Raw genomic sequence first — 57,671 nt, 5'->3', positions numbered from 1 at the left:
GATTGATCCCCCGGGCCTCGGCCTCGGGGTTCTTGTAGACCAGCAGGTTCATGCCGGTCTCGGCCGCCATGCGGTCCCGCAGGGCGTACATGTCGCGGAACTTCCAGGTGGTGTCGACGTGCATCAGCGGGAACGGCGGCTTGCCGGGATAGAAGGCCTTGCGGGCCAGGTGGAGCATGACCGCGGAGTCCTTGCCCACCGAGTACAGCATCACCGGCCGTTCGCATTCGGCCACCACCTCGCGGAAGATCTGGATGCTCTCGGCTTCCAGGAGCTGAAGATGCGTAAGGCGCTGTCGGCCCATGCCTGCTCCGACGCCTGCCCTGGCTGAACTCAACTTCCCCAACTCCCATCATCCCGACCGAGCGTCGCACCGGTGCGGGTGGACCCCCGTCGAACGCCGGACGTCCGACGACGCCGGCCAGCGAATTCTAGCGAGACCCCTGGTGGCCAGAGGCAAGGCCGGCAGCCAGACGCTCCCCGGTTTCCCGCAGAAGCTTGTCAATGCCCGGTTTGAGCTTTCCCGTCATCCCAAATGCGGGGAAATACCCGCCCGCCTCATAGCCGCCCTCCGCGATCATCCGGTCGACGGGGAGATAGCCGAACACATCGCCCTCGTAGCCGGCGACGAGGTCAGCCCCGGCGCCGATCAGAGGCGCGACCTCGGAGACCGGCTCACAACTCAGTGTGACGATCCGGCCGAGGCCGGGCAGAGAGACGCCCTTGCAGATCATGTCTTCGGTCGGGCATCGCCCCTCGACGAGACGGGCGATGGGGATCGCGACCTCCGTCGAGCCGATCCGGGCGCTCCCGATCGGCTCGTCGGCCTTGTCGGCTATCGCGGCGAGAACCTCGCGAGCGAGCGACCCTGACCAGGCCTCCCATTCAGGACGGCTGAAAGGACGGGGGCGCGGACCGTAGAGCGCGAGATCAAGGGCCTGCCGGACACCGGTTCCGCGGGCCCCCGTCCGCGGCCTCACATCCCCCATGCAGGTCGGCGCATAGAGGACCGCCAAGTCGGCGCCGAACGCCTCCCGAAGAGCCTGCCGAACCACCCCCGGGAACTCCGCCGAAACCGTGTTGCGGCCGGGAAAGCCCGTCGGGTGACAGGCGAACGCCCAGAGAACGGCCAACGGCCTTCCGGCGCTGGTCCAGGCCCAGACCCGGATGGAGCGGTCCGCAGGGCCGTCCGGATTGTCCGCCATGTAGACATCGCCGCGCTTCCGGCCGAGCACACGCGCCGCCGTCGGCCATGGCCAGCGGAGCCGTCTGTTGGTCGCGGCGAAACTTTCCCCCGTTCCCCGCCGAACCGCATTGCAACCGGTCGGCCGGGACATTCCGGCGAAGGCGGACGTCAGCGCCGAACACCAGTGCCCGAGCGCGGTTTCGTCGAGGTCGCCAAGCCTCGGCTTGAGGCGATCCAGCATGGGGGCGTAGTGCGTATGGGAGGCCAGGGTGATGACCTGATCCGGCTCGACGCCGAACGCCTCCTTCGCCGCCGATTCGATCGCGATCCTGAGCTCGCGCCCCACGAAGAGGAGGTCGAGCGACGCCAGGACGACGATCCGCTCGCCGTCCGAGAAAGCGACAATGTTGGCTTCCAGACGGCTGTGAACCTCGGTCGACTTCCGCGGCCCGATGGCGAAACCGCCCAGATCCGCGGCATGGTCGGGGGTCAGATCGACGACAGCGGAAGAGACGCTGAGCCCTACCATCGCCACCCCTGGGTGGAGCGCGCGCGCGTCCGGGCGTGAGCGCTCCCTTCGGAGCCCGCACGAGCCCCGGCGGCGCAGCTCCGCCGGTCCGGAACCCGGCCGGCGGGTCCGTGCCCGTGCAGGGTCATGACGGCGTCGGGCGGATTGCGGCTGACGGCGCCCCCGGCCGGAAGATGACCGCCCGGCGGAACGTCAGGTGCAGCAACATCACGAGCAGGAAGAAGAACAGGCGGTTGCCGACGATGTCGCCGCTGGTCAGGATCGCGCCCAGCAAGCCGATCGTGGTCGCGAACATGATGGACAGGATCTGGTCCTTGCCCGCCACGAGCGCCCCGATCGACCTGACCATGGGCCAGCCGAATATGAAGGCGAAGACCGCTGCGCCCACCAGACCAAGCTCCGACAGGACCTCGATGAAAACATTGTGCGGATGGCGGTAGTAGATCAGCGTGGATTCAGCGGCGAAGCGGCCCCACCCCGCGCCGATCACCGGGTTCTCGAACCAGATTCTCAGACCTTCCAGATAGAGCGGCAGGCGGCTGTTTTCGTACCCGCCGGTCACGGTCAGCCAGATACGCTGGACCCCGCGCGGCAGGCTCCAGATCGGAACGATGTCCGAAGCGATGAGAAAGTACGCCGCCCCTATGGCCACAGACAGGACGACGGCGCCGGCGAATATCCGCGCCCGGACCCGCCCGCGTGCAGCGGTCAGGGCGATCATCACCAGTCCGATCGCCAGCGCCAGCACGCCTTGCCGCCCGCCGCTCAGAAGCAGGGTGTACAGCCCGAGGATGGCGATGAGGAAATAGACGACCCGCCGTCTGGTGCGGTGGTCGTACACGAACATCCCCGCCGCGATGGTGGCGGACATGAAGGCGGCGCGGGACACCCATTGATATCCCTCCGCGCCGAGCAGCGCCCGTTCAGTGACGCGGTTTGATGCGAAGTCGAACAACGAGAACAGGATCGCGACGAAGGCGACCAGCATGCACGCCTTGCCGAAACGCCAAACCTTTTCCCGGCTGTCGACCAGGAAAATTCCTATGACGATCGAGTAGAGATTGAAGGCGAAATACAGGTAGAATTTTTCTTCGGCGCCGCCGAGGAAGATCGACGAGGCGCCGATGATGCCCGCCGCAAACAAGTGCACGAGCAGGTATTTGGCCTGGTAGACGAGCGGAGCCCCTGCCCGGGTGGCCAGCCTGCCGGCGGCCATGACCGTAACCAGAACCCAGGACACGACGGTCGGATCCGTGAGGGAGAAGACGAACCCCTCGGTGCCCTCCGTCTTGAACGCGCCCACGAAGAAGAAGAAGGCCAGGGCGCCTTCGAGACTGACGATGTCCCGAATGCCCAGCCGGAAGGCCTTTTCGTCGAATTCGCCGGGAGGGGCGAGCCGCCTTTGCGGTTGCACGATCGACATCATCCGCCTCCGCCCGCCCCACCGAACCGCTCAACGAAGCGGCGGAACTGCGCCTGGTCTGACTCCGACCAGGCCGTCATGGGGCCCGGGTCAGGACCGCGCAGTTGTTCGTTGGCCTTGTGACTCTGCAGCCGGGCGATCGCCTCCGGCGACGGGGCCTGCAGCCCGCAGAACCGGACGAGGTCGGCGGTCGCGGCCGGGTCTGAATAGAGCTCGGAAGACCGCACGGCGGTGAACCGCTCGGGGCGGGCAAGGCTCCGTCGAAACGCGTCGATGTACAGGTTGGTCTCGGACCACAGCCAGGCGCAGCGACCGATGGCCGAAAGCGTGGGCCAATCCGCCGCATCGCGGCCCGCCGTCGGGACGATCCGGCCCAGGTCGGTCGGAACGCCGGAGTAGTATTCGCGCCTCACGCCGCTGCGGACGAACGCCTCCGCATCCCGTACGAGATGGATGAATCTCGCGTTCGGCATCAGCGCGGCGATGGCGGGGGCGAAGAAGGTGATGCGGTTGTTCGTCTCGATATAGCGGCGCCGGCGGATGTGGCTCTCGAGCAGTATCTCGAATCGGCCGGCGAGAATCATTTTCTGAATGACATCGTCGGCGTCGCCCTGCCGCGCGAGGCCGTATGCGACCTTCGAAGCATAGGCCAGTTCTGGCTCCGGCCGGTGAACCGGCAGGGTTCCAGGCACAAGCTCGAACAGGTGCGTCAGGAGCTCGGTCCCGCACCGCCCGGTCGAGAGAACGAACACCGCCTCCTGCTCAAGCACCGCTTCCGGGGTCGGGGTGTGATCCATCCCGGCGCGCCGCTCCGCGTGCCGGCGGACGGCGTCCCGGTTCAGCAGCAGGAGTTTTTTCGCAAGTCGCAGCATTGGGATCTGACCGTCCTGATCTCAGCGCCAGAGAAGGCCGGCCACATAGTTGCGATAAACGCGGAGATGGCGACGCGCGGCGGATGGGCGGAACTCGCGAAGCGCCCCACAGGCGTGCTTGAGCCGCGCGCCTGGCGACCGGGCGAGGCGAAGCTTCATGATCTCGATTTGCGCCCGACGCACGTGAAGCTGGGCTTCCGTCCGCAGCGCGCGGTTCTTCTCCAGTTCCCGCTCGCAGCCGACCAGCCAGCGCGCGGACCCGCTGATCCGGGGCTGGCCATGCTGCGTAAACTGCACCACCAGGTTCTCGGCCAGATAGCAGGCAGGGCCCCACCGCGCGATCATGTTGGCCGTCAGGTCGATGCCGGTCGCTCCCGGAAGGTCCGGATCAAAACCGCCGATGGCCTGCAGTTGCTCACGGAAGCAGATGAATTTGGACGGACTGAAGCCGCGGTTGTCCCAATAGATGTCTTCCAGGGTCTGGGGCACGACGACCGGCGGTCCGGTGAACACCGCCTCGTCCGCAAGGGCGTTCCGCCCCGCGAGACACCCGACGAGAGAATAGGCGCCCAGCGACGGCAGTTGCCGTTCCAGCTTCTGGGGCGCCCAGTAGTCGTCGTCATCAAGGAAGGCGAGCACCTCGCCCCTGGCCGCCTCCATCCCGATGTTGCGCGCGGCGTTCTGCAGGGCCTCGGGATTGCGCAAGGAGCGGATTCTTGGGTCTTCGGCGGCCATCGCCGCGACCACGTCGGGCGTGTCGTCGGTCGACGCATCGTCAACGATGATGATCTCCAGCTCGCGGTGAGTCTGGGCGCGCACGCTGCCCACCGCGCGCGGGAGCATCCCGGCGCGGTTCCGCGTCGGGATGATTACCGATACCAGACGTCGCGCGGGCATCACGCTCGCCGCTGGGGCGCGAAGAGGTAGTGCGACTGACGGTGGACGTCTTCCGCCTCGCCGGCGGCAGGCTTGCGGAGCAGCACACCCTCGTAGCCCGCCTTTCGCATCAACGCCTTGAGGCCGTCGAACGAGTCGCCGTATCGCTGCATGAAGTGTTCGTGGACCTCGATCACGATCCGGGGCTGATGGCGCGCCAGCATGTCGCCGAGACCGCTGAGAATCTTGAACTCGTATCCCTCGGCGTCGATCTTGATCAGATCGGGAGGCGCGATTTCGCCCCGGCTGATCAGACTGTCGAGTCGCGCGACAGGCGTGGTGATCGCCTTGCCTTCCCCGGCCACGGCGACGTGGTGTCCGGATACGCCGGCGAGGGAGAGCTGGACCTCGCCGTCGGCGTCGCCAAGGCAGATCCGCTTGACCTCGATATTGGCGAAGCCGTTCGCCCGCGCGCTGCGCTCGACGAGCTGGGTGAGGTGGGGTTCCGGCTCGAAGGCGATGATCTCCGCCCTGGGGTTCACCTTCGCCGCCATCAACGAATAGATGCCCACGTTGGCGCCGATGTCGTAGACGACCGTCGCCTTTCGCGCCTCCTCGAGGAAGGTGTCGGTGAACTCACGTTCGTAGCGCCAAAGACGCCGCACGCCGCGGAAATGATCGAGATCATCGAAGCAGATGATCACCGACTGGTGGTCCGGCGCCCCGCAATCGAGCATCACGCGCCCACCCGTCCGGGCCCGCAGCCCGAGCGTCCAGATCTGGCGGGCAAGACGCCGCACGCCTGGAGGAGCGCCCCGGAAGGCCGCCCTGAGTTGCCGCCCTAACGGGCTTCTCTGCGATGAGGCCTGTGTTGACATATCCCCGTCCGGTTAGAAGGTGCGTCTTGCCCTAATGACATAGAAGCAAATCAACGCATAGATGAAATAATTGCCAAACGATACAACAGAGTAGGTCGCAATCGCCAGCTCAGGATTGCGCAGGGGCAATACAATCAGAAGCGCCAACAATGTCGATGCGGCAGTCCACAGGGTCCAGGCGAACAACAGCCCCTGCCGATTGTATGATTGAAGAACGTTGGCGGTCGGCCCAACCATAAATTCGGCGATTATCAATGGAAGGAGAAGCTTCGCATAGTGGCCCGCCTCTCTCCACTCTTCACCAAAAGCGAAGGCAAACAACGGCGGCCCGAACAGTATTATAATGACCGAAACCGGCACCGAGAGTGCAAACAACCCGGCGAGGCTCTTGACATAAAGCCTTCCTGCCCGATCGTTCTCGAACCGCAGTTGTGTAAATCTGCTGAAGAATACGTGACCCACAGCTTCGGACACGAAGCTCAGAGGGCCCCGAAGCACCCGGACGCAGAGGGCGTAGTGGCCGAGAACGCTCGCGCCGAGGACGGGAAAGGCCAGGGCTGGCAATTGCTTGCTGGTCTGGTTCACGAAGCCTGACGGGACCGAGTAGGCGGGCAGGCGCCAGTAGCGTCTCGCCACGGCGAGCATTTGCCGCCGGCTCGATTTCAGGCCGGCGCGCAAGCCCTGGAAGTCCGTCAGCAGAAAAATCGGCGTCGCCAGGAGGCGTCCGAGCGCCTGGCCCATGACAAGCCCGAACAGTCCCCAGGCAGGGATGGCTAGGCCAATGCCGATCTGCAACAGGACGATGAGCGCGGACCCGGCGAAACTGGCCCAGCCGAGAATGTCGAACCGGGCCCGGCGCACCGACCATTTCGCGCCGATGTCGGTCAGGCCCAGCGCGATGGCTCCGAGCACAGTCCAGACCAGGACGTCCGGCGTCAGATACTCGCCGCCCGCCCAGGCGGCGGCATGGCCAAACGCCATCCAGACTCCCGCCGCGATCAGTAGACACGCCAGGAAACCCAGCGTCACCCACAAGGACAGGGCGGTGGCCGCGGCCGATTCCTCGTCGGAGTCGGCTGTGACGATGGCGAAGCTGTAGCGCCCGGACGCCGCCACCGCGGCCCAGATGCTGACCGCGGACGAGACCGCATAGATCGCGAACGCGGCCGGTCCATACAGCCGGGTCAAGACAGGCACCGCCGCCAGAAGGGTCAGCTGACCCAGGGCGGACGCGCTCATCAGCTTCGCGACCGAACGGAGAAAGCTGCTGCGCTGCAATCTCCCCGCCGCAACCACTCCGTTACGCCAGGCAGCGGCCAGCCGACCGGGCGCGCCCATTTACTCCGCCCGCCTCTTGAACGGAGCAGGCGTCACGCGAGGACGACCCGGTCCATGTTCCGCGTGACCCCCCGCGTGGCGTTGCGCGAGTCCACCACCAGGGGGATCTGATCCACCAGCTGCTGATAGTCGACGTTGTCGTGGTCAGTGCAGATCAGCGCCGCATCGAAACCGGCCAGCGTTTCCGCGCTCCAATCGATGCCCCGCCGGTCCGCCAGGGCGGCGTGCTCGCGGGTCCGGGGGATGACGGGGATGTGGGGGTCGAAATATTCGACCTGCGCGCCCATCGCCTCCAATTCCTCGAGGATCTTCAGCGACGGGCTTTCGCGCATGTCGTCGACGTTCTTCTTGTAGGCGAGACCGAGGAGCAGGATGCGCGACCCGGCGAGGCTCTTTCTCAAACGGCTGCCCATGGCGAGCAGCAGGGCGTTCAGCACCTCGCGCGGGGCGTCCGCGTTGACCTCGCCGGCCAGTTCGATGAACCGGGTGGGAACCTCGAACTCCCGCGCCTTCCAGGTGAGGTAGAAGGGATCGATCGGGATACAGTGTCCGCCGAGGCCCGGCCCCGGATAGAACGCCTGGAAGCCGAAGGGCTTGGACTTGGCGGCGTCGATCACCTCCCAGATGTTGATGCCCATCTTGCCGTAGATGAGCTTCAGTTCGTTCACCAGGGCGATGTTGACGGCGCGATAGATGTTCTCGGTGAGCTTCACGGCCTCGGCCGTGCGTGTCGAGGAGACCGGAACGATGCGTTCGACGATCGCTCCGTAGATCAGTTCGGCGCCGCGCCGCGAATGGTCGTCGTCGGCGCCGACGACCCGTGGGATCGTGGACGTCTCGAAGTTCGGATTGCCCGGGTCTTCCCGTTCGGGGGAGTAGGCGAGCAGAAACTCCACGCCCGCGGCGAGGCCGGTGGTCTCCAGGATCGGTTTGACGACCTCGTCCGTCGTTCCAGGCCAGGTCGTGGACTCGAGGACGACGATCTGACCTGGCCGCAGGACGGTCGCGATCATCTCCGCGGTGGCCACCACATAGGAAAGGTCCGGGTTCCGGTGGCGGTCGATCGGCGTGGGAACGCAGATGATCAAGGCGTCCGCCTCGCGAAGCCTCTGAACGTCGGAGGTCGCGCTGAAACGGCCATCCGCGCGCATGCCTTCCACCACCGGGTCCGGAACGGTGCCGACGGGACTCCGGCCCGCCATCAGCTGCGAAATCTTGCTCTCGTCGACATCGAAGCCAATCACCCGGAAACCGGCGCGGTGGGCGGCGGCGGACAGCGGCAGGCCGACATAGCCCAGGCCGATGATCCCGAGCAGGGCGTCGCGGCCTTCCAGCCGGGACAGCAGGTCATCGACGGCCTGATGGACCGTTCCGGTTTTAGCGCGGTCGAGAGTATCGGTCATAAATCAGAATTCCGCTCAGGCCTGGACGAGCGCGTAGGCGCCGGCCACCGCTTCGCACACAGGGTCGTTTTCCGCTGGGGTCGCATGGAGATGCGCAGGCAAGCTCTGGACGCCGCGCGAGTGCGTGTCGAGAGGCGCCCGAAGGGGTGCATGCCGGGTTTCCAACTCGTCGAAGTGCATCAAGGCCCCTGTTAGCGGATACGGCGAAGGTGCGACAGGAAGCGATCGTGGGGAACCGCGAAATTGCCGGTGACCACGGCGCCCGCCGGCACGTCGCGGGTCACCACTGCACCGAGGCTGACCTTGGCCTTTTCCCCGATCCGGGCTCCATTCACGATAACCGCCGACGGACCGATATAGGCGCCGTCGCCGATCTCGACGCGGCCCAGGATGTTGGCGTGGGCGCAGATCTGCACCCGACGGCCGATCTGAACATCATGGGCGATATAGACCAGATTGTCGGCGAGGGTTTCTTCGCCCAGCGTGGTCTCGCCGCCGAACAGGGCCCGCGCCACGCAGACATTGGACAGCAGTTCCACCCAAGGCCTCAACCGCACGCCTCCCAGCTGGGGAATGATGCGCTGACGACCGCCGATCAGGCCCGAATTGAAGCCCGGCACCCCCAGGCTTACGCCGGGGTGAAGGACGCAGTTTTCCTCCACCGAAACCCCCGGCGCCAGGGTCACATGGGCGCCGATGCGGACGTTTGCGCCGATCTCGACGCCGTGGTCAGCGATGCGGGCCGACGAATCGATGACCGCACTCGAGTCGATTTTGTTCGGCCGCGCCCGCATGGCCGCTTCGTGCAGTTTCGCCAGACAGGCGTGCAGTTCGGCATGGGCGACATCGGGCTGTTCGGCGAGAGCGACAGCGAAACGCGCATCCAGGGCCTCGGCGATCCCGGCGGTGGTGATGACGGCGGCGACCCGCGGGTTGGAATTCACCTCGTCGGCGTATTTTGCGGCGCGCAACGGCACGCATAGCCCGGTCAGCGGCGTGGACAGCTTGCCTGTGAGCTCGAACGCGCCGTCGCGAAGGACCGTGAAGCCCGCCGCCTCTGCAAACTGGGAAAGGCGATGAGTCATGCGTCCCTTTCAGCCGCGGCCTCGGCCCGCCGAAGGAGCCGCAGAACCGGAATGGCCTCGGCCGGCCCGGTCCGCGTCTCCGCCTTGCCGACCGCCGCGTTGAGGAAGACGCCCAGTTCGGCCTCCAGCGGCTCGTCACCGGGGAAATCAACCGGCTCGCCGTCGCCCTTTACGAACCGGGGAGCCCCACCCGACGCATCGACATAATTCCGGTAGAGGACGAGCTTGCGGGACCGATCCGTGGCGGTGTCCTCGAACACGAGAGCCCCCCTGGTCCCGAGCACGGTGAGCTTATGCTCCTTGTAGGGGGAAAGCCACGAGACGTTGACCTGGGCCGTTGGCCCGTTTTCAAAGCGCATCTGGACGAAATACTGGTCCGGGATAGCCGGATTGACGACCTTGACGGGCAAGGTCGAAACGGCGGTCGGCTCTTCTCCGGTCAGGGCCAGAACCATGGAGAAGTCGTGGGGCGCCATGCTCCACAAGGCATTTTCCTCGGTCCGGATGGCGCCCGGATTCAACCGGTGCGAAGTGATGTGCCGCAACTCGCCGATCGCTCCCTCGGCGACCAGTCGCTTGAGGGTGACGAAGGCCGGATGATACTGAAGCAAATGGCCGACCATCAAGGTCAGGCCCTTTTCGGCAGCCACCGTGGCCGCGTGTTCGGCGTCGCCGAGTTCGAGCGCCAGAGGCTTTTCGACAAAGACCGGCTTGCCGGCCTCGAGGGCCATCAGGATCAGCCGGGCGTGGTCGACCGCGGGGGCGGCGATGGCGATGGCGTCGATGCCTTCGGCGAAGGCTTCGTCGAGATCTGAGGTCACCCGCACCCCCAGTTCTGCAGCGTAGGCCGCAAGAGCGTCAGCGGCCGGATCGACGATCACCTCCAGGGCGCCCAGGCGCGACAGCACGCGGGCGATATTGCGGCCCCACCGGCCGCAACCGATGAGAGCCGTGCGTGGCGGAGCGTCCGAGGCCCGGGGAGCGGGCTCGCCATGAGAAGGATTCATCGGACTAGTCTCTGTTCGTGAAGGACCGGCGCCGTTCGACGGCGTCGAAACGGCTCAAAAATGCGCGGCTCATGGCGCCACCCGCCGCTGATCATCGTCGACGGGCGTCAGCAGCCGACCGCGAATATCCTGAACAATCGCGGACAACTGGGCCGCGACGTCCCGGTCCCGGCCGCCGCGGGCCGTCGCGATGAGCTCATCCAAGAGGGCGGTGTCGACGCCGCGGAAATCGCTCAGCACCTCGAGGATGCCCTCGATGCCGGGCCTGGTGTCTTCACCGGCGTCGGCCAACTCCTCGGCGATCTTTTCACCCTTCTTCAGGCCGGTGTATTCGATCGCGATATCGATGTCCGGCCTTTTGCCCGACAGCTCGATCATCTGACGGGCCAGATCGGCGATCTTCACGGGTTCGCCCATTTCGAGCAGGAATTTGGAAGGCCCGGCCCCGGCGCGGGCGGCCTTGACCGCTGTGCTGTGCAACACCAGCTGCACCGCCTCCGGGATCGTCATGAAGTAGCGGTTCACATCCGGGTGGGTCACTGTCACCGGACCGCCGCGGGCGATCTGATCCCGGAAGATGGGAACGACGGAGCCGGCGGAACCCAGGACATTGCCGAAACGCACCGCCGCCAAGCGCGTCCGGCCCTCCGGCGCGGTCTCCAGGAGAGCTTCGGCGATGCGCTTGGTGGCCCCCATGACATTGGTCGGGTCGACCGCCTTGTCGGTGGAGATCAGTACGAACTGGTCGGCATCGGCGGCCACGGCGGCCCGCATCACGTTCCAGGTGCCCAGCACATTGGTCAACACGCCTTCCGCCGGGTTGTTCTCGACGAGGGTGACATGTTTCAGGGCGGCCGCGTGGAACACGATGTCCGGGCGTTCCGCGGCGAACACTTCCCGGATGCGCGTTTCATCGCGCACATTCGCCAGAATGGCGCGGCGGGAAGCGGCGGGGTTCACACCCGCCAGTTCCCGGTCGATCTCGAACAGCAGAAATTCCGAATGGTCCACCATGCTGAGGTGTGAACATCCGAACGACAGCAACTGGCGGCATATTTCCGAGCCGATGCTTCCCCCGGCCCCGGTGACCAGCACCCGGCGTCCCGCGATCAGATTGCGCACCGGCGTCGCATCAAGCGAAATCGGCTTCCTGGGCAGGAAATCCTCAAGAGGAATTTCCTCCAGCTTCTGTGCGGCCCCGTCGGATCCATCGATCTCCGCCAGGCTCTGGGGCTTGAGGAGCCGGTGCCCGGCGCGCCGCAGTTCGCCAATGCGCTCCGTCGAGAAACCGTAAGCCTGGACCGGGTCGTCGAGGAAGACGATTGCGTGCGGCCTGACCCCTCGTACGGTCAAGCCGCTCTGGGCCGGAACCCAGGTTTTCAGGTCGCTGATAAACGGGACGCCGTGCAGCCGAAGACCGACTTCCTCGCGATGCGGCGTGACGACCCCGATGATCTGGTAGGGCGTCTTCTCGTCGCCCTGGATGAGCCGTATCTGCCGGTCGGCCCCTGACATCGGCCCCACGATCAGCATCGGGGTCCGGTCCGACTGGGGACGCGGCCACCAGCTCGGCAGGAAATGGGCGGCGAGGCCTGGATCGTGCGGCAGTCGCCACGCCATCCGGAACCCCACGAGCAGGGCGATGCTGACGAGCCAGGTCAGAGGAAGAACGGACCGGGGCAGTTGAAGACCGCGATCCAGGAAGAAAATCACCCCGAGGAATAGGCCGGACGTGACCGTGACGTTGCGAACGAGGCCGATCACTTCCCGCATGGAGGCGAAGCGCCAAGCCGATCGTTCCGACTGGAACACCAGTTCGACGCCGGCGCCGATGAGGGCGTAAAGCCCCGCCCATCTCAGGACGCGGACTGCATCGGGGCTGGTGACCCACCATTCCAGCGGCAACGCCCGCCGCAACTCATAGGCGAGCACCAGGCCCACAAACAGCAGGCTGATGTGAAGGCAGAATTTCGCCGTCCACGCCAGGGTCAGCCTGGCTCGCGCCGTTTTGGTGTTCCCCATCATGAATGTCCGCCGGTCCGGCCCATAATCTCGTGCGTAAGGCTCAAACCCAACCCCGGCTTGTGCAAACAGGCTGCGCCCTCTGGCAGACGCCACTACCTTTGGCAACTACATGACACGGCTGGTCAAGTGACCGCATGATGAGCAGCGCCGCCCGCCACACTAATTCAGCGCAATTGTTCAAGAGACCGTTCCATATCGGATTGCAACCGCAAACCCCTCGGAGGCATGTTGGTGTCGCCCTCGCGGCTTGTGGCGCGCCCCGGGCCGGCGATCGCTCTCAAGCTCCGGCGTCACATCTTTATTCTTTGAGGCCCGGCCACTTGACCGAGGTTGACCGCTCGCGCCTTGTGCTGGACAACGCCTCGACGCGAACGCTCCCGCCGTCCTGAGACGGGGTCGATAGTCTGAGGTATTGTCGCCTGATGCGCATTTCTTGTCTGCTTCCGCTCCTCGCCAGCCTTGCACTTTGTGCGTGTGGCGGGCCCAGAATGGACGTCGCAAGCATGACCGCCGCCCAAGCGGTGGACATGCATTCGGACCCGGTCGCGGTAGCGGTGGACTCTGAATACCGCATCGGCGTCGGCGACAAGGTCAATGTTCGGGTTTTCCAGGTGCCCGACCTGTCCTTCGAGGACCTGGTGGTCGATACCTCCGGCAACGTCCAGATGCCCCTCATCGGCGCGGTCCGCGGAAGCGGACGGACCCCCGGCGAAATGTCGGCCGACATCGCCGAACGGCTCGCCGCCCAGTACCTTCGCGACCCGCAGGTGACGGTGACCGTCACCGAAGCAGCCAGCCAGAAGATCACGGTGGACGGCGCGGTGACCAAGCCCGGCGTCTACGAAATGCGGGGCTCGACCTCCCTGCTGCAGGCCGTGGCGATGGCGGAGGGACCGACCCAGATCGCCGACCTGACGAAGGTCGCCGTTTTCCGCACGATCGATGGACGGCGCTCGGTCGCCCTGTTTGACCTTGCGGCGATCCGACAAGGACGTGCGTCGGATCCACAGGTTCTGGGCGACGACGTCATCGTCGTCGACGCCTCCCGCCTGAGTTCTGCACTCAGGGAAATCGTCAACGCGGTGCCCGCATTGGCGGTCTTCCGCTTCTTCTAGAAGGCGGCCCAGGCGGGGCGAGTTCTCGAATTTCGTGTGCGCGATTGCGGGCAGTGCGATATCAGCCCGCTGGATATCATGCGGTTGCAGCCGCAACATTTTGACGGATACCAGAAATGCTGGGCGACAATCACTTCGCTGACGAGCGCGGCCAGCGTCCTCAGAACGCGGGATTTATCCCGGACACCGCGACGGGCGCCGCCCTGGGCCGAGGCGACCGGACCGAGGACCAGGCGCCGGTTGATCTGGCGGCCTACTGGCGGCTTGCGCTGAAGTACCGCTTCCTGATCCTCGGCTGCTTCCTCGCCGCCCTCGTCGTCGGCGCCGCCATCACTCTGTTGATGACGCCCGTCTACACCGCGCAGGCCACGCTGCAGATCGATCGCGAGGCGGCGCGCGTCTTCGACGCCGAGGGGGTCGCGCCTCGCGAGAACATGATGCAGGGCGAGGAGTTCTTCCAGACCCAGTACGGGCTGCTTCGCAGCCGGTCGTTGGCCGAGCGGGTCATCGAGAGCCTCGGCCTGGCCAGCTCCAATGATGCGCTTGAAGAGATCGGCGTGGAGGCGCCGGCGCCCGGTGGAACGGCTGCGGTGCAGGCGGCGCGGCGGCGCGCGGCCGCTCTCAAGGCGCTCCAGGAGAATCTCAGCGTTTCGCCCGTCCGCGGTTCGCGTCTGGTCACCATCGGCTATGACAACCCCAATCCGGTCGTGGCGGCCCGGATCGCCAACGGCTTCGCCGAGAATTTCATCCAGGCCAACCTCGATCGGAAATTCGAAAGCTCCGCCTACGCCCGGGAATTCCTGGAAGAGCGGATCGCCCAGACCAAGGGGCGTCTCGAATCCGCGGAACGCCAGTTGGTGGCTTATGCCGCCAATCAGCAGATCATCAATGTCGGAGAGCCCAGCGAAGGCGGCGAGTCCGGCTCCAGCCAGTCGCTGACCTCGAACAACCTGGTCGCGCTGAACAGCGCGCTCGCCCAGGCCCGCGCCGCTCGCGTCGCCGCGGAAGAGCGTTGGCGCTCGGCGCGCGGCGCCAGCCTGATGACCCTGCCCGAAGTGCTGCAGAACCCGACCGTCCAGCGGCTCACGGAACAGCGGGCGATCCTGGACGCCGAGTACCAGCAGAAGCTGAGCATCTTCCAGCCGGACTATCCGGAAATGGTGCGCATGCGCGCCCAGATCGAAGAGGCGGACGGCCAGATCCAGACCATCGCCAACAACATCCGCACGTCGATCCGGAGCCAGTACGAGATCGCGGCCAACCAGGAGCGTTCGCTCCAGGCGCAGGTCAATGGCCTGACCGGTGATGTGCTGGACCTGCGTGACCGGTCGATCCAGTACAACATCCTTCAGCGCGAGCTGGACACGACTCGCACGCTCTATGAAGGCCTGTTGCAGCGCTACAAGGAGGTGGGCGTCACCGGCGTCGACACCGCCAACAACATCTCCATCGTCGATCGCGCGCGCGCGCCGTCGTCGCCCTCGAAGCCCGATCTGCTGCTCAACATCGCCCTCGCCGCCCTTCTCGGGCTCGGACTGGGCCTGCTCGCGGCCTTCATTCTGGAAGCGCTGGACGAGACGGTCGCAACACCCGACGACGTCGAGGCCAAGCTGGGCGTGTCGGTTCTGGGCGTAGTGCCTCTCCTTGAGAAAGGGCAGACAACCACCGACAGCCTGGCGGACATCCGGTCCGGGTTCTCCGAAGCGTACTACTCGCTCCGAACAGCGCTGCAGTTCTCGACGCCTGACGGGGCTCCCAGCAGCCTGCTGGTGACCAGCGCCCGCCCGGCCGAAGGCAAGTCCACGACGGCCTATGCCGTGGCGCTCAATCTGGCCCGTGTCGGCCGGCGTGTGTTGCTGGTCGACGGAGATCTGCGCAATCCGTCGATGCACCGCATGGTGGGGGTCGAGAACGAGCGCGGCATGAGCAATCTGCTGTCCGGCTCCGCCGAGCTGACCTCCGTGGTCCAGCGCACGGACCAGGAGAACCTGTTCTTCATCCCGTGCGGCCCGCTGCCGCCGAACCCGGCGGAACTCTGGGGCGGCGACCGGCTGCGGCTGTTCCTCACGGAGGCCCGAAACAGCTTTGACCATGTCGTCTTCGACGGCCCGCCTGTTCTTGGCTTCGCCGACGCGCCGCTTCTCGCCGCGGCCGTCAACGGCGTGCTGTTCGTGCTGGAATCCCGTGGGACGCGTCGCGGACAGGCCCGGGGCGCCCTGCGCCGCATCCGGGTGGGCCGGGCCCACCTGCTTGGCGCCGTGCTGACGAAGTTCAACGCCAAGACGACCTCGTACGGAGGCTACGACTACGCCTACGACTACAATTACGGGGACAAGGAAGAAGGCGAAAGGTCCCGCAAGAAGGGGCGCCAGGCTTGAGGGACAAGGCGGACGCGTCCCGTGCTCCGGCGCGGCGCTTCCGCGGCGCCGAGTGGGCCTCTTACGGCCTGATCATCGGCGCCGTCCTTCTCGGATGGCAGATCGCCATCCAGCCGTTCATCAAGCGGGCGCCGGTCGAGGTCGCCGTCCGGCTATCACCTGACTCGCCGCTGGTCCTCCGGCGCGCCGCCGAAGCCGAGTTGGCGGCGGGGCGTGACGCCAACGCTGCGTCCCTGGGCCGGAGCGCCCTCAGCCGCTCGCCCTTCGACGTCCGGGCGCTGCGCGTAGTCGGACTGACGGAAGCCCACGCCGGCCGCGACGCGCAGGCCGACGACATCCTGACGCTGGCGGGCAACTGGAGCCTGCGAGACGACCCGACCCATGCCTGGCTCATCGAGCACCGGCTGAGGCAGGGTGATTATACGTCCGGCTTCGCCCACGCCGACACGCTGGTCCGGCGCCGCGAAGACATCCAGCCCCAAGTGTTTCGCCTGTTCACGGTGGCGGGAACGGAAGACCGGCAGCGGTCCCTGCCGGTTCTGGCTCGCCTGCTGGCCGCGAGCCCGCCCTGGCGTTCGGACTATTTCGATAGCCTCAACGCCTCTCCGCAGGGCGTTCAGATAGCGGCCAGCCTGGCGGTCATGCTGCAGCCGGGGCGGACGCCGCTCACCAACGAGGAGTTGCGGCCGCTCTACATGAAACTGCTCCAGATGGGGCAGTTCGAGGCGCTGCGGACCGTCCGGGACCGCCTCAAGCGGCCGCCCGTGTCGGACCTCGTCACCAACGGCGAGTTTGGCGCCCCCTCAGCGCCTGAACCCTTCCAGTGGCGACTCGCCCAGCGCGCCGGGGCGGTGGCGGAGATCGCACCCAGCGAGAACCGGGATCCGGCCCTCCGGATCGAGTACGACGGTTATAACCGCGCCCGGATCGCCTCGCAGCTGCTTCTCCTTTCGCCGGGGCGATACCGCCTCACCTACGCCGTCAGGGAGGAGTCGGGCGACGCCCGCGCCCACTTCGTCTGGAAGGTGGCCTGCCTCCCGGGCGAGCGCCTGATCGCCTCGTCTCCGGCGGAGCCGGGGACCGGGACGGGCTGGACGTCAGTCTCCCTCCCCCTCACCGTGCCCGCGAACTGCCCCGCCCAGTGGCTCAGGCTCGAAGGGACTCCCGGAGACAAGCGCTCGCTCACGGCGGCCTGGTTCGACCGGGTCTCCATCGTTTCCGCCGGAGAGGCGGGGCGGTAGACGCCTCGGTCCACCCTCCAAAAGGACCGCAGACGTTGAATCCGTATTGATTTTGAAACCTTCGCCGCTTATACCCATTCTCGATACGTCGCGGGTCAGCCCGTACCAACGATCTGATAAGGGGATTTCGAATGCGTAAGACCATCGCCGCTGTCACGGCGGGCTTGCTGCTTGTGGCCGGACAGGCCGCCGCCGCGAACAATTCTGCCGTCACTCGCGTGGGTGACCGCGTGGGCGCCCAGGCCGGCGACAGCGCCGAACTGGCCGGTGTTCCGCTGCCCGTTCTCCTGATCGGCACCGCCGTGATCATCGCCACCATCGCTGTCGTGAGCGACGACGGTTCGGAAAGCGATTAAGCTGACCCTGGTTCACGCTACGTACGCTTTCTGCTGACCTAGCGCGTGCCGAACAAGTTCTGGAAGGGCCAGTGGGATGTCGTCGCGATAGCGTCGATGGTCCTGCTGGCCTTTTCTTTTGCCTTCGGCGGCGCCAGTCGTGACCACGCCCTTCGGCTCGCCCTGGTCGAACTCGCCGCGCTGCCGCTTCTGGTCGTTGCCGCCGGGCGGTTGATCCGCACCGGAGACTGGCGGGAACACCGTTTCGCCCTCGGCATTCTGGCCGCCACGGCCGCCATACCCCTCATCCAGCTCCTTCCCGTTCCGCCCGCCCTGTGGACGGGGCTGCCGGGGCGCGACCAGATGGTTCTGGCCCTGGAGCTCGCGGGCCTCGCCCCCGGCTGGGTTCCGCTGAGCCTTGCGCCGGACCGCACCTGGGACTCGGCCCTGGCCCTTCTCCCCCCGGTGGCGATCTTTCTGGCCACACTGACCCTGGCGCGGGAAGGAAGGGTCCGGCTCGTCGGGCTCTGCCTAGCGGCCGCCCTCATCGGCATCCTTCTCGGCGCGGCCCAGCTGGCCAGCGGTGGGGAGCAACTCTACCCCTGGGAGACGACGAGCGCCGGCTCCGTCACCGGCTTTTTCGCCAACCGGAACCATCTGGCCGGCTTCCTGGTCGCCACCCTCCCCTTCGCGGCGGTCTGGGGCGGCGCCTGCCTGAGGCGCCGCAATGACCGCGGCGTCGCTCTCTGGGCCGCGGCGTTGTTTGTCGGAGTGGTGGTCATCGCGCTCGCGGCCATTCGGTCCCGCGCCGGCGTGACCCTGTTCGTTCCCGTGCTTCTGTTCAGTTTGCTGGCGGCCTGGGTCGCTTCAGGCCGAGGTCGGCCGGCCCCGGCCTTGCTGCTTCTGGTCGGCGCGGCGGCGGCGGCCCTGACCGTCGTCTCGGTGATGGCCCTGCCCCCCGTCCTCGCGCGGTTCGAAACCAACGCCCAGCCCGAGGTCCGTTTTGAACGCTGGCCGCTCGTCGCCGAGACGGCCCAGACCTACCTTCCGATCGGCTCGGGAATCGGCAGCTTCGACGCCGTCTACCGGTCGGTAGAGCCGCTGGATCAGCTGGACGGGACCTTTTTCAACCAGGCCCACAACGAATACCTCGAAACCTGGCTGGAGGCCGGCTGGCCGGGGCTCGCACTGATCTTGGCCTTCCTGGTCTGGTACGGACGGCGTCTGTCGAGCGCATGGAAGGCCGAGCCGTCCCGGGAACGGGACCTCCAGCGCGCGGCCAGCATCGCCATCGGCGTGTTCCTGTTGCACTCGGCGGGCGACTACCCGCTGCGGACAGAGACCCTGGCCGTCGTCTTCGCCCTGTGCTGCGGCCTGCTCGAACTGGCCCGCCGCTCCGATCAGCCCGCCCGGGACGCGGCGGTGGAACCAACAGCCCGTCGTTGACGCCTGACGGCTGATCCCGCGCCGGCGCGTCCGGTCATGTCGACCTTGCCGCAGATCGCCCGAAACCGCGCCGCCCTGCAATGAGGGCGGCGCGGCGACAGGCTATCGGCGGCGCGGATCTGATCAGAGTCCGAGCCGAGCCTCGACGGTCATTCGAAGAAATGACCGAACTTGGCCGACCAGAAGGCCAGGTCGGCGCCCGGCAGCATGCCGGCATCTGCGTCCCGCATCCAATGGTCGGCGCCGGCCCCGTGATCCAGAGACAGGGCCTCCGCCCACGACAGGTCGGTCCCGGACGCCTGGCGCGGCCCGCTGACATCCCATCTGTCGACGAAGTTGCCGCCGAAGTCCGCCTCGAGCGGACCGAGAACCCAGGGACCGTCCGGCTCGACGGCCGTGGGGAGAAACTCGTCCGCCTCGAGCCCGGGCAGGGTCCAGACGTCCTCGCCCTTGGCCCCGGAAACCTGGCTGTCTCCGCCGAAGGAAACCGGCTCCGCCGGCATGACCCAGGCCCCGTCCGACTTGTCGGCCGAATCTTCGCTCGCCCGCGGCGCGGCCGGAGGGAGAAGGTTCCCGCTGATATCGTAGAAGCCGTCCGAGAACATCAGCTGTTCGATGGAGGTCAGGGTGTCGACGCCGTCGGCTCCCACGACGGTGGTGACGCCGGCGACCGTGCTGATGATGTATGAGGCCCGGTCGCCCGTGAAGCGGGCCGTATCGGTCCCTGATCCGCCGTTCAGGGCGTCGTTGCCGTCACGCCCCCAGAGCACGTCATCGCCCGCGGCGCCGTTCAGCGTATTGACCCCGGCGTTGCCGGTGATGGCGTTGGCGAACTTGTTGCCGGTCAGGTCGATGGCGGTGGTGGCGGCGGCGTCAACGGCCCTCAGCACCTCCACCTCGGTGCTCGTTCCCAAGGTGTAGCTGACCGAGGCCCAGACCTGGTCCGTTCCGCCGCCCTTGTACTCCGAAACCACGTCGCCCGCGTTGTCGACGTAGTAGCGGTCGGCGCCCGTGCCGCCGACCAGGCGGTCCGCGCCCGCGCCCCCGTCGAGGATGTCCGCGCCCCCGAGGCCGAACAGCTCGTCATCTCCGGCCGCGCCGTCCAGCACGTTGACGCCGGCGTTGCCGGTAATGGTGTTGGCGAACTTGTTGCCGGTCAGGTCGATGGCGGTGGTGGCGGCGGCGTCGACGGTCTTGAGCTGTTCAACCTCCGTGGTCGCGGAGAGGGTGTAGCTGACCGAGGCCCAGACCTGGTCGGTCCCCTCCCCCTTGTATTCCGAGATCGTGTCGCCCGCGTCGTCGACGTAATAGCGGTCGGCGCCCGTGCCGCCGACCATGCGATCGGCCCCGACGCCGCCGTCCAGCATGTCCGCCCCGGCGAGGCCAAACAGCACGTCGTCACCGCCCCCCCCATTGAGGGCGTTCACGCCCGCGTTGCCGGTGACCGTATTGTCGAACTTGTTGCCGGTGAGGTCGATCGCCCCCGTGCCTGCAGCGTCGGCGGTCTTCAGCTGTTCGACCTCGGTGGTCGACGACAGCGTGTAGCTGATCGAGGCCCACACCTGGTCCGTGCCGCCGCCCTTGTACTCGGAGATCATGTCGCCGGCATTATCGACATAGTAGCGGTCAGCCCCGGTCCCCCCGACCATCCTGTCGGCGCCCACGCCGCCATCCAGCATGTCGGCGCCGCCGAGCCCGAACAGCTCGTCGTCGCCACCGCCCCCGTTCAGGATATTGACCCCGGCATTGCCCGTGATCGTGTTGGCGATCTCGTTGCCGGTCAGGTCGATCCCGCCCGTTCCGGCGGCGTTGGTGGTCTTCAGCTGCTCGACCTCGACGCCCGCGGCCAGCACATAGTCGGCCGAGGCCCAGACCTGGTCCGTGCCGCCGCCCGCCGCTTCCACGACGACGTCGCCCTGGCGGTCGACGATGAACCGGTCGTTGCCCGTCCCGCCGGTCATGAGGTCGGCGCCCGCGCCGCCATCCAGGATGTCGTTGCCGGCCAGCCCCTCCAGCTGGTCATTGAAGGTGGTTCCGTTGAGGGTGTTGTTCCCAGCCGTGCCGGCGAAATACTGGCCGCCACCCGCGCCCACGATCAGCGTACCGTTGGAGAACTGGAGCCGCTCAACATTGGTCAGGGTGTCGGCGCCGCTCGGCCCGCTCACCGTGGTCACGCCGCTGACCGTCGAAACCGTGGAGCCGGCCATCGTACCGGAGAACACGGCCGTGTCCGTGCCCGCGCCGCCGTCGATGGTGTCGTCGCCGAGCCCGCCGGTGATCACGTCATCGCCGCCCAGCCCATTGATCGTGTCGGCGCCGGTCGTGCCGCCGAGGGTGTCGGCATTCGCCGTTCCGTCGATCGGACCGCCGCCCAGCGGGGCCCCGCTCGGGTCGAACAACCCGTCCGCGAACTGCAGCCGCTCGACGTTGGTGATCGTGTCCGTGCCCTCCGGCCCGGTCACCGTGGTTACGCCGGAGCTGAGGCTGACCGTATATGCCGAGCGGTTGCCGCTGAAGACCGCCGTGTCGGTTCCGGTCCCCCCGTCGATGGTGTCGTTCTCGCCGCCGCCCGTCAGCAGGTCGTCGTCGGCGCCGCCGTTCAGGGTGTCTCGGCCGACGTCGCCGTTGAGGGTGTCGGCCCCGGCGTCGCCGTTCATGGTGGAGCCGAGGAAGATCAGGGGGGCCACCGGCGCGCTCGGCACCGAGACGTGCAGGGTGTAGGTCCCGCCCGCCGGCGGGGCCGAGGTGATCAGGCTGGCGTCCGCGCCGGACTGCCACTGCGACACCTCGATGTAATAGGTGCCGGCGGCGAAGAAGGTCTGGCTCAGGCCGGAGTCGGTCGCGGGACCGCCGTCGCTGGCGGAGTCGTCGTTCTGGGCCAGCTGGTTGCCGCTGGCGTCATAGATGCGCAGCACGCTGTCGAACGAGGCGTTGTCGATGTCGAACACGATCGTGTCGCCCGCCCCCACCGTGACGGCGTAGAATTCCTTGCCGCCGTGGCTGGTCGCCACGACCGTGGCGTGAGGAATGGTGGTCGAGTCGGCGACGTCGCTGCGCGTCCCGAGGTCGAACCCGCCGGCCAGGGACACCGCGTTGGCTCTCGAGTTGTTGGCGGTGCTGAACGCCTTGACGATGTCGGGGGCGCCGCCGCCTTCGCCCGGGGCGCCGGAGAACAGCTGGTCCGCCCCGCCGCCGCCGTTCAGGGTGTCGATGCCGCCGCCGCCGCGCAGGATGTTGGCGTTGCCGTCGCCGGTCAGGGTGTCGGCATGGGCCGTGCCGCGCACTTCCTCGATGCTGCTGAGCGTGTCCGAGCCGGCGCCGCCGATGGCCGTGCCGTTCGACAGGTTGACGATGACCCCCGTCCCCGCGCCGGAATAGTCGGCGATGTCGGCCCCCGCGCCGCCGTTGAGCGCGTCGTTGCCGAGCCCGCCGACCAGGAAGTCGGCGTCGTCCCCGCCGTTCAGGACGTCATTGCCCGAACCGCCGTTCAGCGTGTCCGCGCCGGCCAGGCCGTTGATGGTGTCGGTCCCGCCGAGTCCGCCGATGGTGTCTGCGAAGCCGGTGCCGGTGATGGTCTCATTGGTGATGTCGCCGGCGACCAGCAGCCCGCCCGTCGGGGCCGCGGCGATGGTCTGGTCCGAGAACTGGAGGAATTCGACGTTGCGGACGGTGATCGTGCCGTCGGGACCGGTCACGGTGCCGACCTGACCGTTCCAGACCACGGAGTAGCTGGCGCGGTTGCCCGAGAAGACCACCGTGTCGGAGCCCAGGCCGCCGTCGATGACGTCGTTGCCGCCATGGCCGGTGATCCGGTTGGCCGCCGAGTTGCCGCGGATGGTGTCGACGCCCGAGCCGCCGATGACGTTCTCGATCACCACGCCGATCGCGATGGCCACGTTGCCGACCAGCGATCCGACGCTGGAGAAGGCGCCCTGCCGCAGATCGATGGTCTGGGCGACGCTGTAGCCGGAGAAGTCGAAGGTGTCGGCGCCGCCGGCGTCCCAGACCGCGAAGATCAGCGCGCTTGAGCTGTTGTTGGCGTTGAACCAGGGCTGGCCCGCGTTTGAGTTGAAGCCGTAGGTCGTGTCGCCGGTGCGGGTGTTCATGTTGGCGCCGTACAGGCGCTGCGCCGCGGCGATGTCGTCGAGCAGCGGGACCGCCGAATAGCGGTTGTTGCCGGCGCCGTTGGTGCGGAAATCAGCGCCGGTGTTCTGCTCGCTGAAGTAGCTCATCACCGTGTACTGGCGCGAATCCTCGAAATAGGTCGCGTCGGCGTCGTAGGTGATCACCCCGGTGGCGCTGGCGTTGTAGTTGGCCGGGTGGCTGAGGCCGATGGCGTGGCCGATCTCGTGCAGCAGGGCCTGTTGGCCATAGGCCTGCATCACCGGAACGGCGTTGTAGGACAGCGAGCTGTTGACCCAGACGTCGCCCTGGGCCGCGCCCGCGTCGGTGGCGCCGGGCATGCCGCCGGGCAGGTAGGCGAAGGCGGCGGCCCCGTCCTGTCCGCTGGCGTAGTTGCCGAACAGGATGGTCGCATTGTCCGAATACTGGCTGCCGGTATCCGTGACACGGTTGAAGGTGATGTTGGCCACGTCCGACCAGGCGGCCAGCGCCAGTTCGGTGGCGGCGATCTGGAAATTGTTGAACTGCGAGAAGCCGGTGGTGTCGGTGGGCATCGTCGACGCCGTGGCGCGGAAGGCGTAGGTCACCACCGCGGCCTGGCCAAGGCCGGTCGCCCAGCTCATGTTGGAGCGGGTGATCTGGGCTCCGGCGTCGATCGGACCGAGCGACGGCTTGCCGTTCGGACCGAACATGCCGCGGTCGTCAGAGTTCAGGATGACGCCCAGCCCGCCCCCGTCGGCGCCGTTGGTGGCGCCGTGGAAGCTGCCGCAACAGCCGCAGATCTGGTAGCTGGCGATGGCCCCGAACGAGGGGTCCAGAACGCGATCGACGGTCGGGACTTCGCCGTTGTCAGCGAGGTACGGCGAGGTCGAGCCGAAGCTCCGCGAGAAGGAATCGAACATGATCTGGGCCCAACCGACGAAATTTTGAGGCGGTCACCGTAACGCGGCTTCGCGAAACAACAAGCGGGGCCGCTTCAACTCGCGGTGAGCGATGCCAGCGATACAAGTTGACGTTGTAGTCGGGTGCCGGCTGAACGGCGGCGATCGCCGCCTCAGCCGCGGGCCACCTGCAGGTCGGCCACGGCCGGCAGGGCGGTCCACCGCAGGGCGATTTCACGCGGAACGAGCCCGCCTGCGCCGGTCTCGACCGGTTTTGGCTCAACCGCCTGGAGGATGCACCGCCCGGCGCCGCTCAGCTTGAGCGCCGTCAGCATGCCGGATTCATAGGCCCGCGTGTCGATGCCGATGCGGCGGCGATCGGCGTGCACCTCGGCGGTCGGGGTATGGCCGTGAACCACGACCTTCTCGAACTCGACCTCGCTGCGCAGGAAGCTGCTGCGAATCCACAGCAAATCTTCCGCGGACTGGCTCTCCAGGGGCTCGCCCGGCCGGGCCCCGGCGTGGGCGAAGAAATAGTCGCCCACGGTCACGCTCATTTCGAGGTTCGACAGAAGGGCCCGTTCGTCGCCCGTCAGCTTGTGGTCGAGGTCGGACGACAGATGCCGCCACGCCTCGAGGCGGTGCTTCAGATCGGGCGGGCGCAGGCCGTACGATCTCAGGGTGGCGTCGCCGCCGTATTCGCACCATTGGGCGCCGACCGAGGGGTCGTTGAGGAATTTCAGCATGGTTTCCTCATGGTTGCCCTTGAGAAACCGCCATTCGACGCCGTCCTCAGGCGGCAGGGCCGCCAGATACCTCAGCACCTCGCGGGAGCCAGGCCCCCGGTCGATGTAGTCGCCGAGGAACACGACCAGCTTGCGCGGCGCGTCCGAGGTCCTCAGATCGGCCCGGATCGCTTCGACGAGCGGCTTCAGCAGGTCGTCGCGGCCATGGATGTCCCCGACCGACCAGACCACGGTCCCCTCCGGTATCCGGGGGGAATCGGGGGCCCTGACCGGGGCGCGACGCTTGAGAAGTTTACCAAACATGGTCCACTGATCTGGATGCCGCCGGGTTTTCGGCCGCGCACCTATATGAATCCCGGGGCGGCTCTCCGCTATCCCTGGCGTGCGTTCGAAAAACGTCCGACCTAAGTGTCGAACACCGCTGGGAAATCAGCGTTGGCTTGCGCATAGTCAGGCGGGCGGCCGATGTCCATCCAATACCCCTCGGCGCGTTGCTGCCGCACGGGCATGCCGCGGGCGATCATCTCCGCGATAAGGGCCGGCATGTCGTAGTAGGCGTCGGGCGGCACCAGACCGAGCGCTTCCGGCGACAACACATAGGCGCCCGCGCTGATCATATAGTTCTGCGTCGGCTTTTCCTCGATCGCGAGGATGCGCCCTTCGTCGGCGTTCACCACCCCGAACGGCACCTGCATCTGATAGTCGCGCACCACGACGGTGGCCGACGCGCCGGACTCCAGGTGGGAGTCGAGCACATGGCCGTAGTCGGCCTTGGCCAGGACATCGCCGTTGGTGACCACGAACGGTTCCTGCGGAGAGGGCAGCAGGCTGAGCGCGCCGCAGGTGCCCAGGGGCCGGGTCTCCCGCAAGTAGCGAATATCCAGCCCCAACGCCCCGCCGTCGCCGAAGTGGCGCTCGATCTGCTCGGCCTTGTAGTTCACGGCCAGCCAGAAATGACGGAACCCCTGGGCCGCGAGGTTGCCGACGATCGTGTCGAGGATCGGCCGGGGACCGACCTTGAGCATGGGTTTCGGCGTCTCCCGGGTCAGTTCAGCCAGCCGCTCGCCCTTGCCGCCGGCCATGATCACCACCGGATTGCGCCGCACCGGGATGTTGAGAAAGTCCGAAACGGTGCTCAGGCCCACCACCCGCCGGTCGTCGTCCAGCACCGGAAGCTGGCGCAGGCTGTGCGCCCGCAGCATCGCCAGGGTGGCGGCCCTGTCCTGGTGCTGGTCGATGCACAGGGGCTGGCGGTTGGCGGCGTTCATCGCCGGATCCTCCAGCCCGGCGCCGTGGATCAGGGCCCGGCGCAGATCGCCGTCGGACAGGGCCCCGATCAGCCGCCGGTCCGCGTCCACGATCAGGGCCATGCCGGCCCCTGTCGCGTCAATCGCCTTCAGCGCATCGCGAAAATTCGCCTCGGGGCCTATCAGGGCCGCCTGCCAGTCCTTCATGTCCGCTCCCTGCGTCGCGCCGGCACGCCGATCAGCGGCCCCCGCCCGGTCCCCGGCTCCAGCACTACCGCGCCCGCGCCGACCACGACCCCGTCCTCGAGGGTCACGCCCTGCCGGATGACCGCGCCGGCGCCGACATGGGCGTCCTCGCCGATCGTCACGTCGCCGCACAGGATGGCCCCGGTGGCGCAATGGCTGAAGGCGCCGACGCGGCAGCCGTGTTCGACAATGGCTCCGGTGTTGATGATGGCGCCGGCCCCGACCCGGGCGCCGGCCTGCACCACCGCCCGGGCGAGCAGCTGGACGCCGGGTCCGATCCCGGCTGCGGGCGACGCCACGGCGGTCGGGTGCCGGACGTCCACGAAGCTGAAGCCGGCGGCCTCGAGCCGCGCCTGCACCACGCGGCGGCGGCCGCGGCCTGACGCCTCGCCTGTCCCGCCAAGGCCGTTGGCGAGGTCATAGCCGCCGTCCGTTTTCAGCCAGCCGTCGTCTCCGAGCACGGGCAGGCCCGCAATGGCGGCCCCCGGGGCGGCCGCGGGCTCGACGAACCCGAGCACGACCCGGCCGGAGGCCTGCAGCGCATCGGCCACCACCTGCCCATGCCCGCCGGCGCCGACCACGATCACCGGACGCCCGCTCATGCCTCGACCGCCTCGTCTGGCGCATAGGCCCGCGGCGAGGGCCGGCCCAGCAAGGGCCAGAGCGCCATCGGCGACAGGCCGTCGGCCGGCCGCTTGGCCGTCAGATTGTCGAGGCTGAAAGGCTCCCCGGCGGCGATCGGCCGGGCCGCGACCAGACTGCGGCGGGCGATAGCCCGGTTGCCGACCTCCTGGGGTGCCGGCGCCTTGCGCGCCTCGCCCAACGCCGTCTCGACCTGCCGGATCGCGGCGATCATGGCGGCCAGTTCCTCCGGCTCCAGCGAAGCGGCGTGATCCGGCCCCGGACGGCTCCGATCGAGGGTGAAATGCTTCTCGATCACCCTCGCCCCCCGCGCGGCGGCGGCGATCGCCACCGTCATGCCGAGCGTGTGGTCGGAGTAGCCGACCGGCAGGCCGAAGGTCCCGGCCATCAGGTCCATGGCGCGCAGGTTCACGGCTTCCAGCGGAGCGGGATATTCGGTCGTGCAGTGCAGCAGGGTGACGCGCTCACGCAACGCCGCCTGCGCCGCCGGGTCGGCGAAGGCTCCGGCCAGTTCAGCCGGGCCGGAGGGGGTTCCCTCCCGTGTCAGGGCGAAGGCGATCACGGCCAGGGCGTCTCCGATCTCGTCCAGCGTCGCCATGCCGGTGGAGACGATCAGCGGCCGCCCCAGCCGCGCCGCCTGCAGCAACATCGCGCCCCAGGTCAGGTCGCCGGAGGGGATCTTGATCGCCGGCATGTCCAGGGTGGTGAGGAAGGCGAGGCTGTCGAGATCGAAGGCGGTCGACATGAAACGGACGCCCCGCTCCGCGGCCCGGTCGGCAAGCGCGTGATGGGCGTCGCGGTCCAGCTCAAGCGCCTTCAGCATGGACAGCTGGCCGTCATCCGCACCGGTGTTGCGGACCTGGTAGGCGGCCTTGCCGGCCCGGCGCGTGGCCAGCTGGGCCGAGTCGAAGGTCTGGAATTTGACCGCGTCCGCCCCGGCCTCCGCCGCGACGTCGACCATACGCAGGGCGTCAGCCAGCGAACCGTCGTGGTTCACCCCCGCCTCGGCGATGACGAAGACCCGGTCGGTCACGCCCCCACCTCGTGGAATCGCTTGGCCAGCAGGACATCGCGAGGCGGCGCCGCTCGCAACAGCTCGACGATGCGGCGGGCGCTTTTCCCGTCGCCATAGGGGTTCTCGACGCCCGAACAGTCCATGGTCAGGGCGCGGCGGATGGCGTCCTCGATCGCGCCGGCCTCGGCGCTGCAATGGAGCACCGACGCCGCGGCCAGCCGTCCCTTCTGGCGGTCGCCGATGTCGACGGTCGGCGTTCGAAGCGACGGGGCCTCGTACAGGCCGCTCGACGAGTTCCCGACCACCGCATCCACCTGCGCCATCAGCGACAGATAGCGCAGCTGTCCAAGGGACGCGAACACATGGACATCCGCCCGCCCCGCCGCCCAGCGATCCAGCCGCGCCTCCACCGCCGCGCCGCCCGGATCGGCGTTCGGACGGGTGATCCATTTGGTCACCGCGGGGCCGAGGGCGTCGAGCGCGGCCAGCAGGGCGTCGAAGCCGGCCAGGCCTCCGCCGGCTTCCAAGGTGACCGGATGCCAGGTGACCAGCAGGTTGCGCTCGCCCAAGGGAGCCCCCAGCGCCGCCTCCAGCGCCTCGCCTTCCAGCAGGGGCGTGCGGCGCAGGTGGTCGAGCCCCGGGCTGCCGACCACATGCACCCGGGCCGGGTCCTCGCCCATCTGGATGACGCGCGCGGCCGCCGTGGCGTGGGTGGTCAGGTGGATGTGGGCCATCTTGGTCAGGGCGTGGCGGATCGACTCGTCGAACGCCCCTTCGGTCACGTCGCCGCCGGCGATGTGGGCCAGGGGAACGCCATGGATCAGCGCCGCCTCCGCCGCCGCGAGAATTTCGTACCGGTCGCCCAGCACCAGCACGATGTCCGGCTGCAGACGATCCAGCGCCTCGGACACGCCGGTCAGGCATCGCGCCATCGCCCGGACGACATCGCCGGCGGCGTCCCCGTCCAGACCCAGCGGCACGCGCGCATCGATCCGGAACCCGTCGGCCTCGATCTGCTCCACCGTCAGGCCGAAGCGGCGCTCCAGATGGGCCCCCGTGACGATGAGCTGCAGCTCCAGATCCGGGGCTGCCCGGATCTCGTGCATCACCCATTGCAGCAGCCCGTACTCGGCCCGACCGCCGGTGATCACGCAGATGCGGCGCGGGGTGGTCATGCCGAAGCACCCGGCCGGCCGGCTCACAGCACGTACCGGTCAGGGCTGTAGCGGCCGAGGTTCGCCGGATCGCCGAACCAGGCGATGGTCTCCGCCAGCCCGCGTCGGAACCCGTCGCCGCCGCCATACTCCGGCGCCCAGCCGGTCAGGGACTGCATCAGGCCGCTGTCGGCCCACAGCCGCTCGACCTCGCTCGCCTCCGGCCGCAGGCGCTGCTCGTCGGTGACGATCGTCACCTCCCGGCCCATCAGCTCGATGATGGTTCGCGCGGTGTCGCCGATGCTGATTTCAAAGCCGCTGCCGGCGTTGACGACCTGCCCCACGGCCGCGTCGCATTCCGCCAGGGCCTCGAAGGCGCGGGCGGTGTCGCTGACGAAGGTGAAGTCGCGCGTGGGATGCACCGCCCCCAGCCTGATCTGATCCGCGCCGGCCGCGATCTGGCTGATCACCGTGGGAATGACGGCGCGCGCCGACTGCCGCGGTCCATAGGTGTTGAAGGGCCGGATCACCGTCACGGGCGTGCCGAAGGCGGCGTGAAAGCTCAGGGCGATCTGGTCGGCCCCGATCTTGGAGGCCGAATAGGGCGACTGCCCCTGCAGCGGATGGGCCTCGGTGATCGGCACGAAGCGGGCGGTGCCGTAAACCTCGCTGGTCGAGGTATGGACCACCCGCTCCACCCCCAGATCACGCGCCGCCTGCACCACGTTCAGCGTGCCGAGGACGTTGGTCTCCACATAGGTCTGGGGCGAGTGGTAGCTGTACGGAATGGCGATCAACGCCGCGAGGTGCAGAACCACGTCGCAGCCGGTCATGGCCGTGCGCACGCCATGGGGATCGCGAATGTCGCCGGCGAAGACGTCCAGCGACTGGCGCACGGAGGACGGGGCCGCGTCCAGCCAGCCCCACGACCCGAAGCTGTTGTACTGGACGAAGGCGCGCACGTCGCAGCCTCGCGCGACCAGGCGCTCGGTCAGATGGGAGCCGATGAAGCCATCCGCGCCGGTGACCAGTATGCGTCTGCCGTCCAGCTTCATCGATCCGTTCCAGGCCGCCTCCCAGGCAGCGTGATTAGCGCCTGTTAACGAACCGAAAAAGGCCGCCGGCCGGGATGCACAATTCGCCGCTTCGCGTTGTCATCCTCCGGCGCATGGTGTTCTTGGCCGCATGGCATCCGCTCGACTGCTTCTGCGCCTGCTGTTCGGGGCCGCCCTGACGGCGGCGGGCGGCGCCTGCACACCGACCCCGGACCTGTCGCCGTCCGTCCAGCCGCAGTCCGGCGACGCGCCCCTGCGCCTCGCCGCCCTCACCGACCTCGACCAGAGGGTGGCCCGGGTCGCCTGGCGGCTCTCGGAGGCCAACGCCGATCTCTGCCCGACGGTGCGGCTCTCCGCCGGATGGGCCCTGCACTCCGCGCGGCAGTACAGCCTTGAGCTGAGGCCGCACGCGGAGGCGCGTTTCGGCCTGCGCGGCGATCTGCCCGGCGTGCTCGTCGCCCCGCCGGGGTCCCCGGCCGCCGCGGCGGGTTTTCGCGTCGGCGACCTTCTTCTGGCGGTGGATGGCGTCGCCCTCTCTCCCGGCGAACCCGGAGGGGCCGCCGCCTGGGAAGGCCTGGCGGCCAATATCGCCGTCGTCGACGCCGCCCTCGCCCGGGGATCCGCCCGCTTCGCGGTGCAGCGCGAGGGCGGCCCGGTCGACCTCGTGATCCGGCCGCGACGCGCCTGCGGCTATGAGGTCCAGCTGGATCCGTCTGACGAGCTGAACGCCCGGGCCGACGGTCGCCGCCTGTTCATCAGCACCGCCCTGGCCGGGTTCGCGCAGAGCGACGACGAACTGGCGGTGATCCTCGGGCACGAACTGGCCCACCATGTGCTCGGTCACCGGCCGTGGAACGACACGGGCGGCGCGGCCCGGCGCGTCAACGAGGGGGCCTGGCGGGCCGATGGCGGCCGCGGCGGCGCGGAGCAGCAGGCCGACCGGGTCGGGCTCTATCTCTCCGCCCGCGCCGGCTACGATCCGGCCGCCGCCGCGCCGTTCTGGCGGCGCTTCGGCGCTTCGAACTGGCGGGTCCGCTATCCCCAGGTCGGCCACGCCTCGGCCGGCGCGCGGGCTGCGGCGCTGGAAGCGGTCGAGCGCGAGATCGAGGCGAAACGCAGCGCCGGCGGCGACCTTCTGCCCTGAGGGATCAGCCCCCCGCCAGCCGTTCCGCCGCCCGGAAGTCCGCCAGGGTGTCGATATCGACCGACCGTTCCACCGGCATTTCCCAGGCCGCCGTCTCTCCCGGCCGCAGAAAGGCCTGCTCCCGGCGCAGCCACGCCGCGTCCGCCGCGTAAACGGCGCCGTTCAGCACCCAGGCCGGCGGCAGATCCTGCCGTCGCAGGCTGGCGCCCCGGGGCGGGCTGGCGAACGGATCGAGGCGACCTTGTCCGTCCTGCGCGAAGGTCAGCCACGGATGGTTCGGCGCTTCGCAGACCGAGACGCAGCTCGGCGCCTGGAGTTGCTCCATCCTGTGCAGGGCGCCGTCGATGTCGTCCGCGGTTCGCAGGGGAGAGGTGGGCTGCAACAGCACGACGACCTGATATCCCGGCGCCCGGTCGAGCGCGTCCAGGGCCACGTCGATCGAGGATGCGTGGTCGCCGGACAACTCCGGGCTCCGCTGAAACGGCGCCTCGCAGCCGAGCCCCCCGGCCGCCGCCATGATCTCCGCATCGTCAGACGACAGGATCAGGCGGTCGATGCATCGTGATCTGCGGGCCGCCTCGATGGTCCAGGCGATCAGGGGCCGTCCCCCCAGCGGCATGAGGTGTTTGCCGGGCAGGCCCTTCGATCCGCCGCGGGCGGGGATGACGGCGAGAACGGACCGGTCTCCAATCATTTCAGCCTCTCGTCGCCCCTGTCGGGGGCCCGCGGACCCCGGCCATCAAACCCGGTCGCGCCTGCCGCGTCGAGCCGCAAGCCTTGACGGGACTGCCTAACGGGGCGTTAAGTTTTCCGGGTTGCTCTTTTGGGGAGGACGGCATGAAGCGAAGCGAACAGCCGACCCAGCAAACGCCGCCGGCAAGGCCCCTTCGTCTGCAGGCGGCCGGGCTGTACGGAGAGGTCATCGTCCTTCCGCCGGCCCGCGCGGTTCCGACGCCCCTGCGCGAGCCGAAGGCCTTCGTCTGACTATTGCTGCGCGGCCGGATCCGGCACGCTCTCGCGCAGCTGAACCCAGGCCGCGGCGATGTGATACAAGGAACTCGCCGGAGCCGCCTCCTCGACAAAGCTCCGGTCCGGCTGCTGCTTGTCGCGCCAGAGCCCGGTGGGCTCCAGATACAGTTGCAGGCCCCTCAGCGCCCGGACCGCGTGCTCCGGCGGCGCCTCGACGCCGAGGATCAGGGCCGCTTTCAGCCGTTCCGTCTGCGGCCACAGGCGCGCCTTGGCCGAGCGGACCGCAAGCTGGTCGTCCAGTTCGTCGATCGCGACGCCCCGCCCGGCGTCGACCCCCTTGCAGCCGACCTCGTACAGCCGTCGCGCCGCGCCGGCCGACCAGTCCTCCGACCTGGCCCGCCCCCAGCGGGTCAGCAACCAGCCCCATTCGAACTGGTGGCCCGGCTCGACGAGGGCGCCGCGCTGGCCCGACGCCGGACGCCAGTCGGCCTCGAAGAACTCGCGCAGGAAGCCGCCTTCGCGGTCGATGAATGCGCTTCGGGCCAGGTCCACGATGGCGTCGGCCATGGCCCTCCAGGCCCCGTCCGGCTCCAGCGCCTCCCAGGCCAGACAGGCCTCGAGCAGATGCATGTGAGCGTTGGCCTGGAACGGATGGCCCGCGTCCTCGCGCCAGCCGCCGCCCGGATGGGCCAGACCGGCGAGCGCCTGCCGCAGCGCCTGCGCCCGCGCCGTCATCAGACCGGTCTCCACCCCTGCCTGCGCCGCGGCCGCGAAGGCCAGCAGGGCGAAGGCCTGGTCGTACAGCGACGCCGTATCGTCGAGCGTCTCCCCCTCAGCCGACACGCGGGTGCGGTACAGTCCGTCCGCCCGCCGGTTGGTCGCCTCGAACCGGTCGAGGCCGTCCTTGACCAGCCGCCGCCACGGCCCGGCCCAGCCCGCCTGACCCGCCACGCTGTAGACATAGGCCTGCCGGGCCTGGACCCGCGCCCGCCGGAAGTCGCCGACCGGGGTCCCGCCGTGGTCAATGGCCTCGTGGAAACCGCCGTCGGGCGCCACGCCCACCGTCGCCCATAACGGCAGGGCGTTGAACCGCATCCAGCGATCGAACTCGCCTGCCAGGCCGTGAAGCGTCTCCGCGCCGGTCAGGCCGCCCCGCACATGGACCGGCGAGAGTTCGCGCAAGCGTTCGACCAGCCCCTTCACCTCCTGCGACCGGCTGAGGTGGCAGACGAGCACGGCGTCGGGCTCCGCGATGATCGCCAGGTTGCTCACCCCCGCGGTGGCGATGACCATGCCCTCGGCCGCGCGCACCAGATTGGCGCCGTCGCCTTCGCCGCCGATCCACAGACCGCGGTCCGCATGCCCGGCCGCCGCCACGGCGTCCCAGGCCCCGAGGTCGGACCAGCCGAACGCGACCGGGAGCACAGACACCCGGTCGCTCTTCTCCATCACGGCGTAGTCGATCGAGATGCGCGGCGCCGCATTGAAGGCGTCGGTCAGGGCCACCGTGGCGCCGCCGTCTTCGGGCAGGGCGTCGCGCACCGCCTTCAGAACCTCGGGCGCCAGCCGGTCCAGCTCCGCCAGCAGGATATCCGCCCGGACCGTGAAGTTGCCGCTGTTCCACAGATAGCCGTCCGCGACATAGGTCTCGGCGCGCTGGCGGTCGGGTTTCTCGACAAATCGCCTGACCGGAGCCAGCCCCGGCCCATCCGGCTGGATATAGCCATAGGCGGACGACGGCTCGCTGGGCCGCACCCCGAAGGTGACGATGCGGCCCGCCGCCGCCGCCTTCGCCCCCTCCAGCACCGCCGCCCTGAACCCCGCCCCGTCGGGGATGTGGTGGTCGGAGGCGACGAACAGCGCGAGGCCGTCGGGGTCCTGGCGGGCGATCCATTCCGCCGCCGCGGCCACGGCCGGGGCGGAGTCCCGGGCGCTGGGCTCGACCAGCATCACCACCTCCAGACCGTCCAGCTGTTCCGCGATCGAGGCGGCATGGTCGCGGCCGGCGACGACCACGATCCGGCCGTCCTCGCCGGCCAGCGGGGCCACGCGCGCCACAGCCTCCTGGAACAGCGTCAGGTCGCCGGCCAGGCTGATGAACTGCTTCGGCCGCTGGTCGCGCGACGCCGGCCAGAGCCGGGTCCCGGCGCCGCCGCACAGGATCACCGGAAAGATCGCCATCGCTGCATCCCCTGTCGCCGGGCCGGCCCCTGTACCGCCACAGGACGTGATCGCTCTTTGTGGCGCCGCGACCGTAACAGGTGGTGAATTGGCGGCCATCGAGTCGACCGGCCCTGGCAGGCCCGGCCATGATTGGAAATGGGCAGCATCCAGATATGCTGGCGGCGGGCAACCGATTCCTCCACCGCGCCGACGCCCGTCGGCCTCCAGACAAGGCTGAGCAGATGGCCGAGCCGATCCGCAGCATCCTGATCGTGGGGGGCGGAACGGCGGGATGGATGGCCGCGGCGGCCCTGCAGCGAACCCTCGGCCCGCATGTGAAGGTCGCCCTGGTCGAGTCCGAGGAGATCGGCATCGTCGGCGTCGGCGAGGCCACCGTGCCGCCGATCCGTGATTTCAACGTCATGATCGGGCTCGACGAAGCCGAGTTCATGCGCGAGACCAAGGCGACGCTCAAGGTGGCCATCGTCTTCCAGGACTGGGGCCGGGTCGGCGCCCGCTACACCCATCCGTTCGGAACCTTCGGCCCCGGGCCGACGCTGGGCGATTTCCAGCAGACCTACTTCGCCCTCAAGTCGAAGGACCGGGTCGGCCCGCTCGGCGACTATTCGCTCTGCTGGCGCGCCGCCGAGGCCGGCAAGGTCGGGGTCAGGGACGCCGACCCCCGCTCACCGCGCAACGGCCTGTTCACCGCCTACCATTTCGACGCCGGCCTCTATGCCAAATACCTGCGCAAGGTCTGCGAGGGCCGCGGCGTGGAGCGGATCGAGGGCAAGGTCGCCGAAGTGATCCAGCGCCCCGAGGACGGCTTCATCGACAGCCTCACCCTCGAGGACGGCCGCAGCCTGGGCGCGGATCTGTTCATCGACTGCACCGGCTTCCGGGGCCTGCTGATCGAGGGCGCGCTGAAGGCCGGCTACGAGGACTGGTCCCGCTGGCTGCCGGTAAACCGCGCCGTGGCCGTCCCCTGCGCCAAGGTGGGACCGGCCACGCCCTATACGCTGTCCACGGCCCGCGAGGCGGGCTGGCAGTGGCGCATCGCCCTGCAGCATCGCACCGGCAACGGCTACGTCTACTGTTCCGACCACATCGACGACGACGCGGCGCGCCAAACCCTGCTGGCCAATCTCGACGACGAAGCGCTGGCCGAGCCGCGGACGCTCCGCTTCGTCACGGGGCGGCGCAAGGCCTTCTGGGACCGCAACGTGGTCAGCCTCGGCCTGTCCAGCGGCTTCATCGAACCGCTCGAGTCGACAAGCATCCACCTGGTCCAGGCGGGCCTGGTCCGCCTGCTGCAGCATTTCCCGGACCGGTCGTTCAGCCCGGTCAACATCGCGGCCTACAATCGCCGGCTGGGGCGCGAGGTCGAGCTGATCCGCGACTTCGTCATCCTGCACTATCACGCGACCCAGAGGGACGACACGCCGTTCTGGCGGCAGGTGGCGGCCATGCCGATCCCCGACAGCCTGGCCGAGCGGGTCGAGGCCTTCCGCGACCGGGCCATGCTTTACCAGGTCGGCGCCGACGAGTACTTCAGCCAGTCCTCCTGGCTGACCGTGATGTACGGCCAGGGCATCCAGCCGCGGATGTTCAATCCCCTGTACAGCTACCAAGACCCGGATCGCGCGGCCGCGGGGCTGCGCAACATCTCCGACGTCTTCGCCCGCACGGTGGACGCCCTGCCCGACCACGAGGCCTTCCTGAAGGCCAACAACATGTGGGCGGGCGAGGCCTAGCGGACCGGCTCCGGGACCGGCCCGTCGGCAGGCTGGACGACGATGACGAGGGGCGGCTCGGGCGAGAGCGGCGCGTCCGGTCCCTCTCGCCAGACGGCCCGGGGATTGAGCGCCGCCGTCGCCTCCAGGAAGGTCCCCGGCTTCATCGACGGCTCGCGCGCGGTCCTCAGTCCGGCCACCCTCGCCAGGTCGGCGACGAAGGTGATGCAGTTGCGCCGCCTCAGGTCATAGACCGAGCCCTCGCGGCTGTTCCACCATTCGGCCCGCGCCTTCAGCGCACGCCAGGTGGCGTCGTCGACGGTCAGCTTCAGGAACGGACGGCCCTCGCTGACGTAGCGGGCGTCCGGCGCCGTCACCACGCCGCGGCCCCGGCCGAACAGCAGTTGCGGCCCGGGGCTCAGGGCCGTGAAACCGGCGGACCAGTCGACCGGCTCGCCGGTGGCGTCGAGGGTCCCTTCCGCATGCACATAGGCGTGCGGGAACAGCAGCTCGCCGCCCCGGATCCGCGCCCCGGGGTGGGCGTAGAAGGTCACCGTCACGGCGGCCCAGGCCTGGCTCGCGATCAGCGCCAACGCGACGCCGAGTATCCACACGCGCACTGCTCACGCTCACTGACGCTCCGCCGACACTGGCGAAGCCCCCGAAACGCAGAAAGGCCGCCGGGGGATGCCCCGGCGGCCTTCAGCTTCGCGTGATGCCGGTCAGTGGGGCGCCGGCGCCGCCGCCACGTCGCCATCGCGGCTCCGCGTCCGCGCCGCCGCGAGGGCGAAGACGGTCAGCAGCACATAGCCGGCCAGCGGCACATAGAAGACCGGGTTGAAGGTCGCCGACGCGTCCGCGATCTGTCCGCCGATATAGGGCAGCACCGCGCCGCCGACGATGGCGGTGCACAGCAGGCCGGAGGTCGCCGAGGTGGGGGCCGTCGACCGCTCCAGCGTCAGGGTGAAGATGGTCGGGAACATGATCGAGTTGAAGAAGCCGACGGCGATCGCGGCATAGGCGGCGGTCTCGCCCGACGTCTGGGTCACGATCAGGCACAGCAGGGCGGCGACCGTCGTGTTGATGGTCAGCAGCACGCCCGCCCGCACCCGGGTCAGCAACAGGGCCCCGATGAAGCGGCCCACCATGGCCCCGCCCCAGTAGAGGCTGACCATGCGGCCGGCGTCGGCCTCGGGAATGTCCAGGACCGTCGGGCTGCTGAGGAAGTTGGTCAGGATGCCGCCGATGGCGACCTCCGAACCCACGTAGATGAAGATGGCCAGGGCGCCGAACAGGGCCCACGGCGAACTGAAGGCCTTGAACGGCGAGGACACGCCGCCCGCCTCCTCGGCGCCGGCGGCGGCGGCGTTGATCTTCCTGCGCGCCGTGAAGATGAAGAAGGCGACGACGGCGAAGAAGGCTCCCAGCGCCAGGAAGGCGAAATCGATGCTGCGCAGCGACTCCTCCCGCGTCGCGGCGGTGACCACGGCCCCGGCCGCGAACACCCCGCCGGTCAGCAGGACGGTCGAGCCGAGGTAGGGCCCGACGGTCGTGCCCAGCGAGTTGAAGAACTGCGAAAAATTCAGCCGCGCGTGCGAGCTCTTCCGCGACCCCAGGGCGGCGACCAGCGGATTGGCGGCGACCTGGAGCAGGGTGACGCCCGAGGCGATGACGAACAGGGCGATCAGTACGCCGGGGTACCAGTCCATGAGGGTGGCCGCGGGCACGATCAGGCAGCCGAGCACCATCACCGCCAGGGCGGAGATGATCGAGCGGCTGTAGCCCAGCTTGCTCAGCACCGCCGCCGCCGGCACCGAGACCACGGCGTAGGCGATGAACCAGGCCGAGGCGGTCAGCATGGCCTCCGCCGTGCTGAGGTCGAACACCCGGCGCACCGCCGCGATCAGCGGGTCGATCAACGAGGTGGCGAAACCCCAGGCGAAGAACAGGGTCGTCACATAGGCGAAGGCGAGGGTCGTGCCCTGCCGCGCCGGCGCTTTCGTATCGGTCATGTCTCTCCCCGGGGATAGCCGTGCAAGTGGCGCGCGCGGCGCTGGCGTAAACGGTTTCATCGTCGCACGGCCACGTCCAGCCGTTTTACCGGGGCGGTAACCAAAAGTGGCCCGCCCGGTGAGGGTCCTGAGGCAAAAAGGGCCGCTCCGGTCTCCCGAAAGCGGCCCAGTCTCGCTGATCGGTTGGGACGATCAGTAGCGGAAATTCAGGCCGACCATGAAGGTCCGGCCGTAGCGCTGGTGATTGATGACCCGGCGCTCGTCGCCGTTCTCATAGGTGAAGAACGGTTCGTCGGTCAGGTTGTTGACCTGGGCGAGGATCGACAGGCCCTCGGCCGGGCCGGACTGGAACTCGTAGCCGAGCTGGGCGTCGAGCACGGTCTCAGCGGCCACCTGGCGCAGCGTCCGGCCGTTGGCGAAGCCCGACATTTCGCCGAGGAACTCCGAGCGGTGGCGCGCGCTGATCCGGCTCTGGAAGCCGTAGCGTTCATAATAGAGCGTCAGGTTGCCGACGGTCTCGGAAAGGCCGGGGATGGCGGTCCGCACGCCGGTGCCCGGGCGCTCGATCTGGCTTTCGTTCTGTGAGACGCTGAACTGGGCGCCGAAGCCTTCCAGGGCCGGGCTGAACAGGTCGAACGGAACCGAGGCTGCGAATTCGACGCCCCACATCGCCCCGCCGTCCCCGTTCTGGGGCGAGTTGTAGAGTCCCTCGTTGATGACCGGCACGTTGCCCGGCGGCACCGGGAAGCCGGTGAAGTCCATGGGAAGCTGCTGATCGTAGACGAAGGTCTCGAGGTGTCGGTAGAACGCCGCCAGCGACACATAGCCCGAACGGCCGAAGTAGCGTTCCACCGAGATGTCCGCGACGCGCGCGATCCAGGGCCGGAGCTCGGGGTTGCCGCCCCCGCCGCTCCAGGGCGAGTTGCTGATCGTGGCCCCCGGCACGTTGAGCGTCGGATTGAAACCGAAGCCGCGGCCGGCCTGCATCTGGTCCATGCGAGGGCGGGCCATGGTGCGGGCCAGCGCCGTACGCAGATAGAGATCGTCCCCAAGCTCGAAGGCCAGGTTCATGCTGGGCAGCAGCTCGACATAGGAGACGCCGCCGTCGATCGGGATGTACTGCAGCGTCGGCCCGCTGCCGGTCGCGGCGAAGCCGGTCGAATACTGGTCGGTATAGACCACCTGCAGGCCCAGGTTGCCGGTGACCGGGATGCTTCCCGTCATGGCGTCGACGTCGACCTTCACGTGGGCGATCGCCACGTCTTCCTGGACGGTCCAGTTCTTCCGCTGGACGTCGCCGTACGGGTTGCGCACCAGGTCGTAGAAGCCGCTGTCGAGCAGGGCCTGGGTGTCGTAGCTGAGAATGCCGTCGATTCCTGCATAGGACAGGGTGGTCGGCTCCATCAGGAACTCCGAAGGAACCGGAACGGCGCCGCCGCCCGGAATGGACAGGTACCATTCGTCGGCGATCATCTGCTTTTCGCGGGAGGAGACGTAGAGGCCCAGCTCGATGCCGCTGAAGGCCCGCGCGTCCAGCTCGCCATGCAGGGTGACCCGCGCGGCCTGCAGTTCGTCCAGGATGGTCGGCTTGTTCAGATAGCCGTCCTGACCGCCCGGAACGACGTCGCCGCCCCAGCCCTGCGGCGCGGTGAGCAGCATTGTTGTCGGGTCGGCATAGTCGAGGCTCGAGGTGAACTGCGGCACGCCGTCGTCGCCCATGACGAAGTCGACCGTGGCCGTCGGTCCCGTCCCGTTGCGGCCCGTGCCCCAGTAGGTTTCCAGGATCTGGTCGGTGCGGTCGACCTTCGAGTAGCTGAGGTCGGTTTCCAGCATCCAGCGGTCGTTCAGCACGACTTCGGTGTTCCAGCCGACCGAGGTCAGCTTGGACTCGCGCGACGTGATGTCGCCGCGGCCGATGCCGCGCACGTTCGAATAGGTGCCGGCCACGACCAGGCCATCCTCGACGGTCGCGTTCGACAGGGGCGACCCGCCCCACAGCAGCGGCAGCTCGATGCCGCGCACCACCTGGGTGTTGTCGAACTCCGAGTAGAAGGCGTCGATGGTTGAGTGGATGCGGTCGTTCGGCCGCCACTCAAGGGTGCCGAAGAATCCGTCACGCTCGAGTTCCGACGACATGATGAACGGCTTTGCGCCGCCGACCACGACATTGCCGCCGCCGGCGTCGGCGTAGCCCCACGCCTCATAGCGCTCGGCCTGGTAGGGCGACGACATGTGCGCGTAGCCCAGGGCGATCCCGATCGTGTCGTCGGCGAACTGGTCGATGTACGACAGCGTGAAGCGGTTGCCGTTGTCGCTCGTGCCCTCGTTCAGGGCGCCGATGTCGTTCCACTCGTACCGCGCGTTCGCCGCGATCGTCCGGCGGCCATGCTGCAGGGGACGGATGGTGCGCAGATCGACGGTGCCGGCGAGCCCCTGACCGAGCAGGGAGCCGTCCGGCGTCTTGTAGACCACGACGCTGGCCAGGGCCTCGGACGGATACTGGTCGAACTCGACGCCGCGGTTGTCGCCGGTGGTGACCTGTTCCCGACCATTGAGGAGGGCGGTGGTGAAGTCCGGGCCGAGACCGCGAATGGTGATGACCTGGGCGCGGCCATCCTGACGCTGCGCCGCGAGACCCGGCAGCCGGGCCAGTGACTCGGCGATCGACATGTCCGGCAGCTTGCCGATGTCCTCGGCGGTGACGACCTCCACGATCGAGGAGTTCTCACGCTTGGCGGCGATGGAGCTTTCGATCGAACTCCGGATGCCGGTGATGACCACCTCCTCGACCTGAGTCGCCTCGTCGTCCTGCGGCGTGTCCTGCGGCGTGTCCTGCGCGGAGGCGGCTCCGGCGAACGCCAGGGCGGCGACGGCGCCGAGGCCGGCGCTCCCGAGCAGGCGGGCGCGGCGAGTGATGTGGGCTCTCATCTCAGTCTCCCTAAGTCCGGCGCATTTCTGCCGAGGCGTCCGGCGGTATCGCAAAGTTATGCAAACTTATGGAAAGGATGCAAGCGCTCTCGCAGCGGACGTCGATCATCCGTGGCGGAAATGCGACGACGTTCGCCGCTGTATTGCACTGCACAACGTAGCTTTCCCTTGCAGCGCCGCAATTTGGACGTGCTTCATGGAGCGGTTGACATCCGCCGGCTCCGCTGCAAAATCTTGCAAACCAATCCGCTGGCCACGCTGTCTGCGGACAAGCCGAAGGGACAGAGACGATGCCGGGACGTTTGAGGCGCCCGATCAGCGCAGGCGCGACCGCGGCGTGCGTAGTGTTCGCGGCGCTGGCCGCGGCCGCCCCGGCTCAGGCTCTCGCCCCTCAGGACCCGGTGCGCGACCGTCCGGCCGGGGACGAGGTGATCTATTTCCTGCTGCCCGACCGCTTCGCCAACGGCGACCCCGCCAACGACCGGGGCGGCGCGCGGGGCGATCGGCTTCAGACCGGCTACGATCCGACGGATCCCGGCTTCTTTCACGGCGGGGACCTGCGCGGCCTGACCGGCCGCCTCGATTATATCCAGGGGCTCGGCGCCACCGCCCTGTGGGTCGCGCCGCCGTTCGTCAACAAATGGGTTCAGGGCCCGCCGGGCCAGGAGAGCGCCGCCTACCACGGCTACTGGATCACGGACTTCACCCGCATCGACCCGCATTTCGGGACCAACGACGACTTCCGCGCCCTCGTCGACGCCGCCCATGCCCGCGGCATGAAGGTCTATCTGGACATCGTCATCAACCACACCGCCGACGTCATTCGCTACCGCGAATGTCCGGACAACGACTGCGGCTACCGCTGGAAGGGCGACTACCCGTACCAGCGCCGCGGCGGCCTGGATGGCGAGCCGATCAACGAGGGCTTCACCGGCGAACCGGGCGGCGACTTCTCGCGCCTGACCCGCCCCGACTATGCGTACACGCCCTACAACCCGCCGGGCGAGGAGGCGGTCAAGGTCCCGGCCTGGCTCAACGACGTGTCGCTCTATCACAACCGGGGCAACAGCGCCTGGTACAGCGAAGCCCGCATGGACGGCGATTTCTCCGGCCTCGACGATCTGTTCACCGAACACCCGCGGGTCATCCAGGGCTTCATCGACATCTACGGCGGCTGGATCGACGAGTATGGGATCGACGGCTTTCGCATCGACACGGCGCGGCACGTCAATCCCGAATTCTGGCAGGCCTTCGTCCCCGCCATCCTCGAACGGGCGCGCGCCCGGGGCATTCCGAATTTCCACATCTTCGGCGAGACCTTCGACTTCCAGACCGGCACGGCGGCGATGCACACGGTCGTCGACGGCCTGCCGACCGTGCTCGACTTCGCCTATCAGCGGGTGGTCCAGAACATGGTCACCGGCGTGCAGCACCCCGACGCCATGGGCTATCTGCTGATGGAGGACGCCATCTACGCCGGCGGAGTCGAGAGTGCGCGTCAGCTGCCGACCTTCACCGGCAACCACGACATGGGCCGGATCGGCCATCTGATCCTCAAGGCCATGCCGGACATCTCCGACGCGGAACTGCTCGACCGTTCGGCCCTGGCCCACGCCCTGGTCCTGCTCGGGCGCGGCGTGCCGGTGATCTACTACGGCGACGAGCAGGGCTTCACCGGCGACGGCGACGACCGCCGCGCGCGGCAGGACATGTTCGAGACCCGCACGCCCTCCTATGCCGACGACCGGCGCATCGGCCGCGCCTCGGGCCCGTTCGACACCAACGCGGACATGTACCGCCGCATAGCCGAGATGACCCGCGTCCGCGCCGCCGACGCCCGTCTGCGCCGGGGCCGCGTGGCCATCCGCATCGCCGACCAGGCCGCGGGCGTCCTCGCCATCTCCAGACTGGATGATGACGGCGAGACGCTGGTGGTGTTCAACACTTCCACCGAGGCGCGTCACGTCAACATCCCGGTCGAGACCCGCTCGGCCGACTGGCGCGCCCTGCTCGGTCAGTGCCCCGCCCACGCCGCCGCGCCCGGCGCCGTCTCCGTCTCCGTGCCCGCCCTGGGCTATCTTGTCTGCGTATCCGAAGGTTGAGCTTGACCGTCCAGAGTCTCGAGTCCCCGCAGGTCCGGACCGACGCCGCCGAATGGTGGCGCGGCGCGGTCGTCTATCAGGTCTATCCGCGCAGCTTCGCCGACTCGAACGGCGACGGCGTCGGCGACCTGAAGGGGATCACCGCCCATCTCGGGCACATCGCCTCGCTCGGCGTCGACGCGGTCTGGCTGTCGCCCTTCTTCACCTCGCCGATGAAGGATTTCGGCTATGACGTGGCCGACTATTGCGACGTCGATCCGATCTTCGGGACCCTGGCCGACTTCGACGCCCTGATCGCGAAGGCCCACCGCCTCGGCCTGCGCATCATCACCGACCTGGTGTTCGCCCATACCTCGGACCAGCACGCCTGGTTTCGCGAGAGCCGGCAGTCGCGGACCAATCCGAAAGCCGACTGGTATGTCTGGGCCGATGCGAAGCCCGACGGCACGCCGCCGTCGAACTGGCAGTCGGTCTTCGGCGGCCCGGCCTGGACCTGGGACGCCCGTCGCGGCCAGTACTACATGCACAATTTCCTGCCCGAACAGCCGCAGCTGAACCTGCACCTGCCGGCGGTGCAGGACACCCTGTTGGACGTGGCGCGGTTCTGGCTGGAGCGGGGCGTCGACGGCTTCCGCTTCGACGCCATCAATTTCTCGATGCACGACCCGCTGCTGCGGGACAATCCGCCCCTGCCGCCCGGCGGCCGGCGCACCCGTCCGTTCGACTTCCAGGACAAGGTGCACAACCAGTCCCAGCCGCAGATCGCCGACTTCCTCAAGCGCGTGCGCGCCCTGACCGACAGCTATGGCGGCCGGTTCACGGTGGCCGAGGTCGGCGGCGACCACGCCGAGCGCGAGATGCAGGCCTTCACCGCCGGCGAGGACCATCTGAACAGCGCCTACGGTTTTCTCTACCTCTACGCCCCCGCCCTGAATGACCAGCTGGTGCGCGAGGGCGCCGAGGCCTGGCACGGCCGCGACGGCCAGGGCTGGCCGTCCTGGACCTTCTCCAACCACGACGCCCCGCGGGCGATCTCGCGCTGGGCCGGGAACCGCGACCTCAAGGCCTTCGCCGAGATGGCCATGCTGCTGCTGATGTGCCTGCGCGGCAACGTCTTCATCTACCAGGGCGAGGAGCTGGCCCTGCCCCAGGCGGACGTCCCGTTCGACCGGCTGGTCGATCCGGAGGCGATCGCCAACTGGCCCCAGACGCTGGGCCGGGACGGCGCGCGCACGCCGATGCCCTGGTCAGGCGGCCGTCCTCACGCCGGCTTCTCGACCGCCGAGCCTTGGCTGCCGGTCGATCCGCGTCACGTCCGCCTCGCCGTCGACCGTCAGGAGGCCGACCCGTCCTCCATGCTCAACGTCACCCGCCGTCTGGTCGCCCTGCGCAAGGCGCACCCGGCCCTGACCCGCGGGGACATGCGGCTGCTCGACGCCGCGCCCGGCCTGCTGTGCTTCGAGCGCGAACTCGCGGGCGAGCGCCTGTTGTGCGTGTTCAATCTGGGCGAACAGACCGCGGCCTGGACGGCGCCCTCCGGCTGGCGGGTGGTCGAGACCGTCAACCTTGAGGCGGGTTCGGGCGGCGCCCTGCCGCCGATGGCCGGTCTGGTCCTCGCCGACGCCGCCGGATGAGCTCAGCCGCCGCAACTCTCGCGCACGATCAGGTCGGTCGGAATTCGTTCCGACCGGCCGACGGAGTCGCCGGGATTGTCGAGCAGCTTGGAGACCAGCAGCCGCCCGGCCTTCATGGTGTCCTGGGCGATGGTGGTCAGGGCCGGCCGGGCGTAGCGGCTGAACGGCACATTGTCGAAACCGATCACCGACACGTCCTCGGGCACCCGCAGGCCGGCATGCAGCAGGGCCCGCACCGCCCCCAGGGCGATCTGGTCCGAGGCGCACACCACGCCGTCGAACCTGACGCCGCGCCGCATCAGGCTGTCGACGGAGGCCTCGGCGGACTCGACCTCGAAATGGGCTTCCATGATCAGGTCGGGATCGACAGGCAGGCCCGCCCGGGCCAGCGCTTCCAGATAGCCCCGGTGCCGCTGCATCGCCTCGGGTGGATCGAGGTCGCCGAGGAAGACGATACGCTGCCGGCCCAGCCGGGTCAGGTGCAGCGTCGCCCGCCGTCCGCCCGCCAGATTGTCCGATCCCACCGAGCAATACAGCTGGTCCGGCATCTCCGCGCCCCAGACGACGAATCGCCCCTCGGTCTCGGCCAGCCGGTTCAGGCTCTGGTGCAGGAAGGACTGGCCGAGGAAGATCACCCCGTCGGCGCGGCTGGTGTTCATCGCCGCCGACAGGTCGTCGTAGCTGGTCGGGGCGAAATGGCTCATGATCACGTCGCAGCCGCGCTCGCGCGCCGCCTCGCCGACGCCGGCCAGCAGTTCGAGAAAGAACGGGTCGCTCAGCCGGCCCTCGCGCCCCTGGGGTCGCGGGGTGACCAGGGCGATGACGCCGTCCGCCCCGATCGGTCCGGCGGGCATGTAGCGGCGGAAGGGGTAGTCATGCTCGCGCGCCAGCTTCCAGATCAGCTGCTTGGTCCGGGCGTTCACCGCCGGGCTGTCGTTGAGCGCCCGGGACGCGGTCGAGATCGACACCCCGGCCAGTTTGGCGAGGTCCTCGAGACGGGTGTTACGGCGACTCACTGGGCGGTTCCTGCTGATCGAGCGGTTGCAAATTTTGCTGCAAACCTTGCGTTATCTGCGCCTCGCCGGCCCCGCTTGGCAAGCCCTGTTCTCCGGAGCGTATCCCGATGCTGACCCGCCGTTCGCTCGTCTCTTCCTCCGCCCTGCTGGCGGCCCTCCCGGCGGCGACAAAGGCGCAGGAGGTGGCGCAGGCCCCGGCCGGGTTGGACGGCCGGGTCCGCGCCGCCTCGCCCGGCGGCGTGATCACCGTCGAGGTGGGCGTCACCGGCGAGGGCCGCCCCGAATACGCGGTGACCCGTCTGGGGCGCCCGGTCATCGCCCCCTCCCGGCTCGGTTTCCTGCTCACCGACGCCGCCAAGCTGGAGCGCAATTTCGCCGTCACCGCCGACGCCCCCACCCGGCACGACGACACCTGGGAGCAGCCGTGGGGCGAACGCCGCTTCATCCGCAACCGCTACACGGAATTCCGCGTCCACTTCACCGAGAAGTGGGGCCTGGAGCGCCGCATGGACGTGGTCTTCCGCCTCTATGACGACGGCCTCGGCTTCCGCTACGAGTTCCCCGACCAGCCCAATCTGAAGACCGTCAGCATCGGCGCCGAACTGACCGAGTTCACCGTGGCCTCGCCGGGCGCCGCCTGGTGGATTCCGGCCTTCGAGTGGAACCGCGAGGAGTACCTCTACAACCGCACCCCGATCTCGGCCGTGGGCGTGGCCCAGACGCCGCTGACCATGAGGCTGGACGACGGCCTGCACCTTTCGATCCACGAGGCCGCGCTGATCGACTATTCCGGCATGAACCTGCGCCGCGCCGAGGGCGGTCGCTTCACCGCCATGCTGACCCCGGGCCTGACCAACGCCGCCGTCATCCGCGAGGCCCCTTTCGCCACCCCCTGGCGCACCCTCCAGATCGCCGACAAGGCCGGCGACCTGGTCGAGTCCAGCCTGATCCTGAACCTCAACGAGCCCAACACGCTGGGCGACGTCAGCTGGTTCAAGCCGATGAAATACGTCGGCATCTGGTGGGAGATGCACCTCGACCTGAAGAGCTGGAACTCGGGTCCGAAGCACGGCGCGACCACCGAAAACACCCTCAGGCACATCGACTTCGCGGCCGAGCACGGCTTCGGCGGGGTGCTGGTCGAGGGCTGGAACGTCGGCTGGGACGGCGAGTGGTTCGGGACCGGCTGGAACTACAGCTTCACCCAGCCCTATCCCGACTACGACATCGAGCGGGTCGCCGCCTACGCCCGCCAGAAGGGCGTCGAGATCATCGGCCACCACGAGACCGGCGGCAACGGCTTCCACTACGAGAAACAGCTCGACGCCGCCTTTGCACAGATGCAGCGCTTCGGCTGGCACGCGGTGAAGACCGGCTATGTCGCGGACGCCGGCGGCGCCCGCGTCACCGGCCCGGACGGGCAGGCGCACCTGGCCTGGCACGAAAGCCAGGAGATGGCCCGCCACCACATGCGGGTGATCGAGACGGCTGCGAAATACCAGGTCGCGGTCAACGCCCACGAGCCGTTCAAGGACACCGGACTGCGCCGCACCTGGCCGAACATGATCAGCCGCGAGGGCGCGCGCGGCACCGAGTTCAGCGCCTGGGGCCAGCCCGGCAATCCGCCCGAGCACGAGGTCAATCTGGTCTTCACCCGCCTGCTGGCCGGGCCGATGGACTACACGCCCGGCATCTTCGGCATGGTCACGCGCAGCCCCGACGGGATCGCCACCACCTGGGCCAAGCAGCTGGCGCTGTACGTGACGATCTACAGCCCGATCCAGATGGCCGCCGATCTGCTCGACAACTACGAGGCCAACCCGGGCCCGTTCCAGTTCATCAAGGACGTCGCCGTCGACTGGGCCGAGACCCGCGTCCTCAATGGCGAGGTCGGCGACTACGTCACCATCGTGCGCAAGGATCGTCACTCGGACGAATGGTTCCTCGGCGCCATCACCGACGAGTCCCCGCGGGTTCTCTCCGAGCCGCTGACCTTCCTCGACCCCGACCGCCGCTACCGCGCCGAGATCTATCGCGACGCGCCTGACGCCCACTGGAAGACCAACCGCGAGGCCATCGTCATCGAGCGGCGCGAGGTCACCGCCGCCGACGTGATCGACCTGCGCCTCGCCCCCGGCGGCGGCCAGGCTATCCGCTTCGTCCCCCTCGGGAGGGCCCGCCGGTGACCGCGAGCACGCCCGACGCCCACGCCAGCCTCGCTTCCGCCCGTCCGCGCCTCAGCGGCTGGTCGATCTGGAACATGTGCGTCGGCTTCTTCGGCATCCAGATCGGCTTCGGCCTGCAGAACGCCAACACCAGCCGCATCTTCCAGACTCTCGGCGCCGAGGTCGACAGCCTCGCCATCCTGTGGATCGCCGCCCCCCTGACCGGCCTGCTGGTCCAGCCCATCATCGGCTATCTGAGCGACCGCACCTGGACCCGGCTCGGCCGTCGCCGGCCCTGGTTCCTCGTCGGCGCCCTCCTTACGACGCTGGCCTTGCTGGTCATGCCGCACAGCCCGTATCTGTGGATGGCCGCCTCCATGCTCTGGATCATGGACGCCTCGATCAACATCACCATGGAGCCGTTCCGGGCCTTCGTCGGCGACAACCTGCCCGAAGAGCAGCGGACGACCGGCTATGCAATGCAGAGCTTCTTCATCGGCGCCGGCGCGGTGTTCGCCTCCTGCCTGCCGTGGGTCCTGACAAACTGGTTCTCCGTCGCCTCGACCGCGCCCGAGGGCGTGGTGCCGATGGCGGTGCGCATCTCCTTCTACGTCGGCGCCGCCGCCCTGCTGGCCGCCGTGCTGTGGACCGTCTTCACCACCCGCGAATACAGCCCGGAACAGATCGAAGCCTTCGAGGCGGCGCGCGACGCCGGCCATTCGCCCGCCGCCGCCCGCCCGCAGCACGCCTGGTACACGGGCGGCCTGATCTGGGCCCTCGCCGGCGTGCTGGGCCTGAGCGCGGTCAATCTCCTCGGCCTGCAGAAGGAGCTCTATCTGCTGGCCGGCTTCCTCTTCGCCTTCGGCCTGATGCAGATGGCCGTCGGGGCGCTGGCCGCGGCCGGGCGCTCCAACGCCCTGACCGAGATCATGGGCGACATCTTCGCCATGCCGAAGACCATGCAGGGCCTCGCCGTCGTCCAGTTCTTCAGCTGGTTCGCCCTGTTCGCCATGTGGATCTACCTGACCCCGGCGGTCACCGCCGTGCACTACGCCTCGCCCGATCCAACCTCCGCCGGCTACGGCGAGGGGGCCAACTGGGTTGGGGTGCTGATGGGAATCTACAACGGCGTCGCCGCCCTGGCCGCCTTCCTGATCCCGGTCATCGCCCACAGGACCGGCCTGCGGGCGGCCCATGCGATCAACCTCGCCCTGGGCGCCGCGGGCTTCCTCGGCGTCTTCCTGATCCGCGATCCGGCCCTGCTGTGGCTGCCGATGATCGGCGTCGGCTTCGCCTGGGCCAGCATCGTGTCGATGCCCTACGCCATCCTCTCGAACGCCGTGCCGGGGCGGAAAATGGGCGTCTACATGGGGATCTTCAACATCTTCATCGTGGCGCCCCAGCTGGTCGCCGCGACCATCCTCGGGGCCATCCTCAAGGGCGTCTTCGGCGGCGACGCGATCTGGGCGCTGGTGCTCGGCGCGGTCAGCTTCCTGATCGCCGCCGGCGCCAGCCTGCTGGTGCCGAAAACCGCAACGGAGGCGGCATGAGGCTCGACCGCCGCGCCCTGCTGGCCGGGCTGTCGGCCCTGCCGCTGGCGACCGCCGCCCGCGCCGAGGCTCCCGCCCAAGGCCGGCTCGTCGAACACCCGGCCATGCCCTCGGCCCACGTCCAGCCGCGCGACGTCACCGTCTGGCTCCCGCCCGGCTACGACGAGGATCCGGGCCGCCGCTGGCCGGTCCTCTACATGCACGACGGCCAGAACCTGTTCGACGCCTCCCGCGCCCCCTACGGCGCGGAATGGGGTGTGGACGAGCAAGTCGCGCGCCTCGCCGCCACCGGCCAGATCCGCACCCCGATCGTGGTCGGGATCGGCAATACGCCGCTGCGCCTGCGCGAATACGTCCCCGCCGACCTCATCCGCGCCCTGCCCGACGACATGCGCGCCGACGTGCAGGCCATCTACGGCGGCCAGCCCCTGTCGGACGGCTACCTCCGCTTCCTCGTCGAGGACCTGAAGCCCTTCATCGACCGCACCTACCGGACCCACCCCGAACCCGACGATACGGCGACCATGGGCAGCAGCATGGGCGGGCTGATCTCGCTCTACGCGCTGATGAAACACCCGGGCGTATTCGGCGCCGCCGGCTGCGTCTCCACCCATTGGCCGATCCGCATCGAGCAGCTGACCGACCCAGCCGCCCTCGCGGCCTGGCGCGACCGGCTGACTGAGGCCTGGACCGGCGTCGTCCGCGAGGGCCTGCCCCCGCCCGGACGCCACCGCCTCTATTTCGACCGCGGCGACGAGACGCTCGACGCCTTCTACGCCGAGTTCCAGACCCGCATCGACGACACGATCCGCGCGGCCGGCTGGGCGCCCGACCGCTTCCGCTCGCTGGTCTTCCCCGGCGCCGAGCACAATGAGGCCAGCTGGAACGCCCGGCTCGACGCGCCCCTGACCTTCCTGCTCCCGCCCCTGCCCCGATGAGCTTCCCATGCGCCTGATCTTCAGCCTCCTCGCCGGCGCCGCCCTGATCGCCCTCGGCGGCTGCTCGACCCTGCAGGGTCTGATCCCGGACGCCGACGCGCCGCCGGCCCCGCCGCCGCCGGTCCCTGAGGTCTCCGCCGTCGCCCCCGGCGCGCCCGGCGCCGCCCCGACCTGGGTCAACGCCGCAAAGACGGGCGCAGGTGCCGCCTACGAAGCTTACGTCGACGGCCGGTATCGCGACGGCGGCCCCACCGGCGACGTCACCCGGGTCTGGTTCTCCATCGCCGACGGCGTCCTGACGGAGACCATGTACGGCCTGATCCACGAGGCCCAGATCAAGCAGCTGCGCTTCGCCGTCGTCACCGAGTCCGGCCTGTCGGTCGAGGGAACCGACACCACCCATCGAACCGAATACCTGCACAGGGACGCGCAGGGCCGCCCCCTCTCGCCCGCCTACCGCATCATCACCACCGACAGGCAGGGACGCTACGAGATCGAGAAGCGCATCTACGCCAGTCCCGACGACCAGGCCTTGGTCGTCCGCACCACCATCCGGGCCCTGCGCGGCGAGATCACGCCCTACCTCCTGCTCGAGCCGCACATGGCCAACACGGGCGTGGGCGACCGGGGCTGGCATTCGACCGCACCTCTCAGCCAACCCACGCCGGACGGATCGACGAGCTACAGCGTGTTCCACGCGGCGGAGGGCGACGTCCAGCTCGCCCTGTGGGCCAGCGCGGCCTTCGAGGCCCAGAGCGTCGGCTTCGTCGGCGTCTCCGACGGCCTGACCGATCTCGCCGACGGCCGGCTGGATCACGCCTACGCCTCCACCGGCCCCGAAGGCGGCAATATCATGCTGACGGGCGCCCTGCCGCGCCTCCAGGCGGGCGAGACCCTGTCGCGCGACTTCGTCATCGGCTTCGGCGATAGCGAGCCCGGCGCGGTGCGCGAGGCGACCCGGCCGTTCGTGACCGGCCTCGACGAGGTCCTCCGCCGCTTCAACGGCGAGGGCGACCGTGTCGGCTGGGAGGACTACATCGCCTCCCTCGATCAGCTCCCGCGTCTGGCGGAGCAATCGACCGACGGCGGCAAGCTGGCGTACGCCTCGGCCCTGATGCTCAAGGTGCAGGAGGACCGCACCCACGCCGGCGCCCTGATCGCCTCCCTTAGCAACCCGTGGGGCGACACGGTCGACGCCACCAATCCGTCGACCGGCTACAAGGCCGTCTGGCCGCGCGACTTCTACCAGGTCGCCATGGCCCTGTTGGCGCTCGGCGACCGGGAGACGCCGCTGGCCGCCTTCCGTTACCTGCCGCAGGTCCAGGTCCGCGCCGACACGCCCGGCAATAGCGGCGCGACCGGCTGGTTCCTGCAGAAGACCCACGTCGACGGCGAGATCGAATGGGTCGGCGTCCAGCTCGACCAGACGGCCATGCCGATCATGCTCGGCTGGAAGCTGTGGAAGGCCGGCCTCGTCTCCGACGCCGAGATGCGCACCATGTACGGCCAGATGATCAAGCCGGCCGCCGACTTCCTCGTCGACGGCGGGACGGTCGGCCTGCTCTGGAACGACCGCCGGGTCACCCCGCCGTGGACCCAGCAGGAGCGCTGGGAGGAGCAGGAGGGCTATTCCCCCTCGACCACCGCCGCCGTCATCACCGGCCTGACCACCGCCGCCGACATCGCCCGCGCCTCGCGCGACCCCGCCTCCGCCGCCCGCTACCAGGCCGCCGCCGACGATTACGAGGCGAGGATCGAGGCCCGGATGTTCACCACCACCGGCCCATGGGGCGACGGCGACTACTTCGTCCGCATCACCCGCAACGAGGACCCCGACGACCACGCCCCGATCGGTGAGAACAACGGCCAGCCGGCCCACGCCGAGGACAGGATCGTCGACGGCGGCTTCCTCGAACTGGTCCGCTACGGCGTCCGCGCGCCCGACGCCCGCTCAATCCTCGCCTCCCTGCCGGAGTACGACGACCAGACCCGCGAGGACCGCTTCCGCGTCCGCTATGACATCAACGGTGTTCCCGCCTTCCGCCGCTATGGCAACGACGGCTACGGCGAGCAGACCGACACCGGCGAAAACTACGGCGTCGGCGGCGAGATGCATCCCGGCCAGCGCGGCCGCCTGTGGCCCTTCTTCACCGGCGAGCGCGGCCACTACGAGCTGGCCGCGACCCTGCACAATCGGTCGGCCGACACCGGCTGGACTCAGGCCCATCTGAACGGCATCCGCCAGACTTATGTCCGCGGCATGGAGTCCTTCGCCAACGGCGGCCTCCTGCTGCCCGAACAGGCGTGGGACGGGGTCGGCGACGACACGGCCCACGACTACCGGCCGGGCCAGGGCACCAACTCCGCCACCCCGCTGGCCTGGACGCACGCCGAATACATAAAACTGCTCCGCTCGCTCGCCGACCGCGCCGTCTGGGACCGGTACGCGCCGGTCGAGGAGAGATACGCCCGCTGACGCTGGCGGTCGGGCGTAAGCGGCGGTAACGAGGACGGATGACCCACGGCCCCGTCCTCGTCACCGGCTCGGCCGGCTTCATCGGCTTCCACACCGCCCGACGCCTGCTGGCCCGGGGTGAGACGGTGGTCGGCGTCGACAATCTGAACAGCTACTACGACCCGGCCCTCAAACACGCCCGGCTGGAACGGCTCCAGGGCGAGCCCGGCTACGTCCATCACACGCTCGACCTCGCCGACCGCGACGGCATGCGGGCCCTGTTCGCCGAGCATTCGCCGCGCCGCATCGTCCACCTCGGCGCCCAGGCGGGCATCCGCTACAGCGTCGAGAACCCGGAGAGCTACGTCGACTCCAACGTCGTCGGCTTCCTGACCGTGCTCGAGGGGGCGCGGGCGGTGCAGGCCGAACACCTCGTCTTCGCCTCGACCAGTTCCGTCTTCGGCGCCTCGGCCGCCTTGCCCTTCTCGGTGCAGCAGGGCGTGGCCCATCCGCTCAATGTCTATGCGGCCACCAAGATCGCCAATGAGGCGATGGCGCACAGCTACGCCTATCTCTTCGGCATCCCCTCGACGGGCCTGCGCTTCTTCACCGTCTACGGTCCGTGGGGCCGGCCGGACATGGCCCTGTTCAAATTCACCCGTGCGATCCTCGAGGGCCGGCCGATCGACGTCTATGGCGAAGGGGCCATGGAGCGCGACTTCACCTATGTCGACGATATCGTCGAGGGCGTCGTGGCGGCGCTGGACGATGCACCCGCGAAGGATCCCGCCTGGCGCGCCGAGGCCCCCGGCCAGGCCAGCAGCGGCGTCGCGCCATGGCGCATCCTCAACCTCGGGGCCGGTCGGCGCGAGACGCTGTCGCGCTATATCGCCGTGCTCGAAGAGGCCATCGGAAAGCCGGCGATCCTCAACATCCTGCCGACGCAGGAAGGCGAGATGACCCGCACCGAGGCGGACGTCAGCGAAACCCGCGCCGCGCTCGGCTATGATCCGGCCACGCCGATCGACGTCGGCGTCGGACGATTTGTCGACTGGTACCGCGACTTCTACCGCGTCTGATCCACGAAAAAGGGCGGGACCGTCGCCGGCCCCGCCCCTTGTCCCCGTTACGGCCGTCCTATTGGACCGGGCGGCCGTGGGTGTCGACGACCTGGACGTCGCCGTAGCCGAGCGCCCGGATCTTCGGCTCGATCGTCGACCGGTCGCCGACCACGACCCAGGTGGTCGGTCCCGTGCCCACGATGCCGCGCGCCGCTTCCGTCGCCCGCGCCGCGTCCATGGCCGAAACCCTCTGGGCGTAGGTGTCGTAGTAGTTTTCCGGCACCCCCCAGACGACCATGTTCTGCAGTTCGCCGGCGATCGAGGCGTTGGTCTCCCAGTTGCCGGCCATGCCCTGGACCATGTTGGCGCGCGCCGCCTGGATCTCGACGTCGGTCAGCGGACGCGATCCGACCACCTCGGTCAGTTCGCGGCGCAGCTCGGCCAGGCTTTCGGCCGTCTTGTCCGACTGGACGCCGGCGCTGACGGAATAGATCCGCTCGCCCCGGCCGTACGGCACGCCGCCGCCGGCGCCGTAGGACCAGCCCTTGTCCTCGCGCAGGTTCATGTTGATCCGGCTGGTGAAGGCCCCGCCCAGGGCGGTGTTCATCGTGTCGATCGCCGCCTCCGTGGTCGGATCGAAGGCGGGGACGACGCGGCCGGCCAGGATGACCGACTGCGGGCCGGCGCGGTCCACGATGAGGATGCGAGGCTGGCCGGCGGCGTCCGGCGCGTCGGCCGGTCCGGGCTTGGCCGGCATCGCCGTCGACGGCGCCCGCCAGTCGGCGAAGGCGCGTTCCAGCTTCGGCGTCAGCTCGGCCAGGGTGGTGTCGCCGACGACCACCAGGGTGGCGTTGTCGGGACGGAACCAGGCGTCGTGCCAGGCCTCGGCGTCAGCCGGGGTCAGCGTCCGGACCGTCTCCTCGGTGCCCGAGGCGGGCCGGCCATAGGGGCTGGACGGGCCGTACATCTCCCGGTTCAGGACCCGCCGGGCGATGGCCCCCGGGTTGCGGTCGGCCTGCTGGATGCCGGAGATCTGCTGGGTGCGGGCCCGCTCGAAATCCTCCGCCCGGAAGGCGGGATTCAGGATCACGTCGGCATAGAGGTCCAGCGACGGGTCCAGCCGCGACGACAGCGCGGTCATCGAGACATTGGTCGAGTTCGAGCCCGAGCCGGCCCCGAGCGTCGCGCCGAGCAGCTGCAGGCGGTCGCTGATTTCCAGCGCGTCGAGGTCGTCAGTGCCGTTGGTCATCACCTGCGGGGTCAGCTGGGCCAGGCCCGCCTTGGCGTCAGGATCGACCACCGCGCCGGCGTCGAGGATCAGGTTCATGCTGACCGTCGGCACGCTTTCGCGCCGTACGAACATCACCTTCAGCCCGTTCGACAGCTGGGCCCGCTCGATGGTCGGGAACACGGCCTGGGGCGCGTCGCCGGGCGTGGGCACGCCGGCGCTGCGATCGACGCCCGTGGCCTGGGCCGCATAGTCGGGGAAGGGCAGGACCTCCAGCGAATAGCTGCCGTCGGTCAGCCACTCGCGGCCCACCTGGGTCAGGTCGGCCGGCCGCGCCGCGACGAGGCGCTGGTAGGACTCGCGCCACGCCGCCGGATCGCCGTGGAACACCTGGCTCTCGGCGAGGATGTCCGACTTGCCGCCGAAGCCGCCGATCCGCTCGGTGCCGCGCACGAAGCCGGCGCCGACGCTGGTCCGCGCACGCTCCAGTTCGATCGCGGTCGGGCCGTCGCGCAGCAGCCGCGCCATCTCCTCGTCGACGATGGCCTCAATGCGCTCCAGGTCCTGGCCCGGCTTGGCGGTGACCATGACCAGGAACTGGCTGCCGATCTCGCTTTCGGAATTGAAGGCCGCCACCTGGGTGGCGATCTGGTCGTCGAACACCAGCCGCTTGTACAGGCGCGAGTTGCGGCCCGAGCTCAGCACCTGGGCCAGCATGCCGAGGTAATCGGACTCGGCCGAACCGGCCGGCGGGGTGTTCCACACCTTGTAGAGGCGGGGCTGGCCGACGCGGTCGTACATCAACTCGCGCTGCTCGCCGGTCATGCGGGCGATCATCTGCACCGGCTGGGTGACCGGAGGCCCCGGGGGAATGTCGCCGAAGTAGCGCTCGACCTTCTCGCGGGCCTGTTCGGGCGTGATGTCGCCGGCCAGCACGATAGTGGCGTTGGCCGGGCCGTAATAGTCGCGGAACCACTGCTGCACGGTCGGCAGGTCGGCCGCGTTCAGGTCGTCCATCGAGCCGATGACGGTGTGGCCGTAGGGATGATCGTCCGGATAGGTGGCCGCCGTGATGGCGTTCCACACCCGGCCGTAGGGCTGGTTCTCGCCCTGACGCTTCTCGTTCTGGACGACGCCGCGTTGCTCATCCAGCCGCGCCTGGTCGATGGCGCCGAGCAGATGGCCCATGCGGTCGCTCTCCAGCCACAGGATCGAGTCGAGGGCCGAGGTCGGGACGTTCTGGAAATAGTTGGTGCGGTCGGTGTTGGTGGTGCCGTTCTGGTCGGTCGCGCCGAGCAGCTCCGTCCCCTTGAAGAAATCGGTGTTGTAGTTCTCCGACCCGTTGAACATCAGGTGCTCGAACAGGTGGGCGAAGCCCGAGCGGCCCTGCGGCTCGTTCTTGGAGCCGACGTGGTACCAGATGTTCACCGCCACGATCGGGGCCTTGTGGTCCTCGTGGACGATGACGGTCAGGCCGTTGTTCAGCGTGAATTTGGTGAAGGGGATGTCGACGTCGGGCAGCGGGGCCAGCTGCTCGCGCGACTGGGCGGCGGCCGCGGCGGGCGCGGCGGCGACGTCGACGGCCTGGGCCAGGGCCGGTGCGGCGGTCGCCAGGAGCACGGCCGAGGCCACGCCTCCGAGCAGGGCGAAACGGGCGTTGCGCATGAAATACTCCCCCTCAAGGAACGGCGCGCGAATGCGCCACTGACAGTGGTACCCACCGATCAACCGCTGGCAAGACGGGAATCGGCCGGGGAGCCGCGCGGGCCAAAGAAAAACGGGCGCCCGTGGATCACGGACGCCCGTCAGGACTCGGCTGTGAAGCGCTCAGCGCTCGGTATTGTTGTTCGGGTTGCTGTCCGACGGCGGCGGGGCCACCGGCGTGGTCTGGGTTTCTGGACGCGCCGCCGCGCCGGTGTCGGGGGCGCCGCCGGCCTGTCCGCCGCTCGCGGCGGCCGCCTCCTGGGCGCCCTGTTCCGTGGCCGGCTCGGTTCCGGCCGGGGCCGCGGCCGCGCCCGGCTGGCGGGCCGGATCGGGAGCGGGAATGGCGTAGCCGCCCGAGCCCTGGGTGCGCAGCCAGGCGATCAGATTGACCCGCGTCTGGGTGTCGCGGATGCCGGCGAAGGACATCTTGGTGCCCGGCACCACACGGCCCGGCGCGGTCAGGAACTGGTCCAGCGCATCCAGACTCCAGGTCGGGGCCTCGGCCTTGTGGCCCACCATCGCCTCGGAATAGGCGAAGCCCGCATGGCCGGCGACGGCGCGGCCGACGACGCCGAACAGGTTCGGCCCGGTGCCGTTCGGTCCGCCGGCCGTGGCGGTGTGGCA

The 57,671-nt window shown here is 68.8% G+C and carries 41 protein-coding genes (2 of these 41 cut by a window edge); 15 read left to right on the top strand and 26 right to left on the bottom strand.

The window, feature by feature from the left end; all coding sequences use genetic code 11:
- The 11 genes from cysD to VEA98_RS04200 all read right to left on the bottom strand — a co-directional run.
- On the bottom strand, positions 1 to 304 hold the start of the coding sequence (gene cysD / locus VEA98_RS04250) for a sulfate adenylyltransferase subunit CysD (protein ID WP_414642138.1). The gene continues 605 nt to the left of window position 1, outside the view; only the first 304 of its 909 coding nucleotides appear in the window; the start codon lies at positions 302 to 304; its stop codon lies off the left edge, out of view.
- A gap of 127 nt (positions 305 to 431) precedes the next feature.
- Complete coding sequence (locus VEA98_RS04245) at positions 432 to 1,715, bottom strand: hypothetical protein (protein WP_324811232.1); 1,284 nt, start codon at positions 1,713 to 1,715, stop codon at positions 432 to 434.
- A 124-nt stretch (positions 1,716 to 1,839) separates the two neighbouring features.
- A complete protein-coding gene (locus VEA98_RS04240; RefSeq protein ID WP_324811231.1) occupies positions 1,840 to 3,138 on the bottom strand; it encodes an O-antigen ligase family protein in 1,299 nt (432 codons plus the stop codon).
- The gene (locus VEA98_RS04235; RefSeq protein WP_324811230.1) at positions 3,138 to 3,908 is read right to left on the bottom strand and encodes a sulfotransferase; all 771 of its coding nucleotides are present in this window, start codon (positions 3,906 to 3,908) and stop codon (positions 3,138 to 3,140) included. Before VEA98_RS04235 ends, VEA98_RS04240 begins: the two co-directional genes overlap by 1 nt.
- A gap of 123 nt (positions 3,909 to 4,031) precedes the next feature.
- Positions 4,032 to 4,907, bottom strand: a complete 876-nt coding sequence (locus tag VEA98_RS04230; protein ID WP_324811229.1) for a glycosyltransferase family 2 protein — start codon at positions 4,905 to 4,907, stop codon at positions 4,032 to 4,034.
- A complete protein-coding gene (locus VEA98_RS04225; protein WP_324811228.1) occupies positions 4,907 to 5,764 on the bottom strand; it encodes an FkbM family methyltransferase in 858 nt (285 codons plus the stop codon). Before VEA98_RS04225 ends, VEA98_RS04230 begins: the two co-directional genes overlap by 1 nt.
- Before the next feature lie 12 nt (positions 5,765 to 5,776).
- On the bottom strand, positions 5,777 to 7,102 hold the full coding sequence (locus VEA98_RS04220; protein ID WP_324811227.1) for an oligosaccharide flippase family protein: 1,326 nt from the start codon (positions 7,100 to 7,102) through the stop codon (positions 5,777 to 5,779).
- 32 nt (positions 7,103 to 7,134) lie between these two features.
- The gene (locus VEA98_RS04215) at positions 7,135 to 8,505 is read right to left on the bottom strand and encodes a nucleotide sugar dehydrogenase (protein WP_324811226.1); all 1,371 of its coding nucleotides are present in this window, start codon (positions 8,503 to 8,505) and stop codon (positions 7,135 to 7,137) included.
- A 191-nt stretch (positions 8,506 to 8,696) separates the two neighbouring features.
- Entirely contained in the window at positions 8,697 to 9,590 is an 894-nt protein-coding gene (locus VEA98_RS04210; RefSeq protein ID WP_324811225.1) for a DapH/DapD/GlmU-related protein, read from the bottom strand.
- Positions 9,587 to 10,597 (bottom strand): Gfo/Idh/MocA family oxidoreductase, encoded by a 1,011-nt coding sequence (locus VEA98_RS04205; protein WP_324811224.1) that lies wholly within the window; start codon positions 10,595 to 10,597, stop codon positions 9,587 to 9,589. The genes VEA98_RS04210 and VEA98_RS04205 overlap by 4 nt, the downstream gene beginning before the upstream one ends.
- Positions 10,598 to 10,666: 69 nt before the next feature.
- The gene (locus tag VEA98_RS04200; RefSeq protein WP_324811223.1) at positions 10,667 to 12,622 is read right to left on the bottom strand and encodes a nucleoside-diphosphate sugar epimerase/dehydratase; all 1,956 of its coding nucleotides are present in this window, start codon (positions 12,620 to 12,622) and stop codon (positions 10,667 to 10,669) included.
- Positions 12,623 to 13,125: 503 nt separating this feature from the next.
- Here VEA98_RS04200 and VEA98_RS04195 point away from each other — a divergent pair.
- The 5 genes from VEA98_RS04195 to VEA98_RS04175 all read left to right on the top strand — a co-directional run bounded on the left by VEA98_RS04195 (position 13,126) and on the right by VEA98_RS04175 (position 19,137).
- Positions 13,126 to 13,737, top strand: a complete 612-nt coding sequence (locus tag VEA98_RS04195; RefSeq protein ID WP_324811222.1) for a polysaccharide biosynthesis/export family protein — start codon at positions 13,126 to 13,128, stop codon at positions 13,735 to 13,737.
- A 116-nt stretch (positions 13,738 to 13,853) separates the two neighbouring features.
- On the top strand, positions 13,854 to 16,115 hold the full coding sequence (locus tag VEA98_RS04190; protein WP_324811221.1) for a GumC family protein: 2,262 nt from the start codon (positions 13,854 to 13,856) through the stop codon (positions 16,113 to 16,115).
- A complete protein-coding gene (locus tag VEA98_RS04185; protein WP_324811220.1) occupies positions 16,112 to 17,356 on the top strand; it encodes a hypothetical protein in 1,245 nt (414 codons plus the stop codon). Before VEA98_RS04190 ends, VEA98_RS04185 begins: the two co-directional genes overlap by 4 nt.
- Positions 17,357 to 17,487: 131 nt before the next feature.
- Positions 17,488 to 17,712, top strand: a complete 225-nt coding sequence (locus VEA98_RS04180) for a hypothetical protein (RefSeq protein WP_324811219.1) — start codon at positions 17,488 to 17,490, stop codon at positions 17,710 to 17,712.
- Positions 17,713 to 17,757: 45 nt separating this feature from the next.
- Positions 17,758 to 19,137 (top strand): O-antigen ligase family protein, encoded by a 1,380-nt coding sequence (locus tag VEA98_RS04175; protein ID WP_324811218.1) that lies wholly within the window; start codon positions 17,758 to 17,760, stop codon positions 19,135 to 19,137.
- 149 nt (positions 19,138 to 19,286) lie between these two features.
- On the opposite strand, the gene VEA98_RS04170 is transcribed toward VEA98_RS04175, so the two are convergent.
- The 7 genes from VEA98_RS04170 to VEA98_RS04140 form a co-directional block, all read right to left on the bottom strand.
- A complete protein-coding gene (locus VEA98_RS04170; protein WP_324811217.1) occupies positions 19,287 to 24,161 on the bottom strand; it encodes a M10 family metallopeptidase C-terminal domain-containing protein in 4,875 nt (1,624 codons plus the stop codon).
- Between the two features lie 152 nt (positions 24,162 to 24,313).
- Positions 24,314 to 25,117, bottom strand: a complete 804-nt coding sequence (locus VEA98_RS04165) for a metallophosphoesterase family protein (RefSeq protein ID WP_324811216.1) — start codon at positions 25,115 to 25,117, stop codon at positions 24,314 to 24,316.
- A 173-nt stretch (positions 25,118 to 25,290) separates the two neighbouring features.
- Complete coding sequence (locus VEA98_RS04160; RefSeq protein ID WP_324811215.1) at positions 25,291 to 26,340, bottom strand: nucleotidyltransferase family protein; 1,050 nt, start codon at positions 26,338 to 26,340, stop codon at positions 25,291 to 25,293.
- The gene (locus tag VEA98_RS04155; protein WP_324811214.1) at positions 26,337 to 26,981 is read right to left on the bottom strand and encodes a NeuD/PglB/VioB family sugar acetyltransferase; all 645 of its coding nucleotides are present in this window, start codon (positions 26,979 to 26,981) and stop codon (positions 26,337 to 26,339) included. Before VEA98_RS04155 ends, VEA98_RS04160 begins: the two co-directional genes overlap by 4 nt.
- Entirely contained in the window at positions 26,978 to 28,054 is a 1,077-nt protein-coding gene (gene neuB, locus VEA98_RS04150; protein ID WP_324811213.1) for an N-acetylneuraminate synthase, read from the bottom strand. The genes VEA98_RS04155 and neuB overlap by 4 nt, the downstream gene beginning before the upstream one ends.
- On the bottom strand, positions 28,051 to 29,211 hold the full coding sequence (gene neuC, locus VEA98_RS04145; RefSeq protein ID WP_324811212.1) for a UDP-N-acetylglucosamine 2-epimerase: 1,161 nt from the start codon (positions 29,209 to 29,211) through the stop codon (positions 28,051 to 28,053). The genes neuB and neuC overlap by 4 nt, the downstream gene beginning before the upstream one ends.
- Positions 29,212 to 29,234: 23 nt before the next feature.
- On the bottom strand, positions 29,235 to 30,245 hold the full coding sequence (locus tag VEA98_RS04140) for an NAD-dependent 4,6-dehydratase LegB (protein ID WP_324811211.1): 1,011 nt from the start codon (positions 30,243 to 30,245) through the stop codon (positions 29,235 to 29,237).
- 130 nt (positions 30,246 to 30,375) lie between these two features.
- On the opposite strand from VEA98_RS04140, the gene VEA98_RS04135 reads away from it, so the two are divergent.
- The gene (locus tag VEA98_RS04135; protein ID WP_324811210.1) at positions 30,376 to 31,389 is read left to right on the top strand and encodes a M48 family metalloprotease; all 1,014 of its coding nucleotides are present in this window, start codon (positions 30,376 to 30,378) and stop codon (positions 31,387 to 31,389) included.
- A 4-nt stretch (positions 31,390 to 31,393) separates the two neighbouring features.
- On the opposite strand, the gene VEA98_RS04130 is transcribed toward VEA98_RS04135, so the two are convergent.
- Positions 31,394 to 32,083 carry an acylneuraminate cytidylyltransferase family protein gene (locus tag VEA98_RS04130; protein ID WP_324811209.1) on the bottom strand — a complete coding sequence of 230 codons (690 nt, stop codon included), beginning with the start codon at positions 32,081 to 32,083 and terminating at the stop codon, positions 31,394 to 31,396.
- Positions 32,084 to 32,226: 143 nt separating this feature from the next.
- Between VEA98_RS04130 and VEA98_RS04125 the strand changes: the two genes are divergently transcribed.
- Entirely contained in the window at positions 32,227 to 32,373 is a 147-nt protein-coding gene (locus VEA98_RS04125) for a hypothetical protein (protein ID WP_324811208.1), read from the top strand.
- On the opposite strand, the gene VEA98_RS04120 is transcribed toward VEA98_RS04125, so the two are convergent.
- Positions 32,374 to 34,539 carry an AGE family epimerase/isomerase gene (locus tag VEA98_RS04120; RefSeq protein WP_324811207.1) on the bottom strand — a complete coding sequence of 722 codons (2,166 nt, stop codon included), beginning with the start codon at positions 34,537 to 34,539 and terminating at the stop codon, positions 32,374 to 32,376.
- A gap of 224 nt (positions 34,540 to 34,763) precedes the next feature.
- Here VEA98_RS04120 and VEA98_RS04115 point away from each other — a divergent pair, with 224 nt between their 5' ends.
- A complete protein-coding gene (locus VEA98_RS04115) occupies positions 34,764 to 36,275 on the top strand; it encodes a tryptophan halogenase family protein (RefSeq protein WP_324811206.1) in 1,512 nt (503 codons plus the stop codon).
- On the opposite strand, the gene VEA98_RS04110 is transcribed toward VEA98_RS04115, so the two are convergent.
- The 3 genes from VEA98_RS04110 to VEA98_RS04100 all read right to left on the bottom strand — a co-directional run bounded on the left by VEA98_RS04110 (position 36,272) and on the right by VEA98_RS04100 (position 41,194).
- Positions 36,272 to 36,874, bottom strand: a complete 603-nt coding sequence (locus VEA98_RS04110; RefSeq protein WP_324811205.1) for a hypothetical protein — start codon at positions 36,872 to 36,874, stop codon at positions 36,272 to 36,274. The two genes, VEA98_RS04115 and VEA98_RS04110, sit on opposite strands and share 4 nt — an antisense overlap.
- Positions 36,875 to 36,976: 102 nt before the next feature.
- Complete coding sequence (locus VEA98_RS04105; protein WP_324811204.1) at positions 36,977 to 38,266, bottom strand: sugar MFS transporter; 1,290 nt, start codon at positions 38,264 to 38,266, stop codon at positions 36,977 to 36,979.
- A gap of 192 nt (positions 38,267 to 38,458) precedes the next feature.
- On the bottom strand, positions 38,459 to 41,194 hold the full coding sequence (locus tag VEA98_RS04100) for a TonB-dependent receptor (protein WP_324811203.1): 2,736 nt from the start codon (positions 41,192 to 41,194) through the stop codon (positions 38,459 to 38,461).
- A gap of 344 nt (positions 41,195 to 41,538) precedes the next feature.
- Here VEA98_RS04100 and VEA98_RS04095 point away from each other — a divergent pair, with 344 nt between their 5' ends.
- On the top strand, positions 41,539 to 43,296 hold the full coding sequence (locus VEA98_RS04095) for an alpha-amylase family glycosyl hydrolase (protein ID WP_414642136.1): 1,758 nt from the start codon (positions 41,539 to 41,541) through the stop codon (positions 43,294 to 43,296).
- Positions 43,297 to 43,298: 2 nt separating this feature from the next.
- On the top strand, positions 43,299 to 44,930 hold the full coding sequence (locus tag VEA98_RS04090; RefSeq protein ID WP_324811201.1) for an alpha-glucosidase: 1,632 nt from the start codon (positions 43,299 to 43,301) through the stop codon (positions 44,928 to 44,930).
- Positions 44,931 to 44,932: 2 nt separating this feature from the next.
- Here VEA98_RS04090 and VEA98_RS04085 read toward each other — a convergent pair whose 3' ends face one another.
- A complete protein-coding gene (locus VEA98_RS04085; protein WP_324811464.1) occupies positions 44,933 to 45,979 on the bottom strand; it encodes a LacI family DNA-binding transcriptional regulator in 1,047 nt (348 codons plus the stop codon).
- Between the two features lie 74 nt (positions 45,980 to 46,053).
- Here VEA98_RS04085 and VEA98_RS04080 point away from each other — a divergent pair, with 74 nt between their 5' ends.
- The 5 genes from VEA98_RS04080 to VEA98_RS04060 all read left to right on the top strand — a co-directional run bounded on the left by VEA98_RS04080 (position 46,054) and on the right by VEA98_RS04060 (position 54,133).
- Positions 46,054 to 48,132 (top strand): glycoside hydrolase family 97 protein, encoded by a 2,079-nt coding sequence (locus VEA98_RS04080; RefSeq protein ID WP_324811200.1) that lies wholly within the window; start codon positions 46,054 to 46,056, stop codon positions 48,130 to 48,132.
- Positions 48,133 to 48,206: 74 nt separating this feature from the next.
- Complete coding sequence (locus VEA98_RS04075; RefSeq protein ID WP_324811462.1) at positions 48,207 to 49,661, top strand: MFS transporter; 1,455 nt, start codon at positions 48,207 to 48,209, stop codon at positions 49,659 to 49,661.
- Positions 49,658 to 50,599 carry an alpha/beta hydrolase gene (locus VEA98_RS04070; protein ID WP_324811199.1) on the top strand — a complete coding sequence of 314 codons (942 nt, stop codon included), beginning with the start codon at positions 49,658 to 49,660 and terminating at the stop codon, positions 50,597 to 50,599. Before VEA98_RS04075 ends, VEA98_RS04070 begins: the two co-directional genes overlap by 4 nt.
- Before the next feature lie 7 nt (positions 50,600 to 50,606).
- The gene (locus VEA98_RS04065) at positions 50,607 to 53,075 is read left to right on the top strand and encodes a glucan 1,4-alpha-glucosidase (RefSeq protein ID WP_324811198.1); all 2,469 of its coding nucleotides are present in this window, start codon (positions 50,607 to 50,609) and stop codon (positions 53,073 to 53,075) included.
- 38 nt (positions 53,076 to 53,113) lie between these two features.
- Entirely contained in the window at positions 53,114 to 54,133 is a 1,020-nt protein-coding gene (locus VEA98_RS04060; RefSeq protein ID WP_324811197.1) for an NAD-dependent epimerase/dehydratase family protein, read from the top strand.
- A gap of 58 nt (positions 54,134 to 54,191) precedes the next feature.
- On the opposite strand, the gene VEA98_RS04055 is transcribed toward VEA98_RS04060, so the two are convergent.
- Together VEA98_RS04055 and VEA98_RS04050 are read right to left on the bottom strand one after the other, a co-directional pair.
- Positions 54,192 to 57,008 carry a pitrilysin family protein gene (locus VEA98_RS04055; RefSeq protein ID WP_324811196.1) on the bottom strand — a complete coding sequence of 939 codons (2,817 nt, stop codon included), beginning with the start codon at positions 57,006 to 57,008 and terminating at the stop codon, positions 54,192 to 54,194.
- A gap of 162 nt (positions 57,009 to 57,170) precedes the next feature.
- Positions 57,171 to 57,671, bottom strand: the 3' portion of a protein-coding gene (locus tag VEA98_RS04050) for a cytochrome c family protein (RefSeq protein WP_324811195.1). It continues 252 nt past the right edge of the window; 501 of the gene's 753 nt are visible here — the last part of the coding sequence; the start codon falls outside the window, past its right edge; the stop codon is at positions 57,171 to 57,173.

Source organism: Brevundimonas sp., from assembly GCF_035627055.1.
Lineage (GTDB): Bacteria > Pseudomonadota > Alphaproteobacteria > Caulobacterales > Caulobacteraceae > Brevundimonas.
This window is presented reverse-complemented; position numbering and strand designations above follow the sequence as displayed.

Excerpts from the sequence above, each read along its gene's own strand:
- VEA98_RS04245 (WP_324811232.1), bottom strand. The coding sequence starts at position 1,715 with ATGGTAGGGCTCAGCGTCTCTTCCGCTGTCGTCGATCTGACCCCCGAC.
- VEA98_RS04240 (WP_324811231.1), bottom strand. The coding sequence starts at position 3,138 with ATGTCGATCGTGCAACCGCAAAGGCGGCTCGCCCCTCCCGGCGAATTC.
- VEA98_RS04230 (WP_324811229.1), bottom strand. The coding sequence starts at position 4,907 with ATGCCCGCGCGACGTCTGGTATCGGTAATCATCCCGACGCGGAACCGC.
- VEA98_RS04225 (WP_324811228.1), bottom strand. The coding sequence starts at position 5,764 with ATGTCAACACAGGCCTCATCGCAGAGAAGCCCGTTAGGGCGGCAACTC.
- VEA98_RS04220 (WP_324811227.1), bottom strand. The coding sequence starts at position 7,102 with ATGGGCGCGCCCGGTCGGCTGGCCGCTGCCTGGCGTAACGGAGTGGTT.
- VEA98_RS04215 (WP_324811226.1), bottom strand. The coding sequence starts at position 8,505 with ATGACCGATACTCTCGACCGCGCTAAAACCGGAACGGTCCATCAGGCC.
- VEA98_RS04210 (WP_324811225.1), bottom strand. The coding sequence starts at position 9,590 with ATGACTCATCGCCTTTCCCAGTTTGCAGAGGCGGCGGGCTTCACGGTC.
- VEA98_RS04205 (WP_324811224.1), bottom strand. The coding sequence starts at position 10,597 with ATGAATCCTTCTCATGGCGAGCCCGCTCCCCGGGCCTCGGACGCTCCG.
- VEA98_RS04200 (WP_324811223.1), bottom strand. The coding sequence starts at position 12,622 with ATGATGGGGAACACCAAAACGGCGCGAGCCAGGCTGACCCTGGCGTGG.
- VEA98_RS04195 (WP_324811222.1), top strand. The coding sequence starts at position 13,126 with ATGACCGCCGCCCAAGCGGTGGACATGCATTCGGACCCGGTCGCGGTA.
- VEA98_RS04190 (WP_324811221.1), top strand. The coding sequence starts at position 13,854 with ATGCTGGGCGACAATCACTTCGCTGACGAGCGCGGCCAGCGTCCTCAG.
- VEA98_RS04180 (WP_324811219.1), top strand. The coding sequence starts at position 17,488 with ATGCGTAAGACCATCGCCGCTGTCACGGCGGGCTTGCTGCTTGTGGCC.
- VEA98_RS04170 (WP_324811217.1), bottom strand. The coding sequence starts at position 24,161 with ATGTTCGATTCCTTCTCGCGGAGCTTCGGCTCGACCTCGCCGTACCTC.
- VEA98_RS04160 (WP_324811215.1), bottom strand. The coding sequence starts at position 26,340 with ATGAAGGACTGGCAGGCGGCCCTGATAGGCCCCGAGGCGAATTTTCGC.
- VEA98_RS04155 (WP_324811214.1), bottom strand. The coding sequence starts at position 26,981 with ATGAGCGGGCGTCCGGTGATCGTGGTCGGCGCCGGCGGGCATGGGCAG.
- neuC (WP_324811212.1), bottom strand. The coding sequence starts at position 29,211 with ATGACCACCCCGCGCCGCATCTGCGTGATCACCGGCGGTCGGGCCGAG.
- VEA98_RS04140 (WP_324811211.1), bottom strand. The coding sequence starts at position 30,245 with ATGAAGCTGGACGGCAGACGCATACTGGTCACCGGCGCGGATGGCTTC.
- VEA98_RS04135 (WP_324811210.1), top strand. The coding sequence starts at position 30,376 with ATGGCATCCGCTCGACTGCTTCTGCGCCTGCTGTTCGGGGCCGCCCTG.
- VEA98_RS04130 (WP_324811209.1), bottom strand. The coding sequence starts at position 32,083 with ATGATTGGAGACCGGTCCGTTCTCGCCGTCATCCCCGCCCGCGGCGGA.
- VEA98_RS04125 (WP_324811208.1), top strand. The coding sequence starts at position 32,227 with ATGAAGCGAAGCGAACAGCCGACCCAGCAAACGCCGCCGGCAAGGCCC.
- VEA98_RS04120 (WP_324811207.1), bottom strand. The coding sequence starts at position 34,539 with ATGGCGATCTTTCCGGTGATCCTGTGCGGCGGCGCCGGGACCCGGCTC.
- VEA98_RS04115 (WP_324811206.1), top strand. The coding sequence starts at position 34,764 with ATGGCCGAGCCGATCCGCAGCATCCTGATCGTGGGGGGCGGAACGGCG.
- VEA98_RS04105 (WP_324811204.1), bottom strand. The coding sequence starts at position 38,266 with ATGACCGATACGAAAGCGCCGGCGCGGCAGGGCACGACCCTCGCCTTC.
- VEA98_RS04100 (WP_324811203.1), bottom strand. The coding sequence starts at position 41,194 with ATGAGAGCCCACATCACTCGCCGCGCCCGCCTGCTCGGGAGCGCCGGC.
- VEA98_RS04080 (WP_324811200.1), top strand. The coding sequence starts at position 46,054 with ATGCTGACCCGCCGTTCGCTCGTCTCTTCCTCCGCCCTGCTGGCGGCC.
- VEA98_RS04075 (WP_324811462.1), top strand. The coding sequence starts at position 48,207 with ATGTGCGTCGGCTTCTTCGGCATCCAGATCGGCTTCGGCCTGCAGAAC.
- VEA98_RS04070 (WP_324811199.1), top strand. The coding sequence starts at position 49,658 with ATGAGGCTCGACCGCCGCGCCCTGCTGGCCGGGCTGTCGGCCCTGCCG.
- VEA98_RS04065 (WP_324811198.1), top strand. The coding sequence starts at position 50,607 with ATGCGCCTGATCTTCAGCCTCCTCGCCGGCGCCGCCCTGATCGCCCTC.
- VEA98_RS04060 (WP_324811197.1), top strand. The coding sequence starts at position 53,114 with ATGACCCACGGCCCCGTCCTCGTCACCGGCTCGGCCGGCTTCATCGGC.
- VEA98_RS04055 (WP_324811196.1), bottom strand. The coding sequence starts at position 57,008 with ATGCGCAACGCCCGTTTCGCCCTGCTCGGAGGCGTGGCCTCGGCCGTG.